The 42,639-nt window shown below is 71.1% G+C and carries 37 protein-coding genes; 18 read left to right on the top strand and 19 right to left on the bottom strand.

The window, feature by feature from the left end:
- Positions 1–80: 80 nt before the first annotated feature.
- Entirely contained in the window at positions 81–1,076 is a 996-nt protein-coding gene (locus tag ABT186_RS25120) for a phosphotransferase (RefSeq protein WP_351227906.1), read from the bottom strand.
- A gap of 512 nt (positions 1,077–1,588) precedes the next feature.
- On the opposite strand from ABT186_RS25120, the gene pdhA reads away from it, so the two are divergent.
- The 3 genes from pdhA to ABT186_RS25105 are packed head-to-tail and all read left to right on the top strand — an operon-like array spanning position 1,589 to position 5,166.
- Positions 1,589–2,779 carry a pyruvate dehydrogenase (acetyl-transferring) E1 component subunit alpha gene (pdhA, locus tag ABT186_RS25115; protein ID WP_351227908.1) on the top strand — a complete coding sequence of 397 codons (1,191 nt, stop codon included), beginning with the start codon at positions 1,589–1,591 and terminating at the stop codon, positions 2,777–2,779.
- 1 nt (position 2,780) lies between these two features.
- On the top strand, positions 2,781–3,758 hold the full coding sequence (locus ABT186_RS25110; protein WP_351227910.1) for an alpha-ketoacid dehydrogenase subunit beta: 978 nt from the start codon (positions 2,781–2,783) through the stop codon (positions 3,756–3,758).
- Positions 3,759–3,768: 10 nt separating this feature from the next.
- Entirely contained in the window at positions 3,769–5,166 is a 1,398-nt protein-coding gene (locus ABT186_RS25105) for a dihydrolipoamide acetyltransferase family protein (protein ID WP_351227912.1), read from the top strand.
- A 78-nt stretch (positions 5,167–5,244) separates the two neighbouring features.
- Here ABT186_RS25105 and ABT186_RS25100 read toward each other — a convergent pair whose 3' ends face one another.
- The gene (locus tag ABT186_RS25100) at positions 5,245–6,147 is read right to left on the bottom strand and encodes a D-alanyl-D-alanine carboxypeptidase family protein (protein WP_351227914.1); all 903 of its coding nucleotides are present in this window, start codon (positions 6,145–6,147) and stop codon (positions 5,245–5,247) included.
- Positions 6,148–6,353: 206 nt separating this feature from the next.
- On the opposite strand from ABT186_RS25100, the gene ABT186_RS25095 reads away from it, so the two are divergent.
- The gene (locus ABT186_RS25095) at positions 6,354–7,037 is read left to right on the top strand and encodes a GntR family transcriptional regulator (protein WP_351227916.1); all 684 of its coding nucleotides are present in this window, start codon (positions 6,354–6,356) and stop codon (positions 7,035–7,037) included.
- Positions 7,038–7,048: 11 nt separating this feature from the next.
- On the top strand, positions 7,049–8,350 hold the full coding sequence (locus ABT186_RS25090) for an MFS transporter (protein WP_351227918.1): 1,302 nt from the start codon (positions 7,049–7,051) through the stop codon (positions 8,348–8,350).
- Positions 8,351–8,360: 10 nt separating this feature from the next.
- On the opposite strand, the gene ABT186_RS25085 is transcribed toward ABT186_RS25090, so the two are convergent.
- Positions 8,361–9,185, bottom strand: coding sequence for a carbon-nitrogen family hydrolase (locus ABT186_RS25085; RefSeq protein WP_351227920.1), 825 nt, complete (start codon positions 9,183–9,185; stop codon positions 8,361–8,363).
- A gap of 179 nt (positions 9,186–9,364) precedes the next feature.
- Here ABT186_RS25085 and ABT186_RS25080 point away from each other — a divergent pair, with 179 nt between their 5' ends.
- Positions 9,365–10,189: a maleylpyruvate isomerase family mycothiol-dependent enzyme gene (locus ABT186_RS25080; RefSeq protein ID WP_351227922.1), complete on the top strand. Its 825-nt coding sequence runs from the start codon at positions 9,365–9,367 to the stop codon at positions 10,187–10,189.
- Between the two features lie 142 nt (positions 10,190–10,331).
- Here ABT186_RS25080 and ABT186_RS25075 read toward each other — a convergent pair whose 3' ends face one another.
- Both ABT186_RS25075 and ABT186_RS25070 read right to left on the bottom strand, forming a co-directional pair.
- Positions 10,332–10,826 (bottom strand): LURP-one-related/scramblase family protein, encoded by a 495-nt coding sequence (locus ABT186_RS25075; RefSeq protein WP_351926930.1) that lies wholly within the window; start codon positions 10,824–10,826, stop codon positions 10,332–10,334.
- A complete protein-coding gene (locus ABT186_RS25070; protein WP_351926928.1) occupies positions 10,823–11,821 on the bottom strand; it encodes a GlxA family transcriptional regulator in 999 nt (332 codons plus the stop codon). The genes ABT186_RS25075 and ABT186_RS25070 overlap by 4 nt, the downstream gene beginning before the upstream one ends.
- 52 nt (positions 11,822–11,873) lie before the next feature.
- Between ABT186_RS25070 and ABT186_RS25065 the strand changes: the two genes are divergently transcribed.
- Positions 11,874–12,278: a cupin domain-containing protein gene (locus ABT186_RS25065; RefSeq protein ID WP_351227928.1), complete on the top strand. Its 405-nt coding sequence runs from the start codon at positions 11,874–11,876 to the stop codon at positions 12,276–12,278.
- A gap of 157 nt (positions 12,279–12,435) precedes the next feature.
- Here ABT186_RS25065 and ABT186_RS25060 read toward each other — a convergent pair whose 3' ends face one another.
- Positions 12,436–12,639: a hypothetical protein gene (locus tag ABT186_RS25060; protein WP_351227930.1), complete on the bottom strand. Its 204-nt coding sequence runs from the start codon at positions 12,637–12,639 to the stop codon at positions 12,436–12,438.
- Positions 12,640–12,789: 150 nt separating this feature from the next.
- On the opposite strand from ABT186_RS25060, the gene ABT186_RS25055 reads away from it, so the two are divergent.
- Positions 12,790–14,616, top strand: a complete 1,827-nt coding sequence (locus ABT186_RS25055; RefSeq protein ID WP_351227932.1) for a thioredoxin-like domain-containing protein — start codon at positions 12,790–12,792, stop codon at positions 14,614–14,616.
- Positions 14,617–14,642: 26 nt separating this feature from the next.
- On the opposite strand, the gene ABT186_RS25050 is transcribed toward ABT186_RS25055, so the two are convergent.
- The 3 genes from ABT186_RS25050 to ABT186_RS25040 all read right to left on the bottom strand — a co-directional run bounded on the left by ABT186_RS25050 (position 14,643) and on the right by ABT186_RS25040 (position 18,259).
- Positions 14,643–14,888, bottom strand: a complete 246-nt coding sequence (locus tag ABT186_RS25050; protein WP_351926926.1) for a DUF6458 family protein — start codon at positions 14,886–14,888, stop codon at positions 14,643–14,645.
- Positions 14,889–14,995: 107 nt separating this feature from the next.
- A complete protein-coding gene (locus tag ABT186_RS25045; protein WP_351227936.1) occupies positions 14,996–16,294 on the bottom strand; it encodes a M18 family aminopeptidase in 1,299 nt (432 codons plus the stop codon).
- A gap of 123 nt (positions 16,295–16,417) precedes the next feature.
- Positions 16,418–18,259, bottom strand: a complete 1,842-nt coding sequence (locus ABT186_RS25040; RefSeq protein ID WP_351227976.1) for an acyl-CoA dehydrogenase — start codon at positions 18,257–18,259, stop codon at positions 16,418–16,420.
- A gap of 142 nt (positions 18,260–18,401) precedes the next feature.
- Here ABT186_RS25040 and ABT186_RS25035 point away from each other — a divergent pair, with 142 nt between their 5' ends.
- From ABT186_RS25035 to ABT186_RS25025, 3 genes are all read left to right on the top strand, one after another.
- Positions 18,402–18,890 (top strand): SseB family protein, encoded by a 489-nt coding sequence (locus tag ABT186_RS25035; RefSeq protein ID WP_351227938.1) that lies wholly within the window; start codon positions 18,402–18,404, stop codon positions 18,888–18,890.
- A 157-nt stretch (positions 18,891–19,047) separates the two neighbouring features.
- The gene (locus tag ABT186_RS25030; protein WP_351227940.1) at positions 19,048–20,028 is read left to right on the top strand and encodes a pirin family protein; all 981 of its coding nucleotides are present in this window, start codon (positions 19,048–19,050) and stop codon (positions 20,026–20,028) included.
- A gap of 94 nt (positions 20,029–20,122) precedes the next feature.
- A complete protein-coding gene (locus ABT186_RS25025; protein WP_351227942.1) occupies positions 20,123–21,181 on the top strand; it encodes an AI-2E family transporter in 1,059 nt (352 codons plus the stop codon).
- A gap of 9 nt (positions 21,182–21,190) precedes the next feature.
- Here the strand turns inward: ABT186_RS25025 and ABT186_RS25020 are convergent, their stop codons facing one another.
- Positions 21,191–23,377, bottom strand: coding sequence for a SpoIIE family protein phosphatase (locus ABT186_RS25020; RefSeq protein ID WP_351926924.1), 2,187 nt, complete (start codon positions 23,375–23,377; stop codon positions 21,191–21,193).
- Between the two features lie 231 nt (positions 23,378–23,608).
- On the opposite strand from ABT186_RS25020, the gene aspS reads away from it, so the two are divergent.
- Both aspS and ABT186_RS25010 read left to right on the top strand, forming a co-directional pair.
- A complete protein-coding gene (gene aspS, locus ABT186_RS25015) occupies positions 23,609–25,372 on the top strand; it encodes an aspartate--tRNA ligase (protein ID WP_351227946.1) in 1,764 nt (587 codons plus the stop codon).
- A gap of 103 nt (positions 25,373–25,475) precedes the next feature.
- On the top strand, positions 25,476–25,703 hold the full coding sequence (locus ABT186_RS25010) for a hypothetical protein (protein WP_351926923.1): 228 nt from the start codon (positions 25,476–25,478) through the stop codon (positions 25,701–25,703).
- A gap of 223 nt (positions 25,704–25,926) precedes the next feature.
- Here ABT186_RS25010 and metG read toward each other — a convergent pair whose 3' ends face one another.
- The 6 genes from metG to ABT186_RS24980 all read right to left on the bottom strand — a co-directional run bounded on the left by metG (position 25,927) and on the right by ABT186_RS24980 (position 34,259).
- Positions 25,927–27,642: a methionine--tRNA ligase gene (metG, locus tag ABT186_RS25005; RefSeq protein WP_351227950.1), complete on the bottom strand. Its 1,716-nt coding sequence runs from the start codon at positions 27,640–27,642 to the stop codon at positions 25,927–25,929.
- 153 nt (positions 27,643–27,795) lie between these two features.
- A complete protein-coding gene (locus ABT186_RS25000) occupies positions 27,796–29,475 on the bottom strand; it encodes a VWA domain-containing protein (RefSeq protein WP_351926921.1) in 1,680 nt (559 codons plus the stop codon).
- 378 nt (positions 29,476–29,853) lie between these two features.
- On the bottom strand, positions 29,854–31,788 hold the full coding sequence (locus ABT186_RS24995) for an FUSC family protein (RefSeq protein ID WP_351926919.1): 1,935 nt from the start codon (positions 31,786–31,788) through the stop codon (positions 29,854–29,856).
- A gap of 39 nt (positions 31,789–31,827) precedes the next feature.
- Positions 31,828–32,835, bottom strand: coding sequence for an endonuclease/exonuclease/phosphatase family protein (locus ABT186_RS24990; protein ID WP_351926917.1), 1,008 nt, complete (start codon positions 32,833–32,835; stop codon positions 31,828–31,830).
- 120 nt (positions 32,836–32,955) lie between these two features.
- Positions 32,956–33,375 carry a DUF7144 family membrane protein gene (locus ABT186_RS24985; protein ID WP_351227958.1) on the bottom strand — a complete coding sequence of 140 codons (420 nt, stop codon included), beginning with the start codon at positions 33,373–33,375 and terminating at the stop codon, positions 32,956–32,958.
- A gap of 104 nt (positions 33,376–33,479) precedes the next feature.
- The gene (locus ABT186_RS24980; RefSeq protein ID WP_351227960.1) at positions 33,480–34,259 is read right to left on the bottom strand and encodes an alpha/beta fold hydrolase; all 780 of its coding nucleotides are present in this window, start codon (positions 34,257–34,259) and stop codon (positions 33,480–33,482) included.
- A 74-nt stretch (positions 34,260–34,333) separates the two neighbouring features.
- On the opposite strand from ABT186_RS24980, the gene ABT186_RS24975 reads away from it, so the two are divergent.
- On the top strand, positions 34,334–35,677 hold the full coding sequence (locus tag ABT186_RS24975) for an aminotransferase-like domain-containing protein (RefSeq protein ID WP_351926915.1): 1,344 nt from the start codon (positions 34,334–34,336) through the stop codon (positions 35,675–35,677).
- Here the strand turns inward: ABT186_RS24975 and ABT186_RS24970 are convergent.
- Entirely contained in the window at positions 35,592–36,491 is a 900-nt protein-coding gene (locus ABT186_RS24970) for a hypothetical protein (protein WP_351227964.1), read from the bottom strand. The two genes, ABT186_RS24975 and ABT186_RS24970, sit on opposite strands and share 86 nt — an antisense overlap.
- Positions 36,492–36,678: 187 nt before the next feature.
- Here ABT186_RS24970 and ABT186_RS24965 point away from each other — a divergent pair, with 187 nt between their 5' ends.
- Positions 36,679–37,017 carry a hypothetical protein gene (locus ABT186_RS24965; RefSeq protein ID WP_351227966.1) on the top strand — a complete coding sequence of 113 codons (339 nt, stop codon included), beginning with the start codon at positions 36,679–36,681 and terminating at the stop codon, positions 37,015–37,017.
- A gap of 168 nt (positions 37,018–37,185) precedes the next feature.
- Here the strand turns inward: ABT186_RS24965 and ABT186_RS24960 are convergent, their stop codons facing one another.
- Positions 37,186–37,656 carry a hypothetical protein gene (locus tag ABT186_RS24960; RefSeq protein WP_351926913.1) on the bottom strand — a complete coding sequence of 157 codons (471 nt, stop codon included), beginning with the start codon at positions 37,654–37,656 and terminating at the stop codon, positions 37,186–37,188.
- Between the two features lie 106 nt (positions 37,657–37,762).
- Here ABT186_RS24960 and ABT186_RS24955 point away from each other — a divergent pair, with 106 nt between their 5' ends.
- The 3 genes from ABT186_RS24955 to ABT186_RS24945 all read left to right on the top strand — a co-directional run bounded on the left by ABT186_RS24955 (position 37,763) and on the right by ABT186_RS24945 (position 41,196).
- Entirely contained in the window at positions 37,763–38,398 is a 636-nt protein-coding gene (locus ABT186_RS24955; RefSeq protein ID WP_351227970.1) for an NAD(P)-dependent oxidoreductase, read from the top strand.
- A gap of 328 nt (positions 38,399–38,726) precedes the next feature.
- Positions 38,727–39,830, top strand: a complete 1,104-nt coding sequence (locus ABT186_RS24950) for a PP2C family protein-serine/threonine phosphatase (protein ID WP_351227978.1) — start codon at positions 38,727–38,729, stop codon at positions 39,828–39,830.
- Between the two features lie 232 nt (positions 39,831–40,062).
- Complete coding sequence (locus ABT186_RS24945; RefSeq protein WP_351227972.1) at positions 40,063–41,196, top strand: hypothetical protein; 1,134 nt, start codon at positions 40,063–40,065, stop codon at positions 41,194–41,196.
- Positions 41,197–41,202: 6 nt separating this feature from the next.
- On the opposite strand, the gene ABT186_RS24940 is transcribed toward ABT186_RS24945, so the two are convergent.
- A complete protein-coding gene (locus tag ABT186_RS24940; RefSeq protein WP_351926911.1) occupies positions 41,203–42,450 on the bottom strand; it encodes an amidohydrolase in 1,248 nt (415 codons plus the stop codon).
- Between the last annotated feature and the right edge of the window lie 189 nt (positions 42,451–42,639).

Genomic DNA, 42,639 nt, shown 5'->3' with positions numbered 1-42,639 from the left:
GGCGCCTCCCCCCTAAACCCGCCCCCACCCGCGCGTGGGTGTTTTCCCGGGCTTTCCCGGGGCGTTGAGGGGTCTCTGCGTCAGCCGGTGAACGCCTCGCACACCGTGTCGTACTCGCGCGTCCACCACACCGCCAGAGCCGAGGCCGCCGGGAACTGGGAGTCCGCACGGGTGTCGCCGCGCTCGTAGTGCCAGCGCAGCATCCAGAAGTCGTTGAGCCGCTCCCACCACACGCGGTGCACCGCGGCGGCGAGTTCGGAGGGAGTGGCGCCCGCGGTACGGCGGTACGCACGCGCGTAGGCCCGGACCTTCGGGAGGTCGAGCGCGCCCACGGGACGTACGAAGAAGATCGCCGCGGCCCGTACCGCCTCCTCCGCGCGCGGCTGGACGCCGAGCCGGTCCCAGTCGACGATCGCGGCAGGCGCGTCCCCCTGGTAGAGCAGGTTGAAGGGGTGGAAGTCGCCGTGCACCCAGCCCACCGAACCGCCGCGCGGCGGCCGCCGGTCCGCGTGCTGCCGCAGCAGTGCGCGCCGCTCCAGCAGACGGTGCCGGGCCAGCTCGTCGAAGGCGTCCGAGGGCCGGTGCCGGCTCACCCGGTCCAGCAGGTCGTCGATGAGCGCGAAGGTGCCGGCGGGGTCGGCGCTCTCGGGGCGCGGGCCGGGCGCGGACGTCATCACCCGTGCCAGGCTCGCGTGCACCACTCCCAGGAGTGCGCCCAGCCGCCCGCACTGCTGAGTCGTGAGCTGGCCGCCGTGCCGGTGCCGTCCGTCGATCCATGGGTACAGGGCGTACGCGTGGCCGCCGACGACCGCGACCGTACGGCCGTCGCGGCCGGCCAGCGGCGGTGCCACCGGGACGCCCAGGTCCGCCAGACGCTGGGTGGCGCGGTGCTGGCGGGCGATCGCCGCGGGGTGGGCGGTCTCGGGGTCGAAATGGTGCTTGAGGAAGTAGCGGCCGCGCGTCGTGCAGAGCCGGTAGCCGCGGTTGAGCAACCCCTGCTCGACGGGGTCGCAGGTGAGCGCCGATCCGGCTGAGTACTGGCGAAGGAGAGCACCCAGAGGGGGCGCATGGAACACGGGGGGTGGTACAGATGAGCGCGGCACGCGCCAGATGTTAGGGCACGAGCCGGTCCTGTGAGCTGGGCTTTGTCGCAGACAGTCGCACTCGGTCACATGGAGTCCGCCCCGTGATCATGGGAAAGGACTCCGGGTGGCCGCGTCGGCCGCCTGGGCGCCGTCGGCGCCACCCCAGGTGATGTCTTCCCGTGCTCCAGGTGAGCGGGATAACGTGCCGTTGTTCCGGCCCCCTGCAAGGCTGTGACCAGCACCTGTTCCCGACTTACTCGATTTACTTGGATATCCAAGCAAAATCCCAGGTCAGGAGGGGTTTCACAGAAATGTGGAGCACTGGGTAACGTGCCCCTTGCAGGGCGCTCGCCGGGGCACCTGTCACGTCTGTTTCGAACGAGCCGCACCCCACCCCGTGCGTCCGTGCGCTGCAGGCGAGCCGCTCTCAACGGCCCGGAACGGGCCGAGGAGACCCCCAGGCACCCGGCGAACCCGGGGGCCGGACCGACGGAGGAGCACACGTGACCGTGGAGAGCACTGCCGCGCGCCAGCCGCGACGCAGCGCCGGAAGCAAGGCCGGCACCACCGGCACCAAGCGCACCACCCGCACCACGCCCAAGAAGGGCACAGACCCCGACCTCGTTCAGCTGCTGACGCCCGAGGGCAAGCGGGTCAAGAACGCCGAGTACGACCCGTACGTCGAAGGCATCACCGCCGAAGAGCTGCGCGGCCTGTACCGGGACATGGTGCTGACCCGCCGCTTCGACGCCGAGGCCACCTCCTTGCAGCGCCAGGGCGAGCTCGGACTGTGGGCCTCGCTGCTCGGCCAGGAGGCCGCCCAGATCGGCTCGGGCCGGGCCACCCGCGAGGACGACTATGTCTTCCCGACCTACCGCGAGCACGGCGTCGCCTGGTGCCGCGGGGTCGACCCCACCAACCTGCTCGGCATGTTCCGCGGTGTGAACAACGGCGGCTGGGACCCGAACAGCAACAACTTCCACCTCTACACGATCGTCATCGGCTCGCAGACGCTGCACGCCACGGGCTACGCGATGGGCGTGGCCAAGGACGGTGCGGACAGCGCGGTGATCGCGTACTTCGGCGATGGCGCCTCCAGCCAGGGTGATGTCGCGGAGTCGTTCACGTTCGCCGCGGTCTACAACGCTCCGGTGGTGTTCTTCTGCCAGAACAACCAGTGGGCGATCTCCGAGCCGACCGAGAAGCAGACGCGTGTGCCGCTGTACCAGCGGGCGCAGGGCTTCGGCTTCCCGGGTGTGCGGGTCGACGGCAATGACGTGCTGGCGTGCCTGGCGGTCACCAAGTGGGCGCTGGAGCGGGCACGCAACGGCGAGGGCCCGACGCTGGTGGAGGCGTTCACGTACCGCATGGGCGCCCACACCACCTCCGACGACCCCACCCGCTACCGCCACGACGACGAGCGGGCCGCCTGGGAGGCGAAGGACCCGATCGCCCGCCTGCGCGCGTACCTCGAGGGCTCAAACCACGCGGACGAGGGATTCTTCGCGGAACTCGAGGCGGAGAGCGAGGCGTTGGGAAGGCGAGTACGCGAAGCGGTCCGTGCCATGCCGGACCCGGACCACTTCGCCATCTTCGAGAACGTGTACGCGGACGGGCACGCGCTCGTCGACGAGGAGCGGGCCCAGTTCGCCGCCTACCAGGCGTCGTTCGCGGACGCAGAAGGGGGACGGTGACATGGCCGAGAAGATGGCGCTCGCCAAGGCGATCAACGAGTCGCTGCGCAAGGCCCTGGAGTCGGACCCCAAGGTCCTGGTGATGGGCGAGGACGTCGGCAAGCTGGGCGGCGTCTTCCGTGTCACCGACGGTCTGCAGAAGGACTTCGGCGAGGAGCGGGTGATCGACACCCCGCTGGCGGAGTCGGGCATCGTGGGCACGGCGATCGGACTCGCGCTGCGCGGGTACCGGCCGGTGGTGGAGATCCAGTTCGACGGGTTCGTGTTCCCGGCGTACGACCAGATCGTCACGCAGTTGGCGAAGATGCACGCGCGTTCGCTGGGCAAGGTCAAGCTCCCGGTCGTCGTCCGGATCCCCTACGGCGGCGGTATCGGCGCGGTCGAGCACCACAGCGAGTCGCCGGAGGCGCTGTTCGCGCATGTGGCCGGTCTGAAGATCGTCTCGCCGTCGAACGCGTCGGACGCGTACTGGATGATGCAGCAGGCGATCCAGAGCGACGACCCGGTGATCTTCTTCGAGCCCAAGCGGCGGTACTGGGACAAGGGCGAGGTGGCCACCGAGGAGATCCCGGGGCCGCTGCACAAGGCGCGCGTGGTGCGCGAGGGCACGGATCTGACGCTGGCCGCGTACGGGCCGATGGTGAAGGTGTGCCAGGAGGCCGCGGCCGCTGCCGAGGAGGAGGGCAGGTCCCTGGAGGTGCTGGACCTGCGTTCGGTCTCCCCGCTCGACTTCGACTCCATCCAGGCGTCGGTGGAGAAGACCCGCCGCCTGGTGGTCGTGCACGAGGCGCCGGTGTTCTTCGGTTCGGGTGGGGAGATCGCGGCCCGGATCACGGAGCGGTGCTTCTACCACCTGGAGGCGCCCGTGCTGCGGGTCGGCGGCTACCACGCCCCGTATCCGCCGGCACGGCTGGAGGAGGAGTACCTGCCGGGCCTGGACCGGGTGCTCGACGCCGTCGACCGCGCCCTGGCGTACTGAGGAGAGGGTCGTGACGACGATGACTGACGCGTCCGTACGCGAGTTCAAGATGCCCGATGTGGGCGAGGGACTCACCGAGGCCGAGATCCTCAAGTGGTACGTGCAGCCCGGTGACAAGGTCACCGACGGGCAGGTGGTGTGCGAGGTGGAGACGGCCAAGGCAGCCGTCGAACTCCCCATCCCGTACGACGGAGTCGTCCGCGAGCTCCACTTCCCCGAGGGCACCACGGTGGACGTCGGCACTTCGATCATCGCGGTCGACGTGAGCGGGGGCGCCCCCGCCGCGGAGGCATCCGCACCGGCCGAGAAGCCCGCGTCCGCCGAGCCCGCGTCCGCGGAGGCCAAGCCGGAGGGCCGCAAGCCGGTCCTCGTCGGCTACGGCGTTGCCGAGTCCTCCACCAGGCGCCGCCCCCGCAAGACGGCTCCGGCGGCCGCCGAGGAGACCCTCTACGCGGCCGCGGCACTCCAGGGCGAGCTGAACGGCCATGGCAAGCAGGCGCGTCCGCTGGCGAAGCCACCGGTGCGCAAGCTCGCCAAGGACCTGGGCGTCGACCTCGCGACGGTGACGCCGTCGGGCCCGGACGGCATCATCACGCGCGAGGACGTGCACGCGGCGGTTGCGTCCGCACCGGCCGTCGCCGCCCCCGCGGCCCCGGCACCCACCGTCGTCGTCGAAGCGCCGGCGCCGGTGGTGACGTACGACCGCGGACGGGAGACCCGTATCCCCGTCAAGGGCGTTCGCAAGGCGACCGCGCAGGCGATGGTCGGCTCGGCGTTCACCGCACCGCACGTCACCGAGTTCGTGACGGTCGACGTGACGCGCACGATGAAGCTGGTCGAGGAGCTCAAGCAGGACAAGGACTTCGAGGGCCTGCGCGTCAATCCGCTGCTCCTCATCGCCAAGGCCCTGCTGGTGGCGATCAAGCGGAACCCGGACATCAACGCGTCCTGGGACGAGGCGAACCAGGAAATCGTGCTCAAGCACTATGTGAACCTGGGCATCGCCGCGGCCACCCCGCGCGGTCTGATCGTGCCGAACATCAAGGACGCGCACGACAAGACGCTGCCGCAGCTGTCCCAGGCACTGGGCGAGCTGGTGGCCACGGCCCGTGAGGGCAAGACGTCCCCGGCGGCGATGCAGGGCGGCACGGTCACCATCACGAACGTGGGCGTCTTCGGTGTCGACACGGGCACGCCGATCCTCAACCCGGGAGAGTCGGCGATCCTCGCCGTCGGCGCGATCAAGCTCCAGCCGTGGGTCCACAAGGGCAAGGTCAAGCCCCGCCAGGTCACCACTCTGGCGCTCAGCTTCGACCACCGTCTGGTCGACGGCGAACTCGGCTCGAAGGTCCTCGCCGACGTCGCGGCCATCCTGGAACAGCCCAAGCGGCTGATCACCTGGGCCTAGCGCCGAACAGCGTGCCCAAGGCGAAGGGGGCCTGCCGCTGACCGTCAGCGACAGGCCCCCTTGGCGTGGGTGAGGGCGTCAGCCCAGCCTTGCGAAGCCGTAGTTCAGGAGCTTCGTCGCGTCTGCTGCGCGCTGGGCGTACGTGGTCGAGGCCAGAACCGTGCCGATGACGGTCTTGCCATTGCGGGTGGCGGCGAAGACGAGGCAGGCGCCGGCCTCGGGGCCGGAGCCGGTCTTCACACCGATCGCACCGCTGTAGCTGCTGAGCAGCGTGTTGGTGTTGGTCCACGGCGCCATCGTGCGGGTGGTGCCCGACTTGGTGATGGTCTTCGCCGTGTACGACTTCGTCTTCACGATCGTGCGGAACGTGTAGTTCTTCATCGCACTGCTCGCGATCTTCGTCAGATCGCGCGGCGTCGAGTAGTTGTTGCCGTTGCCGATGCCGTCGAACGAGTCGAAGTGGGTGTTCTTCAGGCCGAGGCTCGCGGCGGCGCTGTTCATCTTGCCGATGAACGACTTCACGCGCGCATCACGCGTCGTGCCCGAGCCGAACTTGTCGGCGAGAGCGTACGCGGCGTCACAGCCGGACGGCAGCATCAGGCCGTACAGCAGCTGGCGGACGGTGACCCTGTCACCGACGATCAGATGGGCCTGGGAGGCGTTGTTGGCGACCACGTAGTCGCTGTACGCCTTCTGGATCGTGACCTTGGCGTCGAGGTTGAGGTTCGGCTGCGCGAGCACGACCTTCGCGGTCATGATCTTCGTCGTGGAGCCGGTGGAACGCCTGGTGTCCGCGGTCTTCGTGTAGAGGGTGGCGCCGTTCGCGTTGTTCATCACGTAGCCGCCCTTGGCCACGATCGAGGGCGTGGTGACGGCCTGCGCGGGCGCCGCGGTGAGAGCTCCGGTGGTGAGAACGGCTCCGGTGGTGACCACTGCCGCGACTGCCCTGCGAACTCGCGCGCCCTTAATGCCGGTAATCAAGTTGAACGCTCCGATTGCGTCTCTGATGCACTGAAATACATCCAAATGCCCCTGGAGGGCGGCCGGATGGCGAGGCCGCCTTCTCGTGAGACACGTAAGTAGCACAAATAGATGTGCGGTTGCTGGGGGGAATTTTGACATCGGTAGGGCCGTCCACATCCTGGACGCCCACCGGTATGCGTACGTGTTGTATCTATGATGTGCGCATGCCTCCAGTGCCGTCCGTCGCCGCCGCCCCCGAGAAGCCGTCCATCAAGCAACCGCCCGCCGCCGACCGCGTGTACACGCACGTCAAACAGGGTGTTCTGGAGCGTCGTTACGAAGGCGGGACGCTGCTGACCGAGGGTGAGCTGGCCGAGGCGGTCGGCGTCTCGCGGACGCCGGTGCGCGAGGCGCTGCTCCGGCTGGAGGTGGAAGGGCTGATCAGGCTCTACCCGAAGAAGGGGGCCCTCGTTCTGCCCGTCTCCGCCCAGGAGATCGCGGACGTGGTCGAGACGCGGCAGCTCGTGGAAGAGCACGCGGCCCGCAAGGCGGTGCCCGCGCCGCCCGGACTCATCGCCCGCCTGGAGGAGTTGCTCGCGCGGCAGAAGGAGCAGGCAGCCGCCGGTGATCTGGCGGGCGCGGCGGTCACCGACCGCACCTTCCATGCCGAGATCGTGCGCAGCGGCGGCAACGAGATCCTCTCCCGTCTGTACGACCAACTCCGCGACCGCCAGCTGCGGATGGGCGTCGCCGTGATGCACTCGCACCCCGACCGGATCGCCAAGACGCTCACCGAGCACGAGGAGATCCTCCAGGCGCTGCGGTCCGGCGACGCCGAGGCGGCCGTCGCCGTCGTGCACCGGCACGTCAGCTGGTTCTCCAACCTGGCGCGGGGTGAGGTGCGATGAGTTCCCGTCCGATGAGTTCCCGCTCCATGTCCCTGCCCGGCGATCCGCCGGGCGGCCGTCGCGCCGTCGCCGTGTGGGCCATCGGCGTCTCGGTCTACTTCGTCGCCGTCATCTTCCGTACGTCGCTGGGCGTGGCGGGACTGGACGCCGCCGACCGCTTCCATGTCAACGCGTCCGCTCTGTCCACCTTTTCCATCCTCCAGCTCCTGGTGTACGCGGGCATGCAGATACCCGTCGGCCTGCTGGTGGACCGGCTCGGCACCAAGAAGGTGCTGACCATCGGGGTCGTCCTGTTCACGGCCGGTCAGCTGGGGTTCGCGTTCTCCCCCTCGTACGGCACGGCGCTCGCCTCGCGCGCGCTGCTGGGGTGCGGTGACGCGATGACGTTCATCAGTGTGCTGAGGCTCGGCACGCGCTGGTTCCCGGCCCGCCGCGGTCCGCTGATCGCGCAGCTCGCCGGTCTGGTCGGTATGGCCGGCAACCTGGTCTCCACGCTCGTCCTGGCCCGGCTGCTGCACGGGGTGGGCTGGACGGCGGCGTTCGGCGGCAGCGCGTTCGCCGGAGTCGTCGTGCTCGTTCTGCTCCTTCTCTTCCTGAAGGACCACCCGGAGGGATACGAGCCGGAGCCCTTCCCGCACCACGGATCGGCGTACGTGCGGCGGCAGATCGCGGCGTCCTGGAAGGAACCCGGCACCCGCCTCGGCCTGTGGGTGCACTTCACGACGCAGTTCCCGGCGATGGTGTTCCTGCTGCTGTGGGGCCTGCCGTTCCTGGTCCAGGCGCAGGGTCTGTCCCGGGCGACGGCGGGTGAACTGCTCACGCTCGTCGTGCTGTCGAACATGCTCGTCGGCCTGGTGTACGGCCAGATCGTCGCCCGGCACCACGCGGCGCGGCTGCCGCTGGCGCTCGGGACGGTCGTGGCGACCGCGGCGGTGTGGGCGGCCACGCTCGCCTACCCCGGTGCCCATGCGCCGATGTGGCTGCTGGTCGTGCTGTGCACTGTGCTCGGCGCCTGCGGCCCGGCCTCGATGCTCGGGTTCGACTTCGCGCGCCCGGCCAACCCGCCGGAGCGTCAGGGCACGGCCTCAGGCATCACCAACATGGGCGGCTTCGTCGCCTCCATGACGACGCTGCTGGCGATCGGCGTGCTCCTGGACGCGACCGGCGACAACTACGCGGTGGCGTTCTCCGCGGTCTTCGTCCTGCAGGCGCTGGGGCTGAGCCAGATCCTTCGGCTGCGCAAGCAGGCCGCGCGCAGGGAGCGGGAGCGGCTGGTGGCGAGCCGGGTGGAGACGGTGCACGTGCCGGCGTAGGTGCCCGCACCTACGGACGGCGGTGTGGCGGCTCCAGCCCCAGCACCCGGTCCTTCAGTGCCGGGAACTGCTCCCGTGTGGTCGCGACCTTGGCCGGGTCGAACTCCACCGTGAGGACCTCCTCGTCGGCGCCCGCCTCCGCGAGGACCTCGCCCCAGGGATCCACCACGATCGAGTGACCCGCCTGCGGAACCCCGGCGTGCGTCCCGGCCGTTCCACAGGCAAGGACGTACGCCTGGTTCTCGACCGCCCGCGCCTGGGCCAGCAGCGTCCAGTGGGACCGGCGGCGCTCCGGCCAGCCCGCCGGGATCACGAGCGTCTCGGCCCCCGCGTCCACGAGTGAGCGGAACAGCTCGGGGAAGCGGAGGTCGTAGCAGGTGGCCACGCCGACAGTCGTCTCCGGCAGGCGTACCGTCACCAGCTCGGTGCCCGCGCCCATCAGCACGGCCTCGCCCTTGTCGAAGCCGAAGCGGTGGATCTTGCGGTAGGCGGCGGCCAGTTCACCGGAGGGGGAGAAGATGAGAGACGTGTTGTAGAGGGGACCGTCACCCGCGGCGGAGCCGCTGTCGGAGGGCGCCCGCTCGGGGATCGACCCGGCGTGCAGCCATACGCCCGCGTCGCTCGCCGCCTTCGCCATCGCCTCGTACGTCGGCCCTTCGAGCGGCTCGGCCTCGGTCCCGAACTCCTCGTAGGCGAACGCTCCGGTCGTCCACAGCTCGGGCAGCACCACCAGATCGACTCCGGCTTGATCCCGTACCATCGAGGCGGCTCGCTGTCGGCGCGAATCGACCGATTCGTTCTCGTCTACCCGGAATTGGATGAGGGAGGCGCGCACACTACCACCGTCCTGGCATTCGAGCCGTCTGTACAGGCCTACGATCGTCACACGAAAGCACTGCCGGGGTGCCTCTTAGCAGCGTAACTTAACGTTCCAAGACACCCGCCGACAGTCGCCTCCCGTCGACACCGCCGTCACAACCGCCCGTGCACCGACCGCCCGAGGGGTCCCGTTCCGTGAGTCTGCATCCCACTCTTCAGCCCTACGCCGACGCCTGGACCCACTCCATCGAAGCGATATCCGAACTGGTGCAGCCACTCGTGGAGGGCGAGTGGAACCGGCGGACGCCCTGCCCCGGCTGGTCGGTGCGCGACGTGGTCTCCCACGTCATCGGCATGGACTGCGAGATGCTCGGCGACCCGCGCCCGATCCACACGCTGCCGCGCGACCTGTTCCACGTCACGAACGAGCACCAGCGCTACACGGAGATGCAGGTCGACGTCCGCCGCCACCACACGGCGCCGGAGATGACGTCCGAGCTGGAGTACACGATCATCCGCCGCAACCGCCAGCTGCGGAACGAGTCGCGTGACCCGGGTACCAAGGTGCGCGGCCCGCTCGGGAGCGAGCAGACCCTCGAAGAGGCGATGCGGTATCGCGCGTTCGACCTGTGGGTGCACGAGCAGGACCTGCGTGCGGCGCTGGGGCGGCCGGGGAACCTGGACTCGCCGGGTGCGTCCATCGCGCGGGACGAGCTGCTCGCCGCGCTGCCGGACGTTGTCGCCAAGGGTGCGGGGGCGCCCCCCGGTTCGGCGATCGTCTTCGACATCCACGGCCCCGTCGAGTTTCTGCGCACGGTCCGCGTCGACGCGGAGGGCCGCGGTTCGATCGACGGCACGCCCTCGCTGGGCCCGACGGTCTCGCTCACTCTCGACTGGGAGACGTACGTCCGCCTCGCCTGCGGACGCGTCACCGCGGACATCGTGGCAGACCGCATCAAGGCGGAGGGCGACCCGGAACTGACGGCGGCGATCCTGCTGGCGTTCGCGGTGACGAAGTAGCGGGGCCGGCGGGCAGGGCGTTACCCGGCGCTCGGGCCGGCCGCCCAGGGCCGCAGGACCGCGGCGGGGCGCCGGGCCGTGGGAATGCCGTAGGCGTGAACGGTAGGCCGTCCCGGCCCGGGTATCCCACGGCGACGCGGGATCAGTCCTCCTCCCGTTCCTTCTCCGCCAGGTGGATCACGCACACCGCCACCGCGATCAGCAGCGCCGGGTCCGCGTCGTCGCGGACGATGTCGACGCCGTACGTCTCGCGGATGTGCAGCCAGCGGCGGGAGATCTGCGCCAGCAGCTCCCCGCCGTAATCGACGGCGAACTCGCGGTCCAGGATCTTGCCGCTGACGTCGAGCTCCGTGCCGTCCACCAGCGAGACCCGGTAGTGGTTGCGCAGCAGGGACAGACGCTTGCGCTTGATCGTGGCCAGCGGGTCGCCGTCCCGCTCGATGATCATTGTGTCGCGCAGGGCGAACATCTTCTGGTGGATGTCGATCAGGACGCGCCCGTGCGCGTCCTTCAGCTCGAACGTGTCCCGCAGTCGCATCGCCTTGCCGTCGACCAGGAACACCTTGTTGCCGTTCTGGTCCTCGATCCAGTAGTCGTCACCGAAGCCGAGGAGCCGGTCGCGTACGAGGAATCTCATACGATGAGGGCTTCCCCCGCGGCGGGTCCGAAACGCCGTCGGTAGGCCGACGGACTGAGTCCGGTCTCGCGCCGCAGCCGAGCCCGCAGATTCGCGGCCGTACCGAGGCCGCTGCGTGCGGCGACGACGTCCAGCCGTTCCTCCCCGCGTTCGATCAGCCGGCAGGCGAGAGCCACCCGCTCGCCGGTCAGCCAGGCCAGCGGGGTGGTGCCCAGCTGGGCGCGGAAGCGTCGGTGCAGCGTGGCGGGGCTCACCGCGGCGCGTGCCGCGAGGTCGGCGACGGTGAGCGGTTCGCCGAGGCGCTCCTGGGCCCAGGCCAGCAGCGGGGCGAGCGACTCGTCCGGCACATCGGGCACGGGCCGCTCCACGAACTGGCGCTGCCCGCCGTCGCGGTGCGCGGCGAAGACCAGCCGCCGGGAGACGGCGTTGGCGATCTCGGCGCCGTGGTCGCGGCGTACGACATGCAGTCCGAGGTCGAGCGCGGACGCGCTGCCGGAAGCGGTGAGGATGTCGCCGTCGTCCACGAACAGCACATCCGGCTCGAGCTCGACCTGGGGAAAACGCGCCCGGAACGACTCGGCCCACATCCAGTGGCAGGCCGCCCGCCGCCCGTCGAGCAGTCCGGCCTCCGCGATGGTGAACGCGCCGGAACAGAAGCCGATCAGCCGTGCGCCCCGCGCGTACGCCCGGCGCACGGTGTCCAGGACCTCCGGGGAGCGCGGGGTGTCGGTGTCGGGCCGGTTCGGCACGATCAGTGTGTCCGCGTCGACGACCGCGTCGAGCCCGGCGACGTCGCTGAGCGTGAAGAAGCCGTCCCGCATGCGGGTCGCGGGCTCGGCCGCGCACAGCCGGAAGTCGTACAGCTCCCTGCCGAGTTCGGGCCGCCGCAGCCCGAACACCTCGATGGCGCAGCTCATCTCGAAGGGGTTGGAGTTCTCGTCCACGACGAGGACGACGCGATGCAGGGACGACGTCTGAGAGGATCCTTGCGGCATATGCGATTTCTAGCACTCGTACGACGGACCGGGTACCCCGCACGATGGCCGCATGACACGTCAGGAATCCAAGGAGCCCGTCTCCCTGCCCGCGGCCCTCGCCTCCTTCTCCCAGCTGTGGAGTCCGCGCATCGTCGCCGCCGTCAACGACTACGACGTACGCGTCGCGAAGGTCGAGGGCGAGCATCTGTGGCACACACACGACCACACCGACGAGTTCTTCCTCGTTCTGGACGGCGAACTGCACATCGCGCTGCGCGAGTCGTCCGCCGAGCGCACGGTCACGCTGCCCAAGGGTTCGGTCTTCACGGTTCCGCGCGGTACGGAGCACAAGCCGTCCGCCCCGGCCGGAGCGTCGATCCTGGTGTTCGAGCCCACCGGCACGATGACGGTCGGCGACCGCCACGAGGAGGTCCCCCACCACGTGGACGCGACGACGGGCCATCCGCTGGCCTGAACGGGCATGCGGCCCGGAGCAGCGGCGCCGGACACCGGCAACGAACGCGGACGAGTCCCCCGCCCGGCGGGGGACTCGCACACGGACCGCGAAGGGACCGCGCAGAAACCGCGGACGGACCGCGGACGGGCGGCGAACGGACCGCACCGGGCCGGTTCTACCGGTAGCCGTGCTGCATGTCCTCGTCGTCGTCATCCCACGACGTACGGCGGTCGTGGCGCTCCCGCTGCACGCCGGGGTCCGATACGTCGGACCCGCCGGCGCCGGTGTCGCGCCTGTCCCGCTTGCGCGTCTCCTCGGTGCTCACCTCGCCCTGCTCACGGTCCCGGCGGCGGACGTGGTCGTCGATGTCTCGTGGCATGGAACTGCTCCCTTGCAGAGGCCCCCCTGTATGCGTCGAGCATCTCTCCACGACGGCGTGTGCGCATCCGGTACGGATTCGTGTACGCAGCGTCACCAGAGTTATCCACAGGCTCCGCGGCGCCACAGCCCTGGATGGCACCCTTGACGCATGAACGACTCCACACAGCGCCGCGTCCGTGTCCGCGCCCCCGAGCTGATCGGCAAGGGCGGCTGGCTGAACACGGGCGGAGAACAGTACAGCCTCGCCGACCTGCGAGGACGTATCGTCATCCTCGACTTCTGGACGTTCTGCTGCATCAACTGTCTGCATGTCCTGGACGAGCTGCGCGAGCTGGAGGAGAAGCACCGCGACACCGTGGTGATCATCGGCGTGCACTCTCCGAAGTTCGTCCACGAGGCGGATCACCATGCGGTGGTGGACGCGGTCGAGAGGTACGGGGTGGAGCACCCGGTCCTCGACGACCCGGAGCTCGCCACCTGGAAGCAGTACGCCGTCCGCGCCTGGCCGACGCTCGTCGTCATCGATCCCGAGGGGTATGTGGTCGCCCAGCATGCGGGCGAGGGGCACGCCCATGCGATAGCGCGGCTCGTCGAGGAGCTGGAGGAGGAGCACGCGGCCAAGGGCACACTGCGCCGCGGCGAAGGCCCGTACGTGGCGCCGGAGCCCGAGCCGACGACCCTTCGCTTCCCGGGCAAGGCTCTCCTGCTGCCGTCCGGGACCTTCCTGGTCAGCGACACCACCCGGCACCAGCTGGTAGAGCTGGCGGCGGACGGCGAGACGGTCGTGCGCCGTATCGGTTCGGGCGTACGGGGCTTCGCGGACGGCCCCGCCGAGGCGGCGGGCTTCAGCGAACCGCAGGGCCTGGCGCTGCTGGACGAGGGCGCGGTGGCGGTCGCCGACACCGTGAACCACGCGCTGCGCCGCCTGGACCTGACGACGGGCGAGGTGACCACGCTCGCGGGCACCGGCAAGCAGTGGTGGCAGGGCTCGCCGACGTCCGGTCCGGCCCGGGAGGTGGACCTGTCGTCGCCGTGGGACGTGGCGGTCTTCGGCGGCCGGGTCTGGATCGCGATGGCGGGCGTGCACCAGCTGTGGACGTACGACCCGGCCACGGCCACGGTCGCGGTCGCGGCGGGTACCACGAACGAGGGGCTGGTGGACGGGCCGGGCGCCGAAGCCTGGTTCGCGCAGCCGTCGGGGCTCGCGGTGTCGGCCGACGGGGAGCGGCTGTGGCTGGCGGACTCCGAGACGAGCGCCCTGCGCTGGGTGGACCGGGACGGAGCGGTCCACACGGCGGTCGGCACGGGGCTGTTCGACTTCGGGCACCGGGACGGCGCGGCCGGACAGGCGCTGTTCCAGCACCCGTTGGGCGTGACCGCCCTGCCGGACGGCTCGGTGGCGGTCAGCGACACGTACAACCACGCGCTGCGGCGCTACGACCCGGCGACGGCCGAGGTGAGCACGCTTGCGACGGACCTGCGGGAGCCTTCGGACGCCGTGCTCGTCGGCGGGGACATCGTGGTCGTCGAATCGGCCCGCCACCGGCTGACCCGGCTGCGGCTGCCCGAGGAGGCGGTGCAGGTCGCCTCGGTCGCGCACCGCACACAGCGCACGGCGACCGAAGTGGCGCCCGGAAAGCTCCGGTTGGACGTGATCTTCCAGGCCCCGGCCGGCCAGAAGCTGGACACGCGCTATGGCCCGTCGACCCGGCTGCTGGTCTCCTCGACCCCGCCCGAGCTGCTGCTCCGCGGTGAGGGCGCGGACACGGAGCTGTCGCGCGAGCTGGAGCTGAACCCGTCCATATCGGAGGGCGTCCTGCATGTCTCGGCGATGGCCGCTTCCTGCGATGACGATCCGGCGAACGAGTACCCGGCCTGCCACGTCCACCAGCAGGACTGGGGTGTCCCGGTCCGCCTCGTGGAAGGCGGGGCGAGCCGCTTGCCGCTGGTGCTGGCGGGGATGGACGCGGAGTAGACGGGGGTACGGGAGGAGACGGGGAGTCAGAGCCCGTATCCGTCGCTGTATCCGTCGCCGTGGTGGTGCCGTTCCTCCTCGATCACCGGGGAGGTCGGGACCACCACCCGCCTCCGCCGGGCGATGCTGCTGAAAGTGGCGACGCCGATCAGCCCGACGATCATGAGGATGACGCCCACCAGATGGACATTGACGCCGTTCATGTGCCAGTCCGTCGCAAACGCGAGGATGGCACCCACGGCGATCAGAATGATGCACCCACCCAGGCCCATGGTCCTGGCCTCCTGTCCGTACGGCTGTTGCGGGACCGAAGGCCGTACGACCCCCGGACCGAATCCGGGTACCCGGGAGCGGGTGCGGCATGCCGGGAGGGCCCGGGTCAGCCCTCCAGGAACGCCCCCAGCGCGTTCGCCAGCAGATACGGGTCGTTCGCGGCGCACAGCTCGCGGGCGCTGTGCATGGACAGGATCGCCACGCCGATGTCGACCGTCTTGATGCCGTGGCGGGCCGCCGTGATGGGGCCGATGGTCGTGCCGCAGGGCATGGCGTTGTTCGAGACGAAGGACTGGAAGGGGACGTTCGCCTTCTCGCAGGCCGCCGCGAAGATGGCGCGGCCCGAACCGTCCGTGGCGTAGCGGTTGTTGACGTTGACCTTGAGGATCGGCCCGCCGCCCGCGCGCGGGTGGTGCGTCGGGTCGTGCCGCTCCGCGTAGTTGGGGTGGACGGCGTGCCCGGTGTCGGAGGACAGACAGACCGTGCCGGCGAAGGCCCGCGCCCGGTCCTCGTACGAGCCGCCCCGCGCGAACACCGAACGCTCCAGCACCGATCCGAGCAGCGGACCGTCGGCGCCGGTGTCCGACTGGGAGCCGTTCTCCTCGTGGTCGAAGGCCGCGATCACCGGAATGTACGAGAGGGCGGCGCCGGAGGCGGCCACGGCTGCCAGCGCGGCGATGCCCGCGTGCACCGACAGCAGGTTGTCCATGCGCGGACCCGCCACCAGTTCCTTGTCCCGGCCCAGGCAGGACGGTGGCTCGACGGAGTGTGTCATCAGGTCCCAGCCCGTCACCTCACCGGATGCCAGGCCCAGCTCCTGTTCCAGGAACGCGATCAGGTCGCCGTCGCGCACGTCGTCGCCCAGTCCCCACACCGGCTGCACATGGCGCTGCTTGTCGAGCTTCAGGCCCTCGGCGGAGATCGAGCGGTCCAGGTGGATGGCCAGTTGGGGCACGCGCAGCAGCGGTCTGTCGACGTTGACCAGGCACGTCGAGCCGTCGCGCAGGGACAGCCGGCCCGCGAGGCCCAGATCCCGGTCCAGCCAGGAGTTGAGCAGCGGACCGCCGTAGATCTCCACCGCGATCTGCCGCCAGCCGTGCCCGCCGCTGTCCGGTCGCGGCTTCACCCGCAGGTTCGGGGAGTCGGTGTGCGCGCCCACGATCCGGAACGGCGTGTGCGGGTCGGCGCCCTCGGGGACGTACCACGCGACGATCGCGCCCCCGCGCAGCACGTACTTGCCGCCGCTGGTCCCGTCCCATGCATCCGTCTCCGCGACCTGGTGGAAACCGGCCTTCTCCAGCCGCTCGGCGGCGTTCACCACCGCGTGGTACGGCGAGGGACTGGCCGCCAGGAAGGACATGAGGTCGTCGGTGTGGCCGCGGTCGAAGCGCGCGCTTGTGCTCATGGTGTTCACCTTAACGACGTACGAGGGCCCGCTCCCGGTGATGGGGAGCGGGCCCTCGTAAGGGGGAAGTGGAGGGACGGACGGCTGACCGGACCGGACAGCGGTCCCAGCGACGGGCAGGTCCTAGAACGCGGCCTCGTCCAGCTCCATGAGGTCCAGGTCCACGCCCTCGGACAGCTTGCGGGCCAGGGTCACGCCCGGCAGGACGTTGGCCGCGAAGAACTTCGCCGCCGCGATCTTGCCCTGGTAGAACGCCACATCTTTGGATGACACAGGCTTGGCGGAGGCCGTCTCGAGCTTCTCGGCGGCGACCGCGGCACCCCTCAGCAGCAGGTAGCCGACGACCACGTCACCGGAGGCCAGCAGCAGGCGGGTGGTGTTCAGGCCCACCTTGTAGATGTTCTTGACATCCTCCTGGGTGGCGCCGAGGTCCGTCAGCATCAGGCCGACGATCGCCTCCAGCTCCACGGCCGCCTTGGCCAGGTGCTCGCGGGCGCCCGCCAGTTCCTCACCACCGGTGCCGATGGCCAGGAACTTCTTGATGTCCTCGGCGAGCGAGTTCAGCGCGGCGCCCTGGTTGCGGACGATCTTCCGGAAGAAGAAGTCCTGGCCCTGGATCGCGGTGGTGCCCTCGTACAGGGTGTCGATCTTGGCGTCGCGGATGTACTGCTCGATCGGGTACTCCTGCAGGAAGCCGGAGCCGCCGAAGGTCTGCAGCGACTGGGCGAGCTGCTCGTAGCCCTTCTCGGAGCCGTAGCCCTTGACGATCGGCAGGAGCAGGTCGTTCAGCGCGTGCTCGGCGGAGGCGTCCTCGCCGTTCGCCTCCTTGACCGCGATCGTGTCCTGGACGGAGGCGGTGTGGAGGACCAGGGCGCGCATGCCCTCCGCGTACGCCTTCTGCGTCATCAGCGAGCGGCGCACGTCCGGGTGGTGCGTGATGGTGACCTTGGGCGCGGACTTGTCCATGAAGTTGGCCAGATCCGGACCCTGGACGCGCTCCTTGGCGTACTCCAGGGCGTTCAGGTAGCCGGTGGACAGCGTGGAGATCGCCTTCGTGCCGACCATCATGCGGGCGAACTCGATGATGCGGAACATCTGGCGGATGCCCTCGTGCTTGTCGCCGATCAGCCAGCCCTTGGCCGGGTGGCGGTCGCCGAAGGTCATCTCGCAGGTGTTGGAGGCCTTCAGGCCCATCTTGTGCTCGACGTTCGTGGCGTAGACGCCGTTGCGCTCGCCCAGCTCGCCGGTCTCGAAGTCGAACAGGTACTTAGGGACGAGGAAGAGGGACAGGCCCTTGGTGCCGGGGCCGGCACCCTCGGGGCGGGCGAGGACGTAGTGGAGGATGTTCTCCTCCATGTCGTGCTCACCGGAGGTGATGAAGCGCTTCACGCCCTCGATGTGCCAGGAGCCGTCCTCCTGCTGGATGGCCTTGGTGCGCCCGGCGCCGACGTCCGAGCCGGCGTCCGGCTCGGTGAGCACCATGGTGGAGCCCCAGGTCTTCTCGACGGCTATCTGTGCGACCTTCTTCTGCTCCTCGGTGCCCTCCTCGAAGAGGATGCGGGCGAACGCCGGGCCGGAGGAGTACATCCAGACCGCCGGGTTGGCGCCGAGGATCAGCTCCGCGTACGCCCAGATCAGGGACGGCGGGGCGGTGGTGCCGCCGATCTCCTCGGGGATGCCGAGGCGCCAGTACTCGGAGTCCATGAAGGCCTTGTAGCTCTTCTTGAAGGACGCCGGGACCGGGGCGGTGTTCGTCTCGGGGTCGAAGACCGGCGGGTTGCGGTCGGCGTCCGCGAAGGACTCCGCCAGCTCGTTCTCCGACAGGCGGGTGAGCTCCTCGAGGATGCTCTTTGCGGTGTCCGTGTCCATCTCCGCGAACGGGCCGGTGCCGTACAGCTTGTCGCGGCCGAGTACCTCGAAGAGGTTGAACTCGATGTCGCGGAGATTCGACTTGTAGTGCCCCATGGCGACGGCTCCGTAGAGGGGATCGGCGAGGCACTGACTCCTCGCATGGTTCACGTACCAACTAGTAGCTCCGATGATGCTACCCGTCGGTAATAAGAATCAACCCCTCATGGCCCATATGTGGCCCACTACTCTTTGGGGCATGTACGGCTATCAGAACGCGGGCGCGCAGCAGCAGTACGCCTCGGCCCAGCAGCAGATGCCCGGGCAGATGCCGGGCGGGCAGATGCCCGGCGGGTACGGCCAGCAGGCGCCGCTGTACCCCGAGCCGTCGCCGCCCTCGCTCGCCGACGCGGTCCGCGCGTTCACCACGGGGTCGATGTCCGCCGAGGACTTCCAGCAGATCTTCGCCACCTCCAAGGTGTACTGCCCGCGCGGCGACAACCCCGGTTTCCTCGCCCTGCACAACACCCAGCAGCCCGTGATCCCGATGTTCACCTCGCTCAAGGAGCTGCGCCGCTACGCAGGCAAGGAGTCCAAGTACTTCGTGATCACCGGGGCCGAGGTGATCGATCTGCTGCCGACCGGGTACGGGTTCGTCCTCGACATGGAGGGGGAGCACCGGATGGTGTTCGACGCGAAGGCGGTCGAGCAGATGGTCGAGTTCGCGATGCGACGTATGTATGGCTAGACGCCATTGCTTGTGTATGGCTAGACGCCATTGCTTGCAGGCGGCTGACCGGTACCGCTGTCACCGAGCCCGGAGGGAATGCCCTCCGGGCTTTCTGTGTTTCGGGGTGGCAGAAAGTTCAATCGTCAACTAAACTCGGAGCCAAGGAGGTACCGACATGCCTGCAGTGACCGTCGAAAACCCGTTGACCCTGCCCCGTGTGGCCGCGCCGGCCGACGCGGTGGCCCGTCCCGTGCTCGGTGTCACGAGTGCGCCCAGCGGCTTCGAGGGCGAGGGCTTCCCGGTCCGCCGCGCGTTCGCCGGGATCCACTACCGCCACCTCGACCCGTTCATCATGATGGACCAGATGGGCGAGGTGGAGTACGCGCCGGGCGAGCCCAAGGGCACCCCCTGGCACCCCCACCGTGGCTTCGAAACCGTCACCTACATCATCGACGGCGTCTTCGACCACCAGGACTCCCACGGCGGTGGCGGCACCATCACCAACGGCGACACCCAGTGGATGACCGCGGGCTCGGGTCTCCTGCACATCGAGGCCCCGCCGGAGTCGCTTGTCGTGTCCGGCGGCCTGTTCCACGGCATCCAGCTCTGGGTCAACCTGCCCGCCAAGGACAAGATGATGGCCCCGCGCTACCAGGACATCCGCGGCGGTCAGGTCCAGCTGCTGAGCACCCCCGACGGTGGCGCGCTGATCCGCGTCATCGCCGGTGAGCTCGACGGCCACCAGGGCCCCGGCATCACGCACACGCCGATCACCCTGATCCACGCGACCGTGGCGCCGGGCGCGGAGGTCACCCTGCCCTGGCGCGAGGACTTCAACGGCCTCGCGTACGTCCTGGCCGGCCGCGGCAGCGTGGGCACGGAGCGGCGGCCGATCCACCTCGGCCAGACCGCCGTGTTCGGCGCGGGTTCCTCGATCACCGTCCGGGCGGACGAGAAGCAGGACTCCCACACGCCGGACCTGGAGGTCGTCCTGCTGGGCGGACAGCCGATCCGGGAGCCGATGGCGCACTACGGCCCGTTCGTGATGAACACCCGCGAGGAGCTCCAGCAGGCCTTCGAGGACTTCCAGAAGGGGCGGCTGGGGACCATCCCGGCCGTGCACGGGATGACCGAGAGCGGTCCGCAGGGCGCCTGACCAAGGCCCTCCAGGCCACTGGATTCTGACGCCGTGTCACCCGGGCGGGCCGTCCGTACAGGACAGCCCGCCCTCGGCGTGATCGGCTTGAGCCGTGCAGCTCCTCCCCGAACCCGTACGCCGGCTCGCCGCCTGGTGCGTCGTCGCGCTGCTGGTCGCCGGGGTCGGCTGGGTCGTGGTCAGGCTGTGCGGGGAGTTCCGTACGGCCGTCGTACCCGTGCTGCTTGCGCTGCTCGGGACCGCGCTCCTCGGGCCGCTGTACCGGCGGCTCGTGGGGGTCGGCGTGCACCGGTCGCTCGCCGCCGGGATCACCTGTGTCGCCGTCCTGGCCGTGGTCGGCGGGGCCGTGTACGTCGTCGTCGCCGCGATCGTCCACAACGGCGACCAGATCATCTCCTCGCTCAAACGGGCCGCGAAGTCGCTCGGCCGGCACTTCGGGGCGGCCGGCACCTCGCTGGACGACCTGGCCTCGCACTCCAAGCAGCTGCTCACCAAGTTCGGCGGGACCGCCGCCTCCAACGTCATCAGCGGGGTCAGCGTCGTCGCCGAGAGCATCGCCATGGCCGTACTGGCCCTGTTCCTCGTCTTCTTCTTCCTGCGCGACTCCCACCGGGCCGTCGACCTGCTGCGCTCGCTCGCCCCCGGTGGCACCGCCGACACGGTCGAGGCCATGGCGCGACGTGCCTTCGAGGCGGTCGAGGGCTTCATGCGCGGGACCACCGTCATCGCGCTCATCGACGCGATCTGCATCACCGTGGGGCTGCTGGTCCTCCGCGTCCCGGGGGCGGTCGGGCTCGGCGCGCTCGTCTTCGTCGGCGCGTACATCCCCTACCTCGGCGCCTTCATCTCCGGCGCGGTCTCGATCCTGGTCGCGCTGGCCGACCGCGGGTTCGTCATCGCCCTGTGGGCGCTCGGTGTCGTCATCGCCGTGCAACTGCTGGAGGGGCATGTGCTCCAGCCGATGATCCAGAGCCGGACCGTGCGGATGCACCCGGCGGCGGTGCTGCTGGCGATCACCGCGGGGGCGTCGGTCGCGGGAATCCTGGGGATGCTGCTGGCCGTACCGCTGACGGCGGCGGCGTTCGGCGTCGCGCACGAGCTGCGGATCCGCTACGCGGGTGGGGAGGGGGCCGGGGGCACGGGGACCCCGTAGGTGCCGTCCTCAGTCCCCTTCGTCCTCTTCGTCCTCCTTCGCGGGCTCCTCGTACAGCTCGAACCAGATGCTCTTGCCCTCGCCCCGCGGGTCCACCCCCCAGGCGTCCGCAAGGATTTCCATGAGGACCAGGCCGCGGCCGGAGGAGGCGAGTTCGCCGGGGTGGCGCTTGTGCGGGAGGTCGTCGCTGGCGTCCGTGACCTCCACACGCATCCGGCGTCCGCCCGTGCCGCCCGTGCCGTTGGGGCTGTCATGGTCGCCGGTGACCTCGGCGACCAGAAGGGCGTCCGTGTCGGTGTGGACGAGGACGTTCGTGAGCATCTCGGAGACCAGGAGCACGGCCGAGTCGACCTGTTCCGCGGAGGACCAGTCGTGCAGCAGTTCGCGCAGCTGCTGCCGGGCCACCGCGACCCGCTCGTGCTCGGCCTGCGCGACCGTCAGTGCCGTGCGGCGCACGGTCGGCCGCACGGTGACCGTGTCGCCGCAGCCGCATCCCTCGCCCACCCGGCACAGCAGCAGCACGGCGATGTCGTCCTCGCGCCGGTCGGTCAGCGGCCCGGTCGCATGGTGCGAGGAAGGGCCGTGCACGGCCTGGACCAGCGCGTCGGCCAGCTCCTCCATGTCGCCGTCGTGCTCCTCCAGGATCCGCCGTAGCCGCCGCCAGCCGGTGTCCAGATCGTGCCCGCCGGTCTCGATCAGCCCGTCCGTGCAGATCAGCATGGTCTCGCCCGGCTCCAGAACGAGCCGGGTGGTGGGGTAGTCGGCGTCCGGGTCGATACCGAGGGGCATCCCTCCCGCGGTCGGCCGCATCAGCACGGTCCGGTCGGCCGTCCGTATCGCGGGGTCGGGATGGCCGGCGCGGGCGATCTCCAGCGTCCCGGTCGCCGGGTCCACCTCGACATAGAGGCAGGTCGCGAAGCGCTGGTCGGCATCGTTGTCGCCGTACGTCATCCCGTACAGGAAGCGGGAGGCGCGCGAGAGGACCGCGTCCGGGCGGTGCCCCTCGGCGGCGTAGGCGCGCAGGGCTATCCGCAGCTGGCCCATCAGACCCGCGGCGCGCACGTCGTGGCCCTGGACGTCGCCGATGGTGAGCGCGAAGCGGCCTCCCCCAGACTTCGTCCGGGAGGTGCCCCCGGGCAACTGGATCATGTCGTACCAGTCGCCGCCCACCTGGAGCCCGCCGCCGGTCGGCACATAGCGCGCGGCCACGGTCATCCCGGGTATCTGCGGGCCCAGCGTGGGCAGCATCGAGCGCTGCAGCCCGTCCGTCAGCTCCCGCTCCGTCTCGGCGGCGCCCGCGCGGGAGAGGGCCTGGGCGAGCATACGGGCGACCGTGGTGAGCACCGAGCGCTCGTCGGGTGTGAAGGTCACCGGGTGCTTGAACCCCGCCATCCACGCGCCCATGGTGCGGCCGGCCACGGTGAGCGGCAGGAACGCCCACGACCGGCGGCCGAAGGGCGCGGCGAGCGGCCAGGAGACCGGGTAGCGGCCCCTGTACTCCTCGGGCGAGGACAGATAGACGGCGCGGCCGGTGCGCACGACCTCGGCGGCCGGGTAGTCCGTGTCCAGCGACATATGGGTGAAGGGGCCCTCGTCACCCGGCTTGTGCCCGTGGTGGCCGATCACGGTCAGCCGGTCGCCCTCGGCCCCGAAGACCGCGAGTCCGTCCGGCGAGAACCCGGGCATCGACAGCCCGGCCGCGACCCGCAGCACTTCCTCCGTGGATCTCGCCTCGGCCAGCGCGCGCCCCGCGTCCAGCAGGAACGCCTCACGCGAGCGGCGCCAGTCGCCGGTGATGGGAGAGCGGGCGGCGGCCGCGGACGGCTCGGTGACCTCCTGGAGGGTGCCGACCAGCTCGTACTCACCGGTCCCCGGGTCGATCGACGGTTTGGAGCGGCTGCGGACCATGCGGACCACGCGTCCGTGCGCGTCCATGATCCGCATCCGGACCTCGGCGATCGTGCCCTCGGCCAGGGCGAGCTGGACGACTCCGTCGACCTCGTTCCAGTCGACCGGGTGGAACCGGGCCCGGATTCCGGCCTCGGTGAGCGTCGTCGGTTCCGCGGGCAGCCCGACCAGCCGCGCGGCCTCCGCGTCCAGAGTGACGAGCCCCGCTGCGGCGTCGTAGCGCCACAGGCCGGTAGCGAGTGAGGCCAGGACGTCCCCCACGGCGGGCAGGGGCTCACCAGTGCGCATTGCCCCACTCTAAGAAGAGGTGATCCAGAGGTGCCACCGAAGTGAGAAAAGGGGGATCTTCAAGTGTTCGAGGCGATCTTGACCGCGTTCGGGAGGCGCCCCGCTCCGCCATGGGGAGGCGATCTTGGGGCGGCCGGTACCCTTGGTAGGTCCGGGCCGAGCCCCGCCCGGCGGCGCCGGGGGCGACCGCCCCCGGAAAGACCCCGCTCCGCGAAGACTGGATGAACGACGATGCATCGGTACAGGTCCCACACCTGCGGCGAGCTCCGCGCCTCTGACGTCGGCAGCGACGTCCGGCTGAGCGGCTGGCTGCACAATCGGCGCGACCTGGGCGGCATCCTCTTCATCGATCTGCGCGACCACCACGGCATCACGCAGCTCGTGGCCCGACCCGGCACGCCCGCGTACGAGGCGCTGGACAAGCTCTCCAAGGAGACGGTCGTCCGGGTCGACGGCAAGGTCGTCTCCCGCGGCGCGGAGAACGTGAACCCGGACCTGCCGACCGGTGAGGTCGAGATCGAGGTCGGCGAGGTGGAGGTGCTGGGCGAGGCCGCCCCGCTGCCCTTCACCATCAACACCGAGGACGGTGTGAACGAGGAGCGGCGCCTGGAGTACCGCTTCCTGGACCTGCGCCGCGAGCGCATGCACCGCAACATCATGCTGCGTACGGCCGTGATCTCGGCCATCCGCCACAAGATGGCGGCGATGGGCTTCAACGAGATGGCGACGCCGATCCTCAGCGCCACCTCCCCGGAGGGCGCCCGCGACTACGTGGTCCCCTCCCGTGTGCACCCGGGCAGGTTCTACGCCCTGCCGCAGGCCCCGCAGCAGTTCAAGCAGCTGCTGATGATCTCCGGCTTCGACCGCTACTTCCAGATCGCGCCCTGCTTCCGCGACGAGGACGCCCGCGCGGACCGCTCGCCGGGCGAGTTCTACCAGCTCGACGTCGAGATGAGCTTCGTCGAGCAGGAGGACGTCTTCCAGCCGATCGAGAAGCTCATGACGGAGATCTTCGAGGAGTTCGGCGGGGGCCGTCACGTCACCTCCCCGTTCCCGCGGATCCCGTTCCGCGAGGCGATGCTGAAGTACGGCTCCGACAAGCCGGACCTGCGCGCCAAGCTGGAGCTGGTGGACATCACCGACGTCTTCGAGGGCTCGGAGTTCAAGGCCTTCGCGGGCAAGCACGTGCGCGCGCTGCCGGTGCCGGACGTCTCGGCGCAGCCCCGGAAGTTCTTCGACCAGCTCGGTGAGTACGCGATCTCGCTGGGCGCCAAGGGCCTGGCCTGGGTGCGCGTCGCCGAGGACGGCTCGCTGACGGGCCCGATCGCGAAGTTCCTGACGGAGGAGAACGTCGCGGAGCTGACGAAGCGGCTCCAGCTGGCCGCCGGTCACGCCGTCTTCTTCGGGGCGGGCGACTTCGACGAGGTCTCGAAGATCATGGGCGCGGTGCGGGTGGAGGCCGCCAAGCGGGCCGGCCACTTCGAGGAGGGCGTCTTCCGCTTCTGCTGGATCGTCGACTTCCCGATGTACGAGAAGGACGAGGAGACCGGCGCGATCGACTTCTCGCACAACCCCTTCTCCATGCCGCAGGGCGGCCTGGAGGCCCTTCAGACCCAGGACCCGCTGGACATCCTGGGCTGGCAGTACGACATCGTCTGCAACGGCGTCGAGCTGTCCTCCGGCGCCATCCGGAACCACGAGCCGGAGATCATGCTCAAGGCCTTCGAGATCGCGGGCTACGACCGTGAGACCGTCGAGGAGAAGTTCGCGGGCATGCTCCGCGCCTTCCGCTTCGGCGCCCCGCCGCACGGCGGCATCGCGCCGGGCGTCGACCGCATCGTCATGCTGCTGGCCGACGAGCCCAACATCCGCGAGACGATCGCGTTCCCGCTCAACGGCAACGCCCTGGACCTGATGATGGGCGCGCCGACGGAGCTGGACGAGGCGCGACTGCGCGAGCTGCACCTCAACATCAGGAAGCCGCAGCCGAAGTAACGGCCTGCTGTGCGCGCCGATCTGTCTTGACCCGCTCCTGACGATCGGCGCGCACAGCCGTCTCAGGGCGCACTGACAGCCGCCGTCCCTACGGTCCCGGCCCATGACTGACACCCCCGAAGACAACGGCAGAAGCCGCGACCTCACCCGCCGCACGGTGCTCGTGGCGGGCGGCACCACCGCCGTGGCCGTGGGCCTGGCCGGCGCCCTGGCCGTCGACGCCTCGGCGGAGGCCGACACGACGGCCGACACGACGGCCGACACCTGCTACACGCTGACCTCGGAGACCGTCGAGGGCCCGTACTCCGTAGGTGGCGGGAGACGACGGTGAACTGGACGCCGACCCTCACCGCGGGCCTCGAGAAGTCCGCGAAGAACCTGCCGACGGAGCTCGCGACCACGACCGGTGCCGGGGTGCTCTCCTGGGGCACGTGCCGACCGGGCGGAAGACGACGCCGCCTTCCGCCCGGGAAGGCGGGGGCCACTGCGTCAGTGAATGCGTCGGGCCCCGGGAGCGGTGAGCTGCCCGGGGCCCGGTCGTAAGCGCGTGCGGATTACTCCGTCTCGCCGCCGAAGCGCTCCTTGTACGCGGCCAGGTCCTCTTCCGTCAGCTTCGCGAACAGGACCGGGGGAACCGTGAAGGGGGTGCCCGGGGCGACGGCGGTGAGGGACTTCGCCTCTTCCTGCGTGACCCACGTCGCCGTGTCGTCCTGCAGCTCGAATGCCGCGCGCATCGTAGCGGCCGTCGTCGGGATGAACGGTTCCGAGACCACCGAGTAGAGGTGGATCAGGTTCATCGCCGTGCGGAGGGTCAGGGCCGCGCCCTCCTTGTTGGTCTTGATCTCCAGCCAGGGGGCCTTCTCCTCCAGGTAGGAGTTGCCCGCCGACCAGAGGGCGCGCAGGGAGGCGGCCGCCTTGCGGAACTGGATGGCCTCCATGTGCTCCTCGTACTCCGCGAGGAGGCGTGCGATCTCCTCGCCGAGCCTGGACTCGGCCTCGCCCGGCTCGCCGCCCTCCGGGACCGCGTCGCCGAAGCGCTTGCGGGAGAAGGACAGGACGCGGTTGACGAAGTTGCCCAGCGTGTCCGCCAGATCCTTGTTCACCGTGGCCGTGAAGTGCTCCCAGGTGAACGAGGAGTCGTCGGATTCCGGCGCGTTCGCCATCATGAAGTAGCGCCAGTAGTCGGCAGGGAGGATCTCCAGCGCGTCGTGCGTGAAGACGCCGCGCTTCTGCGAGGTGGAGAACTTGCCGCCGTAGTAGTTGAGCCAGTTGAAGGCCTTGATGACGTCGACCTTCTTCCACGGCGCCCGGGTGCCCAGCAGAGTCGCCGGGAACATCACGCTGTGGAAGGGCACGTTGTCCTTGCCCATGAACTGCGTGTAGTGGACGTCCGCGTCCGACTCCCACCACCACGAGCGCCAGTCACGGTTCTCCGGGTCCTGGTCCGCCCACTCCTTCGTCGCGCCGATGTACTCGATCGGGGCGTCGAACCAGACGTAGAAGACCTTGCCCTCGGCGGCCAGGTCCGGCCAGGTGTCGGCCGGGACCGGGACGCCCCAGTCCAGGTCACGGGTGATCGCACGGTCGTGCAGGCCCTCGGTGAGCCACTTGCGGGCGATCGAGGAGGCCAGCACCGGCCAGTTGTCGGCGCGCTCGTCGACCCATGCCTCGACCTCGCCCGCCAGCGCGGACTGGAGGAGGAAGAGGTGCTTGGTCTCGCGGACCTCCAGGTCGCTGCTGCCGCTGATCGCGGAGCGCGGGTCGATCAGGTCGGTGGGGTCCAGGACGCGGGTGCAGTTCTCGCACTGGTCGCCGCGGGCCTTGTCGTAGCCGCAGTGCGGGCAGGTGCCGATGATGTACCGGTCGGGCAGGAAGCGGCCGTCGGCGTTCGAGTACACCTGGCGGATGGCCCGCTCCTCGATGAACCCGTTCGTCTTCAGCTCGCGGGCGATCTCCTGCGTGATGTCGCGGTTCTGCGGGGACGAGCTGCGGCCGAAGTAGTCGAAGGCCAGGTTGAAGCCGTCGTAGACGGCCTTCTGGGCGTCGTGCGCCTGGGCGCAGAACTCGTCGACCGGCAGGCCGAGCTCCTTGGCCGCCAGCTCGGCCGGGGTGCCGTGCTCGTCGGTCGCGCAGATGTACAGGACGTCGTGGCCGCGCTGGCGCAGGTACCGGGAGTGCACGTCCGCCGGGAGCATGGACCCCACCATGTTGCCCAGGTGCTTGATCCCGTTGATATACGGAAGGGCGCTGGTGATGAGGTGTCGAGCCATCGCGGGCTGCTCCCAAGTCGCTACGCGGGGTGACGATTGTCGGGTTTCGGATCGTCTGCAATCGTCTTCGAACCTTGAAATCGTAGCCGACATGGGTGGGCCGCCCGCTTCCCGTTTTGAGGGGTGGGAAGGGGCGGCCCGGGTTTGTGCAGGTTACGGGCGCCAGGACGCCAGTACGCCCTCGTAGACCTCCGGGTCCGTCAGCTCGCGCGGGGTCTCGCCGGCCAGGAAGACCGAGGTGTTGTCCGTCTTGAGCTTGCGGAGGTAGTCGAAGGCCTTGTTCTCCGGGTCACCGAAGGCGATGAAGGAGAAGAAGAGGGCGGGGTGGCTCTGTGCGGCGTCCGTGAGGGACTGGGTGGCGGGGGTCTTCGCGTCCGGCGCGCCGTCCGTCTGGAAGATCACCAGGGCGGGGAGGGTGGGGTCCTGGGACTTCTCGTGGTGCGAGATCACGGCTTCCACCGCCGCGTGGTAGCTCGTACGGCCCATGCGGCCGAGGGACGCGTGGAGGTCGTCGATCTTGTTCTCGTGCTCGGCGAGGGTGAGCTCGCCGGTGCCGTCCAGTTCCGTGGAGAAGAAGACGACGTGGACCGTGGCCTCGGGGTCGAGGTGGGCGGCGAGGGCGAGTGCCTGCTCGCCGAGGGCCTGGGCGGAGCCGTCCTTGTAGTACGGGCGCATGGAGGCGGAGCGGTCGAGGACGAGGTAGACCTTGGCCCGGGTGCCGGTGAGGTCGTGCTGCTTGAGGACGGTGGCCGCGGCCTTGTAGGCGGTGGTCAGTCCGGGGGCGCGGGACTTCAGACGGGCGAGGGTGAGGGCGGGTTCGGCGGCCGGGTCGGTCGCCTCGGCCGAGGGTTCGGCAGCCGGTTCGGTCGCCTCGGCTTCGCCTTCGGCGGCTACGGGTTCGGCAGCCGGTTCGGTCGCCTCGGCTTCGCCTTCGGCGGGGTCGTTCCCACCCGCACCACCCGTGCGGCTTTCGTCGTCGGGTGCGGGTGCCTCCTGTGGGGCCTCCTCGCCGTCGGCGGCTGCCGGAACGTCTGCCTCGGCGGTCGCGGGCCCCTCGGCAGCGACCGGTTCCGGCTCCGGCTCGGGCTCCGGGGCGGCCTCCGCCTCCGGCTCGGGTTCGGGGGCGACCTCGGACTGAGTCTCGGTCTCCGGTTCCGGCTCCGCCTCAACCTCGGCCGCAGGCTCCGCCTTCTCCTCCTCCGCCACCGGCTCGGGCTCCGGGGCGGCCTCAGCCTCCGGCTCCGGCTCGGGTTCGGGTTCGGGCGTCACCTCGGCCACCGGCTCCGCCTCGGGAGTCGGCTCCGGCTCCGCTTCAGGAGTCACCTCGGCCACCGGCTCCGGCTCGGCGGCGGCCTCCGGCTCCGGCTCCGCTTCGGGGGCGACCTCCGCCACCGGCTCCGGCTCCGCTTCGGGCGTCACCTCGGCCACCGGCTCCGGCTCGGCAGCCTCAGCCTCCGGCTCAGCGGCAGCCTCAGTCACCGGCTCCGGTGCGGAAGCCGGCTCGGCCGCCTCCGCGACCGTCGGTTCCGGCTGCGGTTCCTCCGCGACCGTCGGTTCCGGCTGCGGTTCCTCCGCGACCGTCGGTTCCGGCTCCTCCGGCGTCGCCTGCCTCGGTACCGTCACGTTGTCGAACGCCGCCGACACCAGATCGTGCTCGTCGTCCCGGTCCGGGGACTGCGCCGGGATCTTGGCCGACGCGGCCGGCTCGGCGGTCTCCGCGACCGTCGGCTCCGGCTCGGTCGGCGTCGGCGTCTCCCGCGAGGGCTCCTCCTCGGCGGTGCGACCCTTGCGTGAGCGGCCGAACGCGTTCCGCAGGAGAGTGAGAATGCCCATGTGCGCAACCCTTCGCGTGAGTTGATGCCCGCCAATCCCTGGCCAGGACGGACACGTAAGGTTAGCGGTCAGAGGCGGCGATCTTGGGCAGGGTCCAATCATCGGAAGCTGTCGATGTCAATACCGCGATCTCGCCGTTACCGGCGCCCGGCCGCCTCTTGCCGATCCTGTGGTCAGCGTTCATCGATCCGTGGCTGAACGCCCGTACGGATCCCCCTGGTTCATCAACCATTCACCCGTCCGCCCTGCTCGGGCACACCCGCCCCCCTGACGTCACGTCCACATCAAGGGATCGTATGGGGAGAGTAAAGTGCGCAAGCGCGACGCCTTGGTACCTGGCCCGACGGGCCCGGGAAGACGGTCCGCCCCGCCGTCGTCTCAGTGCGGCGACGCGATCGCCCTCGCCGCCGCCACCTCCTGGCGCAGTGGCTCCAGGACGCTGTCCGCCGGGCCGGCGAGGTCCGTGCGGACCGCGACCAGGACGTCCGTCTCCCGCAGGCCCTCCGACAGCTCGCGCAGTTGCAGGGTGACCTGTGCGATTTCGGCGGGGGACGGCGGCGGCGCCCCCTGTCTCACCCGCACCCGCGCGGCCGTCGTCGCGTCCACGATCCGTTCGACCGCGACGACCAGGGGCCACCATGCGGCGGCCCGGCGTCCCGTCGGCGGCGGTTCGGTCAGTGCCCGCTGGAACTCCGTGCGGATGGCGGACAGATCGCGGTACAGACGGCGCCGCATACGGGCGCGGGCCGCGTGGTCGGTGGTGTCGCCGAACGCGGCCTCCACGTAGGCCGCCGTGTCGGTCACGGCGTCCGCCAGCCGGTCGCCGACGCGCGTGTGCCAGCTCTCCGGCCACAGCAGATACCCGGCGACGAGCGCGATGGCGCAGCCCATGAGCGAGTCGACCAGGCGGGGGATCAGCAGCGCCGTGCCCTGGTGGTTCAGGATGTCCGACAGAAGAAGGATCACCGGTGTGATCGCGGCCGTCTGGTAGCCGTATCCGCGGGGGGTGAGCGCGGGGATGAGCGGGGCGAGGACCAGCATCGCCGCCACGTCCCACCAGCCGAGCGGCACGGCGGCGAGCACCACGGCCGCCACCAGCAGACCCGCCACCGTGCCCAGCGCGCGCAGCAGCGCCCGGGAGAAGACCGAACCGAAGTCCGGCTTGAGCACGAAGGTGATGGTGAGGGCGACCCAGTACGAGCGCGGGACCGGGACCAGCGACACCAGGGCCTGGGCGATGCCGATGCACAGGGCGAGGCGCAGTCCGTAGCGCCAGGAGGCGCCGGAGAGGACGACGTTGCGGGCCGCACGGTAGGCGCGGACGCGGAGAGAGGCGGGCCGGCCGAGGCGGTCGACCATGGTGCGCGGGTCGAGGTTCTGGGCCGTGACGACCTCGGCGGCATGGCGCAGCGCGTGGTCGACGGCGCGTCCCGTCGCTCCTTCGGGAGCGGGGAGATCGAGGGTTATGGGACCCCGGTGGCCCGTCTCGACGGCGTCGGCGAGGCGGCGTACGGCGGCCGGGACCTCGTGCGGCAGCTCCCTGCCGTACTGGTGGGCGGCCGGGGCGGCCTCCGCCACCGGGGTGATCGCGTTCAACTGGGCGAGCAGGCGGACCAGTTCGGGGCTGCGGCCGTGGTGACGGGCGCGCCGGGACAGAACGAGGTCGTACGACTCGTTGAGGGACTGGGTGACGGCGTACCGGACGGCGTCGTACCGGTCCGTTCCCCCGGCTGCGAGCAGGTCGGCGACCGCGCGGTAGGTGCCCGCGACCGCCGATCGCTCCGGTACGCCCGAGCGCAACGGCCAGGAGAGCAGGGCGAGGGCGAGGACGAGCGGTCCGCCGCCGGACATCAGCAGCGGGGCGAGCCACCAGGCGCCGGGCAGGGGAAGTCCCGCGCCGATCACGGAGTTGAGGAGCAGCAGCAGTCCGGAGACGGAGGCGACCGCGCCGATCGAGGAGATCATCCCGGAGACCAGGGCGACCCCGGTGACGGCGGCCACGGTGACCCAGCCCTGCCCGTACACCAGCGAGCCGACGGTGAGGCCGGCGGCGCCGAAGAGCTGCGGCATCGCGATGTTGAGGATCCGCATGCGGTACGCGTCCGCGGTGTCGCCGATGACGCCGGACAGGGCGCCCATGGAGGCGAGTGCGCCGTAGGCCGGTGCTCCGTGGGCCAGTCCGATCGCGAGCGGCAGCGACATGGCGATTGCTGCGCGGGCGACGGCGGGCCGGTTGACGGGTGCCTGCTGCGGTTGAAGGTTCCGGACCAGCCAGTCGGGAGGGGTGAGGCCGATGGGGAACTCGCGGGACATGCCCTCATTATCGCCAATGCGTCCGGGTGGACTTTTGGTCTATTTGCGCTGGTGGAGGGTGATGTCGACGATGAGGGCGCGGTGGTCGGTGTCGGCGATGCCGAGGAAGTGCGCGGAGTTGGCCGAGAAGTCCCGGGAGACGAGGACGTGGTCGATCTGGGTGCCGAACGGCGGGGCGGTGTCGGCGGGCCAGGAGGGAGTACGGGCGTCGTCGGCGAGGCCGGCGCTGTCGCGCAGGCCGGTGTCGAGGATGCGGCGGAAGGCGGCGTGGTCCTGGGAGGCGTTGAAGTCGCCGGCGAGGACCGTGGGGGCGTCACCGCCGGCCGCCGCGTAGGCGCGCAGCTCTCCGAGCTCATGGCGCCACAGGGAGAGCTGGCCGGGGAGCGGGGGCATGGGGTGGGCGAGCTGGAGGCGTACGGCATGGCCGTGGACGTCGGCGACGGCGCCGGGCATGCCCATGGTGCCGCGCACTCCCGGGGCGGCCTTCAGCGGGAACCGGCTGAGGATGACCGATCCGTCCGAGCCGGCGCCGTCGACGGCCCCCCGGTAGGGGTAGGTGCCGTGCGGCCCGCCGAAGGCGCTCTCCAGGGTGGCGGAGCAGTGGTACTCGCACTCCTCGACGAACACGATGTCGGGGCGCTCGCGGCGGATCGTGGGCACGAGGGAGGTGGTGCCGCGGCCGAACTCGACATTGGAGGTCAGCACGCGGAACTCGGCGAGCGGGGTGCCGGTGGGCTCGTCCGTCTTTCCGTACGGCTCGGTGTACCAGGCGAGCGCACCGAGCGCGAGGACGCCCCAGACCATGCCGGTGCGCCAGCGGGTGAGCACGGCGAGCAGGAGGGCGAAAGCGGCGGGGGCGAGCAGCCAGGGCAGGAAGGCGAGCAGCTGTGGCACGGGCGTGACCGCGTCGGTGTCGGCGGCCCGGCAGCCGGCGGCGACGCTCACCGCGGCGAGCATCAGCCCGGCCAGCCAGGCCCCCGCCGTCCGCCCCCGGGACCGGCGCCGGGTCTCGGCCGGCCCGGTCCACTCCGCGGTCGCAGTCTCCACGTACCGGCCGCCTTCCCCTGGGAGCACCGGGTGCCCGAATCCTCCCTCAAAGACGGGGTTGGAGGGGAGAAGGTTGCCGGTATCGCACGGGGGACGTCGGCCGGCGGTCCTGAGGCAGGGCTACCGCGTCGCCTCGGGGCGGCCTGCCGTCACCAGGGACCAGATCACGAAGCCTCCGATCGCGATGGCGATGACCGACCAGATGGGGGCGTAGGGGAGGAACATGAAGTACAGGATCATGTACAGGGCCGCCAGGCCCACGCCCACCCCGCGTGCCCACTCCATGCCCTGGAGCACTCCCCAGCCCGTCAGGGCGACCAGGGCGCCGACGACCAGGTGGATCCAGCCCCAGGTGGTGAGGCTGAACTCGTACACGTAGGTCCCGACGTGGTAGTAGACGTTGTTCGTGGCGATGCCTGCGATGCCGTTCAGCACGCCCACGATTCCCCCGACCAACATCAGGACCCCGGCGAATGCCGTGCCGCCGGTCGACCAGGCCGTGCGCTTGGTGTGGGGGGTGCGTGCGGTCTGCTGGACCATGGGGGTCGCCTCCTCGGGACGGGTCGTTCATCCGCAGGTTCGCCCGAGGGGAGGGTCGGCGCACGGTGACATGGGCCGAACGGGTGGCCCCGGTTTCCGCGACGTCAGGCGTCCAGGCGCTCCAGGAACCGGGCCAGCGCCTTGTTGAACTCCTCCGGGCGCTCCAGGTTCGGCAGGTGCGCAGCGCCCGTGACCACGTGGAGCGTGGCGTCGGGGAGTGCCGCGTGCATGGCCTCCGCGTCCGCGACCGGCGTGAAGGTGTCGTCCTCGCCGACCACCACCAGGGCAGGGACCGTGACGCGAGTGAGCAGGTCGCGGTAGTCGGGCCGTTCCGCCCGGCCGCGCAGGGCCGCCGCGGCGCCCTCGGGGGAGGTCGCCGTCATCATGCGGTGGACGTGCGCCGCCACCTCCGCGTCCGCGTACGGCGCCACCATCCGGTACAGCACCTCGTCGGCGTATCCGCGCATGCCCTCGCCGAGCAGCCGGTCCGCCATGGCGTACCGGCCCTGCCTGCCCTCCTCGGTCTCCGCCGCCGGGAAGGTGTCCGCGAGGACGAGACCGGCGATCCGCTCCGGGAACCGGGCACAGCACTCCATGACGATCTGGCCGCCCATGGAGAGCCCGGCGAGGACGAAGCGGTCCACGCCCAGGTCGTCGAGGAGCGTCGCGATGTCGTCGGCGAACACCGACAGCGGGGTGACGCCCCGGACGACCGGGGAGGCGCCGTAGCCGCGCAGGTCCGGCGCGATCACACGGCGCGTGCGGGCGAACTCCGTGAGCTGCGGTGCCCACATCGTGCGGTCGAAGGGGTGGCCGTGGACGAGGACGAGCGGCAGCCGGTCCGTACGGGTGCCTTTGTCCTCGTATGCGAGGAAGGATGCCATGATCATGACGATAGAGTGCTCAACTCATCGGTGCAATAAAATCTTTGCTCTCGGTGCAATCCAAGGGGGACGGAATGGGGGACGACTACCGGCGGTTCGCCGACCGGATCGCCGCGGACATCGCCGCCGGCCGGCTGGGACCCGGTGAACGGCTGCCGCCGCAGCGGGTGTTCGCGCGGCGGCGTGGTATCGCGGCGTCGACGGCGGGACGGGTGTACGGCGAACTCGTGCGGCGCGGCCTGGTGGTCGGCGAGGTCGGGCGCGGCACCTTCGTACGGGCCGCACCGGTGCCGTCGGGGCGCCCGCTCGCCGAACAGGCGACGACGGCACCCGTCAATCTGGAGCTCAACTACCCCTCCGTGCCGGGCCAGTCGGAGCTGCTGGCCGCCGGGCTCGCACCGCTGCTGCGCCCCGACGTGCTCGACGGGGCGACCCGTACGGCGCCCGCCGCGGGGACACCGGCCGCGCGCGAGGCCGCCGCCGCTCTCCTCGCCACCGGCGGCTGGCGCCCGGCACCGGACCGGCTGCTGTTCGCGGGCAACGCACGGCAGGCCATCGCGGGCGTCCTCGCCGCCCTCGTCCGGCCCGGCGGCCGCGTCGGGGTCGAGTGGCTGACGTATCCGCTGGTCAAGGAGATCGCGGCGCGCCTGGGCATCGTCCTGGTCCCGCTGGCCACGGACGAGCAGGGCCTGCGGCCGGACGCACTCGCCGCCGCGCACCGCTCGGCGCCGCTGTCCGCGGTGTACGTACAGCCGACGCTGCACAATCCGACGTCGGTGACGACGAGCGAGGACCGCAGACGGCAACTCGCCGATGCCGTACGGGACGTGCGGATACCCGTCGTCGAGGACCGCATCTGGTCGTTCCTGTGCGCGGAAGAGAGCGCCAGACCCCTGGCGGCCTACGCGCCCGAACGCACCTACGTCGTCGACGGGTTGTCCAAGCGGGTCGCGCCCGGGCTCACCGTCGGGTTCCTCGTGGTGCCCGGGGGCCGGGACGAGGAGACGGCCGCGGCGCTGCGGTCGGGCGGGTGGACGGCGGGCCGGTTCGCGCTGGAGGCGGCGGTGCGCTGGATCGGGGACGGGACCGTCACACGGCTGGTGGCGGCGAAACGGGCGGACGCCGAAGCACGGCAGCGGCTGGTCGCGCAGCACCTGGACGGTTTCGCCGTACGCGCCGATCCACGGGCGTACTTCGCGTGGTGGCGGCTGCCGCGGCCCTGGCGCGCGGACGTGTTCGCGGCGGCCGCGGCCGAGCGGGGGATCGCCATCACACCGGGACCGGCCTTCGTGGCCGGTGGGCGCGGGGTGGAAGGAGCCGCCTCGGACTGCGTCAGGCTTGGACTCGCGACGGCGGCTCCACCGGAGCTGGCACGGGCGCTTCGGACGCTCGCCGGCGTCGCACGTACACGCCCGTGAGCCAGGCGGCCAGGGCGACCGTGAGGCCGAGCGCCAGCAACAGCCAGGAGACCGTGCGCAGCGTCTCGGTGAGAGCGTCGTAGATCGCGCCCGCGGCCGGGTGCGAGACCCCCGCCGGAAGGTCCTGAAGCGTCAAACGGCGGCCCACCGCGATCGCGACGCCGAGCAGCGCCGCGCCCAGCGCCGTGCCGAGCCCGGTCGCCAGTACGGCCCGGCGGCGGCACACCGCCACGAGGATGCCGGCCAGGGCGAAGCCGGCCGCGGCGACGGGAAGCCAGAAACCGGCGACTTCGAGCACGTGGAATCCCTTCCGGAGTTTCGTCAGGTCCTCCGACTGCAGCAGGGTGATCTCCGTGTGCGCGACCGGGATGCGGCCCGCGAACGGTACGTGCTCGTCGGCGAGTTGGCGCTTCATACGCTCGGTGGCGGGGGCGAGGTCGATGGTGACCGGGCTGTCGCCGTCGTCCTGCAGGGCGCGCATCACGGCGTCGTGGGCGGTGAGGTTGGCGGTGTCCCAGGCGGTGCGGAAGGCCTCGGTGGTGGTGAACGAGCGGACCGCGTCGTGGACGAAGGCGTGCACGGACCCCTCCATGGGCGGGCCGACGTGCACCTCGCGCATGATGCCGTCGGTGACGGCCGCGGCGATGGCGTCCCGGACCTGCGCATCGGAGGCGAGCGGGGCGGTGGTGGCGGCGTAGCGGGCGCCGTCCTCGATGCCGTACTTCGCCCACACGGCCAGCACGCCGAGCGGCGTGAGCAGGCACGAGAGGCCTACCAGCACCGCGGAGAGGGCGCTCCTGATCCGTCGGGACACGGCACCAGCCAACCCCGACCGCGTGTGATCGGCGAGCTGTTTGCCTGCAAATGGGTGGATATGAAAAGCGGGAGGGTGGACGGTGACGGATGTGGGGACCGGCCCATGGTGGCGCCCTCCGATGGGTCTCCGGTGGAGGGTTCACCCGAACGGGTGTTACCTGGTGATGGGGAGAAGGAGGCGGAAAATGCGCACCACCCCGGTCCTGCGGCGCATCGCCGCAGCGCTCTTCACCGGCGGAGTCATCACCGCCGTCGCCGCCGGAACCGCTACGGCGGCGACCGTTCCGACGCACAGCGCCCTCTCGGGCGCCGTTGCCGCCCATCAGGTATCGGCCACCGTCTCCCACGGCGGTTACGGTCCGTGTTCCGGATGGGGGAACGGCTACTGGTGGGACACCGGCTGGAACGACTGCGGCTGGAACGGCAACGGTTTCTACGGCGGCGGTTTTTACGACGGCTGGAACTCGTGGAATCCGTATGGCTCCGGATTCGTCGTCATCGTGGGTTCTCCCTGGGGCTACTGAGGCTCCTCGACCGGCTCCCGGGAGCGGATCCCGGGTGACGGGGTGAGTGAGGGAGACGCATGAGGCCCCGGCTGCGGCGTGGGCCGTAACGCCGGGGTCTCGTGCGCCGGAAGCTGGTTCGGCCCGGCCTGGAGGACAGGCCGGGCCGAACTGCCAGGGGCCGGTGGATCAGCTGATCCGGTGCCCCGCGGCGTCCTCGTGCGTGTAGTACCGGTAGAAGTTGAACGCGAAAACTCCTACGGCGACCGCGAGGGCGATGCCGATCGAGCGCAGCACGGTGTCCCCGGTCTGGCTGTAGAGGAAGCCGAACGCGATGCCCGCGAACGCGGCCCACAGCGTCGCGTGCAGCTCGCGCCGAAGCCGGGGCGCCTCGACGAGCAGGCCCGCGCACAGCACCGCGAACACGATCGCGCACACAAAGCCGAACAGGACGTTCCAGCCGGTGATGGGGCCCGCGTCGCGCCTGATGGCCGCGGCCCAGAAGCCGTAGAGGAGCCCGATGGCGACGGGCACCGCCACCCTTGCGACGGCGTGGGTGCGCGCGTCGAAGACATCGGGCGGACGGTGGATCGTCACCGCCGTGCCGGATCTCGTGGCGGGTGTGCGTGATCTCCCTGACCTGGGTGCCGCGTGAGCCATGGGAGCACTCCTCTCTCTCCTCGCCCCTGCACTCCAGAGCACACCTGGCCGGGGCGGCTGGCAAGTCGGGATGCAAAGTCCACAGGGCCGTGTTTCGCTGGGCCTCATGAGGATCGTGCTGTTCGGGGCGACGGGAATGGTGGGCAGCCGGATCGCCGCGGAGGCGGCGCAGCGCGGACACCGGGTCACGACCGTGAGCCGTTCCGGCCGGTCGCCCGTGCCCGGGGCGACGGCCACGGCGGCGGACGCCACGGACCCGGCGAAGGTCGCGACGCTGGCGGCGGGGGCGGACGCGGTGGCGAGCGCGTGCGCACCGCCACGGGACGGTTCGGACCCGAAGGAGCCGTTCCTCGCCCTCAACCGCTCGCTCGTGCAGGGCACGCGCGACGCCGGAGTACCGCGGCTCGTGGTGGTCGGCGGCGCGGGCAGCCTGGAGATCGCGCCCGGGCAGGCGCTGTGCGACCAGCCCGGCTTCCCCGAGGCATATCTGGCCGAGGCGCTGTCCCACCGAGACGTCCTGGAGTACTACCGCACGATCGACGACCTGGACTGGACGTACGTCTCCCCCGCCGCCGAGATCGCCCCCGGCGAGCGCACGGGCCGTTTCCGGGTGGACGACGACCGACTGCTCACCGACGCGGACGGCAACAGCCGGATCAGCGCCGAGGACTATGCGGTCGCCTTCGTCGACGAACTCGAGCAGGGCGCCCATCCGCGCGCCCGCATGTCGGTCGCCTACTGAGCGATCGGACGTCACGCCGGTGCCCGCCAGGCGACCACCCCACGACCGGCCTCAGGAGGGCCGGGGGGAGAAGCACGGGCCCCCTGCCCTCGGCGCCTCGCTCCCCGAGTCCCCGGCCGTCGACGGGTCGTCGCCGTCCTCCGCCGCCTCCGCCCGCGACGGCGCCCTGCCCGCGGTCTCCGTCCCCGACGAGTCCGTGCTGGACGGACCACCTCGCGAGGGGGCCGTGCGATCCGTTCGCTCCGTCGCATCCGCCGGCCCCGTCCGTGACAGGACCGCCGGGCTCCCCCGTCCCTCGGGCGCCGAAGCCCTGCACCGGCGGCAGCAGATGCTGCGCGTGGGCGGGCGCAGCGTCGCCTGGGTGCCGCCGCTCGCGCTGCTCGTCGCCATCGCCGTGGTCGACTGGAACACCGGCGGAGAGTTCCGCACCATCTCCTGGGTGGTGCTGGTCCCCGGTGTCGCCGCCGCGATCTGCGGGCTCTGGGGCACGATCGGCATCGCCGTCCTGGCCGTCCTCACCTACGAGATCGAGGACCACGCCTGGCCGCACCAGTTCCGCACCGGCCTGCCCGACTTCATCCTCGTGGTCGTGGGCGCCATGCTGGCCGTGCTGGCCTGCGCGGTCCGGGTGCGCGAAGAGCGGCGCATGCTGCACATGCAGGACGTCGTCGACACCACCCGCCGCGCGGTGCTGCGCCCGCTGCCGGCCGGCTGGGGAGGCCTCGACCATGCGGCGGTCTACCTCGCCGCCGACAGCGTCGCCCGCGTCGGCGGAGACTTCTACGACATCCAGCCCGGACCGCAGGGCACCCGTGTGCTGATCGGCGACGTCCAGGGCAAGGGCCTCGGCGCGGTCGCCGCCGCGTCGGCGCTGCTCGGCACGTTCCGTGAGGCGGCGTATCACGAGCCCCTCCTCGGCGTGGTCGCCGAGCGGCTGGAGACCCGGATGGTGCGGCATGTCGCCTACTGCGCGGAGATCGGCCGCGACGAGGGCGACCGGTTCGCCACCGCCGTACTGGTCGGCTTCCCGCCCGCCGAGCCCGCGTATGTGGAGGTCATCAACTTCGGGCACGAGCCGCCGCTGGTGGTGGCCCCCGACGGCGTACGGCCCCTGCCGCCCGGCGAGGGCCTCCCGCTGGGCCTCGGGGGACTGGGCGGGCAACCGCCGCGCACGCTGCGTGTACCGCTGGCGCCGGGCGAGACACTGCTGCTGGTCACGGACGGGGTGTGCGAGGCGCGGGACGCCACCGGGGAGTTCTTCCCGCTGCGGGACGGGGTGGCCGACGCGGTCGCCGAGGACCCGCGCGCCGTCGAGCCGGGCCGCCTGGTGCGTCTCGTCCGCGACAGCACACTGCGCCACTGCGGCGGCCACCTCCACGACGACACGACGATCTTCGCGGTACGGCGACGGCGTACGACCGCCGGACGGTGACGGCACCGTCCGGCGCGCAACGCGCCCCTTCAGGAGGCGCGGGGAACTGCGCGACCAGCCACGTGTGGCCCGCAGACGGCGTACGGCACTGGAGGCAGCCCAGCAGCCGCAACCTTTCAGCGCCTTCCGCCGCAAATCCCCTTCCGTACGCGGGCGTTTGCTCGTCCTCATCGCACCTTTGCAGGCGCAGCGGTTACCGTGCTGACGTACGTGATCGATCGGGGAGGGAACGATGCCCGGAACCGTGCTGCTGCTCGCGGCCTCGCCGGCGGGCAAGGGGTGCCTGGTGGACGCGGCCTCCGTGCTCCCGGTGCTCGCGGCCGTCGCCCCGCCGGTGCTGTCGGGCACGGACACGGCGAACGTGGTCGAACTCGCCGACCCGCTGGAGCCGCAGGCCGTTCTCACCCGGCTGCGGGCCGCCGCGGCCGCCCCGGGCCCGCTGACGGTGTTCCTCGCCGGTCAGCTCCAGCTGGACCGCCGCCAGCACCTGCCGCACCTGGCGCTGGCCCGCACCACCCCGGCCACGGTCCGCTACACCGGCTTCCCCTGGCACTGGATCCGCGAGGAACTGCGGCTGCGCCCGCCCGGTACGACGACGGTGTTCGCGGATCTGCACACGGACCAGGAGACCTGGCAGCACCTGCACACGAGGCCCCTGGAGTGCGGCCCCACGGTCCCCCTCTACGGCCGCGTCGCCCCGCCGCCACCGCGCCGCGCCCTGGCCGTCCCGACGTATATGAAGGCCCTGGCGACGATCCTCCGCAGCGGCCACCGCCCGGAGCCGGCGATCCTCCACCAGGAGGCGCTGACCCGGGCGTACGCGGAGACGGGCGCGCAGCCGGACACGGTCCTCACGCCCAACCAGCCTCCGCTCGACCGGACTTGGCAGGCACCCCCGACGCCCGCCGGGTACACCCCCGCACCGCCGCCGCCGGACCCGCACGCCGCGCTCACGGACGCCGTGCAGAACGGCCGGCACTCGGAGGCCGCGGCGCTCGCCGCGCAGTGGGAGCAGGCGGCACTGCGCGAGCACGGCCCCGGTTCCGAGGCGGCGCTGCACTGGATGGAGGTCCGCGCCGATCTGGCGATGTTCGCGGGCGACGCGGACCGCAGCTGCGAGACCTGGCTGGCGGTCGCCACGGCCCGTCTGTCGGCCGGCCAGCCCCCCGGGCATCCGGCGGTGGAGACCGCCGTCGACCGCGCCCACCACCAGTGGGGCCGCATGAGCGACCCGGCCCGCGCCCGCGAACTGGGCCCCGCACTGGCCGGCTTGCGCGAACGCGTGCCGGGCCGCCGCGAAGGCGCACTGCGGCACGTCCGGCAACACCTGGAGGAACTGAGGCAGGCCCAGCACGTCCCCGGGTGACGGAGCTCAGGTACGAGGAGCGGACAGATGGGCCAGCGCCCCCGACACCAGCGTCCGCACCCCCGGGGCGATCGTGGACAGGTCGGGCGCGAAGTGCGGGCTGTGGTTGCTCGGGACCGCCGCGAACCTCTCCATCAGGTCGGCGCCCGGTGCCGCCTCCCACACATCCGCCGGGGTGCTCGTCACGAACCAGTACGCGTACGGGACCCCGTCCGGCGCCAGGTGCGGGAAGTCCTCGCTGCCCATCGCCGGGCCCGGGTCGAAGACCGTGGCAGGGCCGAACACCTCGCCGTGCACGGCGGCCACACCGCGGTCCGTGCCGACGTCGTTGACCGTCACCGGGAAGTCGGCGCCGACGGCCACCTCGGGCTCGCGCGGGCAGCCCGCGGCCAGGCACTCGCCCGCCGCGATGCGCCGGATCGCGGCGATCATCCGGTCGCGCACCTCGGCGGACTGCGTGCGCAGGTTCAGGGCGATATGTGCCTGGGGCGGAATGATGTTGTGCCGGGTGCCCGCCTCGATCCGGCCCACGGTCAGCACCGCGGAGTCGCGCGCCGCGATCTCCCGGCTGACGACGGTCTGCAGCCGGGTGACGAGGTACGCGGCCGTCACCACCGGGTCCACGGTCGACTCCGGGCGTGAGCCGTGGCCGCCCCGGCCGTGCACCACGATGTCCACGTCCGTCGAGGCCGACAGGATCAGGCCCGGGCGGTGTGCGTAGAGCCCGGCCGGGCCCGGTGCCGCGTGCTGGGCGAGCAGGACGTCGGGGCGCGGGAAGCGTTCGTACAGTCCGTCCGTGACCATCGCCCGCGCGCCCTGGCCGGTCTCCTCGGCGGGCTGGCCCACCACCAGCAGTGTGCCCGACCATGCGTCGCGCCCGGCGGCCAGCGCCCCGGCCGCGCCCGCGAGCCAGGTGACATGCAGATCGTGCCCGCAGGCGTGCATCACGCCGGGCACCTCGGAGGCGTACGGCAGTCCCGTCTCCTCGGTGACCGGCAGTGCGTCCATGTCGGCGCGCAGCAGGACGGTGGGCCCGTCGCCGTTGCGCAGCACACCGACGACCCCGGTGCCGCCGACGCCCTCCACCGTCTCGTACCCGGCCGTACGCAGCCGCTCGGCGAGCCTTGCGGCGGTCCGGTGCTCGTGCAGGGACAGCTCGGGGTGGCGGTGCAGATCCCGGTAGAAGTCCTCCAGGTCCGCCACGGGCAGGTCGGCGGTGAGGTGCAACGCGGTGCGGGCGGCGGGGGAGGTCACGGGGTCAGGGTATGCGGCGGGGCCGGTGACCGGAACGGAGTCGTCCAGGGCCCGCCGCCGGCCCCGAACGGGAGCGGCCGCCCGGGGGGGGGGGGGGGGGTGCCCGGGGGGCCCCCGGGTGGGGTGGCCCCTTGGGGAGGGGGATGGGGTGTAAGGGGTGGCCGACGGCTTGGGGGTGTTGTGGTGGTG

Origin of the sequence: Streptomyces sp. NPDC001634, assembly GCF_040298185.1 — a bacterium.
Classification (GTDB): domain Bacteria; phylum Actinomycetota; class Actinomycetes; order Streptomycetales; family Streptomycetaceae; genus Streptomyces.
This window is presented reverse-complemented; position numbering and strand designations above follow the sequence as displayed.

What these genes read in the sequence shown, in the direction of transcription:
- ABT186_RS25110 (WP_351227910.1), top strand. Translation starts at nt 2,781, where the DNA reads ATGGCCGAGAAGATGGCGCTCGCCAAGGCGATCAACGAGTCGCTGCGC.
- ABT186_RS25095 (WP_351227916.1), top strand. Translation starts at nt 6,354, where the DNA reads ATGCCTCCAGTGCCGTCCGTCGCCGCCGCCCCCGAGAAGCCGTCCATC.
- ABT186_RS25090 (WP_351227918.1), top strand. Translation starts at nt 7,049, where the DNA reads ATGAGTTCCCGCTCCATGTCCCTGCCCGGCGATCCGCCGGGCGGCCGT.
- ABT186_RS25075 (WP_351926930.1), bottom strand. Translation starts at nt 10,826, where the DNA reads ATGAGATTCCTCGTACGCGACCGGCTCCTCGGCTTCGGTGACGACTAC.
- ABT186_RS25070 (WP_351926928.1), bottom strand. Translation starts at nt 11,821, where the DNA reads ATGCCGCAAGGATCCTCTCAGACGTCGTCCCTGCATCGCGTCGTCCTC.
- ABT186_RS25065 (WP_351227928.1), top strand. Translation starts at nt 11,874, where the DNA reads ATGACACGTCAGGAATCCAAGGAGCCCGTCTCCCTGCCCGCGGCCCTC.
- ABT186_RS25060 (WP_351227930.1), bottom strand. Translation starts at nt 12,639, where the DNA reads ATGCCACGAGACATCGACGACCACGTCCGCCGCCGGGACCGTGAGCAG.
- ABT186_RS25055 (WP_351227932.1), top strand. Translation starts at nt 12,790, where the DNA reads ATGAACGACTCCACACAGCGCCGCGTCCGTGTCCGCGCCCCCGAGCTG.
- ABT186_RS25050 (WP_351926926.1), bottom strand. Translation starts at nt 14,888, where the DNA reads ATGGGCCTGGGTGGGTGCATCATTCTGATCGCCGTGGGTGCCATCCTC.
- ABT186_RS25045 (WP_351227936.1), bottom strand. Translation starts at nt 16,294, where the DNA reads ATGAGCACAAGCGCGCGCTTCGACCGCGGCCACACCGACGACCTCATG.
- ABT186_RS25040 (WP_351227976.1), bottom strand. Translation starts at nt 18,259, where the DNA reads ATGGGGCACTACAAGTCGAATCTCCGCGACATCGAGTTCAACCTCTTC.
- ABT186_RS25035 (WP_351227938.1), top strand. Translation starts at nt 18,402, where the DNA reads ATGTACGGCTATCAGAACGCGGGCGCGCAGCAGCAGTACGCCTCGGCC.
- ABT186_RS25030 (WP_351227940.1), top strand. Translation starts at nt 19,048, where the DNA reads ATGCCTGCAGTGACCGTCGAAAACCCGTTGACCCTGCCCCGTGTGGCC.
- ABT186_RS25020 (WP_351926924.1), bottom strand. Translation starts at nt 23,377, where the DNA reads ATGCGCACTGGTGAGCCCCTGCCCGCCGTGGGGGACGTCCTGGCCTCA.
- aspS (WP_351227946.1), top strand. Translation starts at nt 23,609, where the DNA reads ATGCATCGGTACAGGTCCCACACCTGCGGCGAGCTCCGCGCCTCTGAC.
- ABT186_RS25010 (WP_351926923.1), top strand. Translation starts at nt 25,476, where the DNA reads ATGACTGACACCCCCGAAGACAACGGCAGAAGCCGCGACCTCACCCGC.
- metG (WP_351227950.1), bottom strand. Translation starts at nt 27,642, where the DNA reads ATGGCTCGACACCTCATCACCAGCGCCCTTCCGTATATCAACGGGATC.
- ABT186_RS25000 (WP_351926921.1), bottom strand. Translation starts at nt 29,475, where the DNA reads ATGGGCATTCTCACTCTCCTGCGGAACGCGTTCGGCCGCTCACGCAAG.
- ABT186_RS24995 (WP_351926919.1), bottom strand. Translation starts at nt 31,788, where the DNA reads ATGTCCCGCGAGTTCCCCATCGGCCTCACCCCTCCCGACTGGCTGGTC.
- ABT186_RS24985 (WP_351227958.1), bottom strand. Translation starts at nt 33,375, where the DNA reads ATGGTCCAGCAGACCGCACGCACCCCCCACACCAAGCGCACGGCCTGG.
- ABT186_RS24980 (WP_351227960.1), bottom strand. Translation starts at nt 34,259, where the DNA reads ATGGCATCCTTCCTCGCATACGAGGACAAAGGCACCCGTACGGACCGG.
- ABT186_RS24975 (WP_351926915.1), top strand. Translation starts at nt 34,334, where the DNA reads ATGGGGGACGACTACCGGCGGTTCGCCGACCGGATCGCCGCGGACATC.
- ABT186_RS24965 (WP_351227966.1), top strand. Translation starts at nt 36,679, where the DNA reads ATGCGCACCACCCCGGTCCTGCGGCGCATCGCCGCAGCGCTCTTCACC.
- ABT186_RS24960 (WP_351926913.1), bottom strand. Translation starts at nt 37,656, where the DNA reads ATGGCTCACGCGGCACCCAGGTCAGGGAGATCACGCACACCCGCCACG.
- ABT186_RS24955 (WP_351227970.1), top strand. Translation starts at nt 37,763, where the DNA reads ATGAGGATCGTGCTGTTCGGGGCGACGGGAATGGTGGGCAGCCGGATC.
- ABT186_RS24950 (WP_351227978.1), top strand. Translation starts at nt 38,727, where the DNA reads ATGCTGCGCGTGGGCGGGCGCAGCGTCGCCTGGGTGCCGCCGCTCGCG.
- ABT186_RS24945 (WP_351227972.1), top strand. Translation starts at nt 40,063, where the DNA reads ATGCCCGGAACCGTGCTGCTGCTCGCGGCCTCGCCGGCGGGCAAGGGG.